Annotated in this window: 46 protein-coding genes, 1 pseudogene and 1 riboswitch; of the genes and pseudogenes, 14 read left to right on the forward strand and 33 right to left on the reverse strand. The window is 52.0% G+C overall.

Annotation, left to right across the window (positions count from 1 at the left end; genetic code table 11):
* The first annotated feature begins 519 nt into the window (after nucleotides 1–519).
* Nucleotides 520–1,536: a LacI family DNA-binding transcriptional regulator gene (locus LQ229_RS19755; protein ID WP_230192648.1), complete on the forward strand. Its 1,017-nt coding sequence runs from the start codon at nucleotides 520–522 to the stop codon at nucleotides 1,534–1,536.
* Nucleotides 1,537–1,603: 67 nt separating this feature from the next.
* On the opposite strand, the gene LQ229_RS19760 is transcribed toward LQ229_RS19755, so the two are convergent.
* The 4 genes from LQ229_RS19760 to LQ229_RS19775 all read right to left on the reverse strand — a co-directional run bounded on the left by LQ229_RS19760 (nucleotide 1,604) and on the right by LQ229_RS19775 (nucleotide 6,090).
* Nucleotides 1,604–2,344, reverse strand: coding sequence for a carbohydrate ABC transporter permease (locus LQ229_RS19760; protein ID WP_230192649.1), 741 nt, complete (start codon nucleotides 2,342–2,344; stop codon nucleotides 1,604–1,606).
* Between the two features lie 98 nt (nucleotides 2,345–2,442).
* Nucleotides 2,443–3,318, reverse strand: a complete 876-nt coding sequence (locus LQ229_RS19765) for a sugar ABC transporter permease (RefSeq protein ID WP_216539598.1) — start codon at nucleotides 3,316–3,318, stop codon at nucleotides 2,443–2,445.
* An 81-nt stretch (nucleotides 3,319–3,399) separates the two neighbouring features.
* The gene (locus LQ229_RS19770) at nucleotides 3,400–4,776 is read right to left on the reverse strand and encodes a sugar ABC transporter substrate-binding protein (protein ID WP_216539599.1); all 1,377 of its coding nucleotides are present in this window, start codon (nucleotides 4,774–4,776) and stop codon (nucleotides 3,400–3,402) included.
* An 87-nt stretch (nucleotides 4,777–4,863) separates the two neighbouring features.
* Nucleotides 4,864–6,090, reverse strand: a complete 1,227-nt coding sequence (locus LQ229_RS19775; RefSeq protein WP_216539600.1) for an ROK family protein — start codon at nucleotides 6,088–6,090, stop codon at nucleotides 4,864–4,866.
* Nucleotides 6,091–6,380: 290 nt separating this feature from the next.
* On the opposite strand from LQ229_RS19775, the gene LQ229_RS19780 reads away from it, so the two are divergent.
* The 3 genes from LQ229_RS19780 to tkt are packed head-to-tail and all read left to right on the forward strand — an operon-like array spanning nucleotide 6,381 to nucleotide 11,200.
* Nucleotides 6,381–7,430, forward strand: coding sequence for an NAD(P)-dependent alcohol dehydrogenase (locus LQ229_RS19780; RefSeq protein ID WP_230192650.1), 1,050 nt, complete (start codon nucleotides 6,381–6,383; stop codon nucleotides 7,428–7,430).
* Between the two features lie 46 nt (nucleotides 7,431–7,476).
* The gene (locus LQ229_RS19785) at nucleotides 7,477–9,162 is read left to right on the forward strand and encodes a ribulokinase (RefSeq protein WP_230192651.1); all 1,686 of its coding nucleotides are present in this window, start codon (nucleotides 7,477–7,479) and stop codon (nucleotides 9,160–9,162) included.
* A 28-nt stretch (nucleotides 9,163–9,190) separates the two neighbouring features.
* Complete coding sequence (tkt, locus tag LQ229_RS19790) at nucleotides 9,191–11,200, forward strand: transketolase (RefSeq protein WP_230192652.1); 2,010 nt, start codon at nucleotides 9,191–9,193, stop codon at nucleotides 11,198–11,200.
* Between the two features lie 123 nt (nucleotides 11,201–11,323).
* Here the strand turns inward: tkt and LQ229_RS19795 are convergent, their stop codons facing one another.
* The 5 genes from LQ229_RS19795 to LQ229_RS19810 all read right to left on the reverse strand — a co-directional run bounded on the left by LQ229_RS19795 (nucleotide 11,324) and on the right by LQ229_RS19810 (nucleotide 14,397).
* Nucleotides 11,324–12,838 (reverse strand): glycosyl hydrolase family 18 protein, encoded by a 1,515-nt coding sequence (locus tag LQ229_RS19795; protein WP_216539603.1) that lies wholly within the window; start codon nucleotides 12,836–12,838, stop codon nucleotides 11,324–11,326.
* Nucleotides 12,839–12,958: 120 nt separating this feature from the next.
* A complete protein-coding gene (locus LQ229_RS27350) occupies nucleotides 12,959–13,141 on the reverse strand; it encodes a hypothetical protein (RefSeq protein WP_356711414.1) in 183 nt (60 codons plus the stop codon).
* Nucleotides 13,116–13,556 (reverse strand): hypothetical protein, encoded by a 441-nt coding sequence (locus tag LQ229_RS19800; RefSeq protein WP_356711417.1) that lies wholly within the window; start codon nucleotides 13,554–13,556, stop codon nucleotides 13,116–13,118. Before LQ229_RS19800 ends, LQ229_RS27350 begins: the two co-directional genes overlap by 26 nt.
* A gap of 84 nt (nucleotides 13,557–13,640) precedes the next feature.
* Nucleotides 13,641–14,096 carry a hypothetical protein gene (locus LQ229_RS19805; protein ID WP_230192653.1) on the reverse strand — a complete coding sequence of 152 codons (456 nt, stop codon included), beginning with the start codon at nucleotides 14,094–14,096 and terminating at the stop codon, nucleotides 13,641–13,643.
* A gap of 34 nt (nucleotides 14,097–14,130) precedes the next feature.
* Nucleotides 14,131–14,397: an LD-carboxypeptidase gene (locus LQ229_RS19810; RefSeq protein WP_230192654.1), complete on the reverse strand. Its 267-nt coding sequence runs from the start codon at nucleotides 14,395–14,397 to the stop codon at nucleotides 14,131–14,133.
* Between the two features lie 109 nt (nucleotides 14,398–14,506).
* Between LQ229_RS19810 and LQ229_RS19815 the strand changes: the two genes are divergently transcribed.
* Entirely contained in the window at nucleotides 14,507–15,376 is an 870-nt protein-coding gene (locus LQ229_RS19815; RefSeq protein WP_216539605.1) for an immunoglobulin-like domain-containing protein, read from the forward strand.
* Between the two features lie 32 nt (nucleotides 15,377–15,408).
* Entirely contained in the window at nucleotides 15,409–15,942 is a 534-nt protein-coding gene (locus tag LQ229_RS19820; protein ID WP_216539606.1) for a hypothetical protein, read from the forward strand.
* A gap of 18 nt (nucleotides 15,943–15,960) precedes the next feature.
* Here the strand turns inward: LQ229_RS19820 and LQ229_RS19825 are convergent, their stop codons facing one another.
* Complete coding sequence (locus LQ229_RS19825; RefSeq protein WP_216539607.1) at nucleotides 15,961–16,410, reverse strand: SRPBCC family protein; 450 nt, start codon at nucleotides 16,408–16,410, stop codon at nucleotides 15,961–15,963.
* A gap of 127 nt (nucleotides 16,411–16,537) precedes the next feature.
* On the opposite strand from LQ229_RS19825, the gene LQ229_RS19830 reads away from it, so the two are divergent.
* The 6 genes and pseudogenes from LQ229_RS19830 (at nucleotide 16,538) to LQ229_RS19855 (ending at nucleotide 21,970) form a co-directional block, all read left to right on the forward strand.
* Nucleotides 16,538–17,290 (forward strand): helix-turn-helix domain-containing protein, encoded by a 753-nt coding sequence (locus LQ229_RS19830; protein WP_230192655.1) that lies wholly within the window; start codon nucleotides 16,538–16,540, stop codon nucleotides 17,288–17,290.
* A 16-nt stretch (nucleotides 17,291–17,306) separates the two neighbouring features.
* A complete protein-coding gene (locus LQ229_RS19835; protein ID WP_216539609.1) occupies nucleotides 17,307–17,789 on the forward strand; it encodes a GNAT family N-acetyltransferase in 483 nt (160 codons plus the stop codon).
* A gap of 117 nt (nucleotides 17,790–17,906) precedes the next feature.
* Nucleotides 17,907–18,635, forward strand: a complete 729-nt coding sequence (locus LQ229_RS19840; RefSeq protein ID WP_216539610.1) for a TIGR02206 family membrane protein — start codon at nucleotides 17,907–17,909, stop codon at nucleotides 18,633–18,635.
* A 184-nt stretch (nucleotides 18,636–18,819) separates the two neighbouring features.
* Nucleotides 18,820–20,157 carry an extracellular solute-binding protein gene (locus LQ229_RS19845; RefSeq protein ID WP_216539611.1) on the forward strand — a complete coding sequence of 446 codons (1,338 nt, stop codon included), beginning with the start codon at nucleotides 18,820–18,822 and terminating at the stop codon, nucleotides 20,155–20,157.
* A 31-nt stretch (nucleotides 20,158–20,188) separates the two neighbouring features.
* A pseudogene (locus LQ229_RS19850) lies at nucleotides 20,189–21,130 on the forward strand (sugar ABC transporter permease).
* Between the two features lie 15 nt (nucleotides 21,131–21,145).
* The gene (locus LQ229_RS19855) at nucleotides 21,146–21,970 is read left to right on the forward strand and encodes a carbohydrate ABC transporter permease (RefSeq protein WP_230192656.1); all 825 of its coding nucleotides are present in this window, start codon (nucleotides 21,146–21,148) and stop codon (nucleotides 21,968–21,970) included.
* A 1,048-nt stretch (nucleotides 21,971–23,018) separates the two neighbouring features.
* Here LQ229_RS19855 and LQ229_RS19860 read toward each other — a convergent pair.
* From LQ229_RS19860 to LQ229_RS19910, 11 genes are all read right to left on the reverse strand, one after another.
* Nucleotides 23,019–23,633, reverse strand: a complete 615-nt coding sequence (locus tag LQ229_RS19860; protein ID WP_216539614.1) for a hypothetical protein — start codon at nucleotides 23,631–23,633, stop codon at nucleotides 23,019–23,021.
* Nucleotides 23,634–23,858: 225 nt separating this feature from the next.
* Nucleotides 23,859–25,055, reverse strand: coding sequence for a GNAT family N-acetyltransferase (locus LQ229_RS19865; protein ID WP_216539615.1), 1,197 nt, complete (start codon nucleotides 25,053–25,055; stop codon nucleotides 23,859–23,861).
* Between the two features lie 33 nt (nucleotides 25,056–25,088).
* Nucleotides 25,089–25,730, reverse strand: a complete 642-nt coding sequence (locus LQ229_RS19870; protein ID WP_216539616.1) for a phosphatase PAP2 family protein — start codon at nucleotides 25,728–25,730, stop codon at nucleotides 25,089–25,091.
* A 213-nt stretch (nucleotides 25,731–25,943) separates the two neighbouring features.
* Nucleotides 25,944–28,379, reverse strand: coding sequence for a TIM-barrel domain-containing protein (locus tag LQ229_RS19875; protein ID WP_230192657.1), 2,436 nt, complete (start codon nucleotides 28,377–28,379; stop codon nucleotides 25,944–25,946).
* On the reverse strand, nucleotides 28,366–32,097 hold the full coding sequence (locus tag LQ229_RS19880) for a TIM-barrel domain-containing protein (RefSeq protein ID WP_230192658.1): 3,732 nt from the start codon (nucleotides 32,095–32,097) through the stop codon (nucleotides 28,366–28,368). Before LQ229_RS19880 ends, LQ229_RS19875 begins: the two co-directional genes overlap by 14 nt.
* Nucleotides 32,094–33,923 carry a glycoside hydrolase family 125 protein gene (locus LQ229_RS19885; protein ID WP_216539644.1) on the reverse strand — a complete coding sequence of 610 codons (1,830 nt, stop codon included), beginning with the start codon at nucleotides 33,921–33,923 and terminating at the stop codon, nucleotides 32,094–32,096. Before LQ229_RS19885 ends, LQ229_RS19880 begins: the two co-directional genes overlap by 4 nt.
* Before the next feature lie 132 nt (nucleotides 33,924–34,055).
* Nucleotides 34,056–35,357 (reverse strand): sugar ABC transporter substrate-binding protein, encoded by a 1,302-nt coding sequence (locus LQ229_RS19890; protein WP_216539619.1) that lies wholly within the window; start codon nucleotides 35,355–35,357, stop codon nucleotides 34,056–34,058.
* A 140-nt stretch (nucleotides 35,358–35,497) separates the two neighbouring features.
* Nucleotides 35,498–36,325: a carbohydrate ABC transporter permease gene (locus tag LQ229_RS19895; protein ID WP_216539620.1), complete on the reverse strand. Its 828-nt coding sequence runs from the start codon at nucleotides 36,323–36,325 to the stop codon at nucleotides 35,498–35,500.
* Nucleotides 36,315–37,205, reverse strand: a complete 891-nt coding sequence (locus LQ229_RS19900; RefSeq protein ID WP_230192659.1) for a sugar ABC transporter permease — start codon at nucleotides 37,203–37,205, stop codon at nucleotides 36,315–36,317. Before LQ229_RS19900 ends, LQ229_RS19895 begins: the two co-directional genes overlap by 11 nt.
* Before the next feature lie 19 nt (nucleotides 37,206–37,224).
* A complete protein-coding gene (locus tag LQ229_RS19905; protein WP_230192660.1) occupies nucleotides 37,225–38,379 on the reverse strand; it encodes a LacI family DNA-binding transcriptional regulator in 1,155 nt (384 codons plus the stop codon).
* 235 nt (nucleotides 38,380–38,614) lie between these two features.
* Nucleotides 38,615–38,845 (reverse strand): hypothetical protein, encoded by a 231-nt coding sequence (locus tag LQ229_RS19910; protein ID WP_230192661.1) that lies wholly within the window; start codon nucleotides 38,843–38,845, stop codon nucleotides 38,615–38,617.
* 11 nt (nucleotides 38,846–38,856) lie between these two features.
* Here LQ229_RS19910 and LQ229_RS27165 point away from each other — a divergent pair, with 11 nt between their 5' ends.
* Nucleotides 38,857–38,985, forward strand: coding sequence for a hypothetical protein (locus LQ229_RS27165; RefSeq protein WP_290370060.1), 129 nt, complete (start codon nucleotides 38,857–38,859; stop codon nucleotides 38,983–38,985).
* A gap of 265 nt (nucleotides 38,986–39,250) precedes the next feature.
* On the opposite strand, the gene LQ229_RS19915 is transcribed toward LQ229_RS27165, so the two are convergent.
* The 12 genes from LQ229_RS19915 to LQ229_RS19970 all read right to left on the reverse strand — a co-directional run bounded on the left by LQ229_RS19915 (nucleotide 39,251) and on the right by LQ229_RS19970 (nucleotide 51,762).
* Nucleotides 39,251–40,816, reverse strand: coding sequence for a cobyric acid synthase (locus LQ229_RS19915; protein WP_230192670.1), 1,566 nt, complete (start codon nucleotides 40,814–40,816; stop codon nucleotides 39,251–39,253).
* A gap of 33 nt (nucleotides 40,817–40,849) precedes the next feature.
* Nucleotides 40,850–41,671 carry an adenosylcobinamide-GDP ribazoletransferase gene (gene cobS / locus LQ229_RS19920; RefSeq protein WP_230192662.1) on the reverse strand — a complete coding sequence of 274 codons (822 nt, stop codon included), beginning with the start codon at nucleotides 41,669–41,671 and terminating at the stop codon, nucleotides 40,850–40,852.
* Nucleotides 41,668–42,273: a bifunctional adenosylcobinamide kinase/adenosylcobinamide-phosphate guanylyltransferase gene (gene cobU, locus LQ229_RS19925; protein WP_230192663.1), complete on the reverse strand. Its 606-nt coding sequence runs from the start codon at nucleotides 42,271–42,273 to the stop codon at nucleotides 41,668–41,670. The genes cobS and cobU overlap by 4 nt, the downstream gene beginning before the upstream one ends.
* A gap of 13 nt (nucleotides 42,274–42,286) precedes the next feature.
* Complete coding sequence (gene cobT, locus LQ229_RS19930) at nucleotides 42,287–43,354, reverse strand: nicotinate-nucleotide--dimethylbenzimidazole phosphoribosyltransferase (protein WP_230192664.1); 1,068 nt, start codon at nucleotides 43,352–43,354, stop codon at nucleotides 42,287–42,289.
* Nucleotides 43,332–44,162, reverse strand: a complete 831-nt coding sequence (locus tag LQ229_RS19935; RefSeq protein ID WP_230192665.1) for an ABC transporter ATP-binding protein — start codon at nucleotides 44,160–44,162, stop codon at nucleotides 43,332–43,334. Before LQ229_RS19935 ends, cobT begins: the two co-directional genes overlap by 23 nt.
* Before the next feature lie 6 nt (nucleotides 44,163–44,168).
* Complete coding sequence (locus LQ229_RS19940) at nucleotides 44,169–45,206, reverse strand: iron ABC transporter permease (protein WP_230192666.1); 1,038 nt, start codon at nucleotides 45,204–45,206, stop codon at nucleotides 44,169–44,171.
* Entirely contained in the window at nucleotides 45,207–46,235 is a 1,029-nt protein-coding gene (locus tag LQ229_RS19945) for an ABC transporter substrate-binding protein (RefSeq protein ID WP_230192667.1), read from the reverse strand.
* 175 nt (nucleotides 46,236–46,410) lie between these two features.
* Nucleotides 46,411–46,612: riboswitch (cobalamin riboswitch) on the reverse strand.
* Between the two features lie 97 nt (nucleotides 46,613–46,709).
* Nucleotides 46,710–47,675, reverse strand: coding sequence for an adenosylcobinamide-phosphate synthase CbiB (gene cbiB / locus LQ229_RS19950; RefSeq protein WP_230192668.1), 966 nt, complete (start codon nucleotides 47,673–47,675; stop codon nucleotides 46,710–46,712).
* Nucleotides 47,676–48,425 carry an adenosylcobinamide amidohydrolase gene (locus tag LQ229_RS19955; protein ID WP_230192669.1) on the reverse strand — a complete coding sequence of 250 codons (750 nt, stop codon included), beginning with the start codon at nucleotides 48,423–48,425 and terminating at the stop codon, nucleotides 47,676–47,678.
* The gene (gene cobD / locus LQ229_RS19960; protein WP_216539628.1) at nucleotides 48,422–49,522 is read right to left on the reverse strand and encodes a threonine-phosphate decarboxylase CobD; all 1,101 of its coding nucleotides are present in this window, start codon (nucleotides 49,520–49,522) and stop codon (nucleotides 48,422–48,424) included. Before cobD ends, LQ229_RS19955 begins: the two co-directional genes overlap by 4 nt.
* Nucleotides 49,523–50,125: 603 nt before the next feature.
* Nucleotides 50,126–51,433 (reverse strand): FtsW/RodA/SpoVE family cell cycle protein, encoded by a 1,308-nt coding sequence (locus LQ229_RS19965; RefSeq protein ID WP_216539629.1) that lies wholly within the window; start codon nucleotides 51,431–51,433, stop codon nucleotides 50,126–50,128.
* Entirely contained in the window at nucleotides 51,430–51,762 is a 333-nt protein-coding gene (locus tag LQ229_RS19970; RefSeq protein ID WP_216539630.1) for a helix-turn-helix transcriptional regulator, read from the reverse strand. Before LQ229_RS19970 ends, LQ229_RS19965 begins: the two co-directional genes overlap by 4 nt.
* Nucleotides 51,763–51,937: 175 nt before the next feature.
* Between LQ229_RS19970 and LQ229_RS19975 the strand changes: the two genes are divergently transcribed.
* The gene (locus tag LQ229_RS19975) at nucleotides 51,938–52,945 is read left to right on the forward strand and encodes a lipoate--protein ligase (protein WP_216539631.1); all 1,008 of its coding nucleotides are present in this window, start codon (nucleotides 51,938–51,940) and stop codon (nucleotides 52,943–52,945) included.
* Nucleotides 52,946–53,087 lie beyond the last annotated feature (142 nt).

The following is a 53,087-nucleotide window of genomic DNA, read 5'->3' on the forward strand; positions in this document are numbered from 1 at the left end:
GGTGTGGTAGACTTCACCTAAAAGGTGCTCCTCTCTTTGGGTGTAGTGTTCTCGACAAACACCATTCTACCAAAGATTTGGGCACTTTTTTATGTTTTCAATGAACGGTACTTTCGAAATTTAGGTTGATATGTTGGAGTGAACGGGAATGTCCACCAGTCTTACTTTTCGGAAAAAAGTGACTTAAAACGGAATATTCATTCATTTTAAGAGAAAAATTTTACTGTTATTTGCGCAAATACCGGTCCGTCGAGTAATTCCTAAAATCCACTCCCCCTTCGTGGTACCGCTCCCACGAAACATAATATATTACAGATAACGCTTTCTGTCAACCAAAAACATAACTGATTATTTTTCCAACTATGTTTTGATGACAATTCCGTTTTTCATCAAAAACAGGTTGATGGATTTACATTTTATCTCTATAATGTACCTGTATTGCTCCCACTTTTTATAAAAAACGGATAGATAAACTTGTTCTTACATACATGAACACAACATTGTAGAGGAGGGAGATTTATGAGCTACACCATTTATGATATAGCCCGGGTTGCCAACGTATCCAAGTCAACGGTATCCCGAGTGCTTAATAATCAAACCAATATATCCGACGAAGCACGCGAGCGCGTGATGAAAGCGATCGAACAACTGAATTACCAACCTAGTAAACGAGCCAGAGCTCTTTCCTCCGGTTTTGACGCGATCATGGTTATATCACGGTCTGCGAAAACTACATCCAATAATCCATTTTTCGCCGATATCCTTCAGACCATTGCTGAAAAGGCGGAAGAAGAACATTTTGATGTGATTTTGCAAACCGCCAAAAATAATAAAGACGAGCTCGATAAGTGCATCGCAAAAATTAGAGATAAAATGATCAAAGGAATTATTATGTTAAGCTCGCCGGCGAAAGAGGATTTTTTTAAACAGTTGGATATTTTTAATATACCGATTGTTGTGATTGGTAAAGTTGAGGGGGACTATCAAAATATCTACTCCGTGGATACAGATAACTTCCAGGATAGTTACGATCTGACCAAACTCTTAATTGAACAAGGTCATAAGGAAATTGCCTGTTTGCATTCTCCTTTAGACTATCATGTATCCGTCGACAGACTCGAAGGGTATAAAAACTGCATGCAGGATTACGGTCTGCCATTGCGGGAAGAATGGATGATCGACAGCGGCTATACGGTTGAAACCGGCACTCAGGCAGCTAAACGGCTGCTCACATTAGACGCGCTCCCATCGGCTGTTTTGGCAACCGATGATTTAAAAGTCATGAGTCTCTATAAAGCTGCCACGGAGTTGGACATTAACATTCCAACGGATATTTCCATAGCAGGCTACAACAATACCAGCCATACTCCCTTCCTTTCTCCGGCATTGACCAGTATTGAAATTCCGGTAAGGAAACTAGGAGAGGCCGGCACCGAAATCCTCTTCTCGATCATAAAGGAACATAAAAAGCCGGCTTCTCGAACGATTATTAAAACAGAACAAATTATCCAGGAGTCCATACTAGTAAAGCAATAATATAAAAAAGGCAGAACGCTCAAATAACGGAGGATTCTGCCTTTTTGTTATATTACAACTCTGCGATTTACCCTTTCACCGAACCTGCCGTCAGCCCTTTAACTAACGACTTATAGGTAAAGAAGCCGATGAGGATCGGGACAAGCACTACCATTGTCCCAGCGGCCGACATCTTGCCCCAGAAATAGCCTTGCTGTGTCATAAACTTGCTCATATAAACCGGCAAAGGCGCGGATTGCGTTGCGGTTGCGGTAACGGCGAAGAAAAACTCGTTCCATGTCACAATAAACACCAGCAATGCCGAAGAGATGATGCCGTTTTTAATTAAAGGCAGCATAATTTTGAAAAAGGTACCCGACTTCGAACAGCCGTCTATTTTCGCAGCCTCTATAATTTCACCGGGAATTTCTTTAAAGTAGGTGGTACACATCCATATCATCAAAGGAATGCCCGCTCCTGTATTCAACAAAATTAAAGCCAGCTTCGTGTCCAACATATTCAATTTCGCGAGCACAATATAGACAGGCGTAATGACAGCGACGGCCGGCAAAAATATGGTCGTAATAAACCAAAAATAAATGCTGTTCGCTTTTTTCATCGACGAATAGACTAGCGCGTAAGCGCCCAGCACGCCAAAAATTCCGGACGCTACCACCGTACCAAGCGTAATTTGCACGGAGTTGGATAAATGTTTGAAGAATTCGGGAGTGACAACATCCCGATAATTGTCCAATGTCGGTGTAAAGAATAATGATGGAACGGAAACCTGGCTTTCAAATTTGAAACTGGACAAAAACATATACAACATCGGGAAAAGCCATAACAAAACTACAACATACGCTATTGTTGTCATCAGATTCTTTTTTGCGCGTCTGCTCAATTTTTTCACCACCTAGACTAAGAAGTTCATACATTCTTTGTATTGTTCTTGATCATAAATCCGTAAAATCTTTGGACAACAATCAGCGTAAGCGCAACGGTAACGACAGCGATTGCAGCGGCGGTTCCCACATTCCAATCGTAGAATAACGCCTTATAGGAATAGTACGGCAAATTGCTTGACGAACTGCCCGGGCCTCCGGATGTCGTGACATAAATTAATCCGAACACTTTCAAAATATTGATTAATCCGAGTGTCATGGCAACATTGATATGATCGCGAATTAACGGCAATTGAATATGGAGCAACAATTTCCAACCGGTAGCCCCATCGATTCTTGCGCTCTCAATAATTTCGGACGGCATGTTTTGCAATCCGGCCATAATGATGAGGAAGAAGAAAGGTGTCCATTGCCATACGATCAAGATCATAATCGTAAGCAAGGCATATTTCCCGAAGAAATCGATCGGTTCCAGCCCCAGCGCGCTGGAGATATAATAATTGAGACCAAGCGACGGATTCAGCATCAATGTTTTCCATATAATGCCGACGACGGCTTCCATCACAAAATAAGGGATAACAAATAGCGTTCTCAGCAGATTGACGCCCTTAAAGTTGCGATTCAGCATCAAGCCGAATAAAATGCCGAGCACGGTACATATCGCTAATGCAACGATAACAATGAGCAGCGAATTCAATACAACTTGATAAAACTGGCCGTCCGTCAATATTTTTTTATAATTGTCGATTCCGGCAAACTTAATGCCTAAATCGGGTCTTTTCACATTCCAACTAATAAATGAAAATATAATGGTAAGAATAAACGGAATCTGCGTGACAACTCCAACAACAATCAGTGCTGGAAGAATTAATAATTTACTCTTATCGCCCTTTGTATTCATTGTTCTTCTCCTCTTCCATTAAATAAATTACTGGTACGTACTTACTCCGTACCAGTAATTTTGGAGAATGTAGTTCGATCGTTACTTCTTGTATCCTCCCGCAACAGCTACATCCGTCAATATTTTTTGTCCTTCTTTCAATACTGCGTCAATGTTCTTTTGATCGACCAAATGGGATGCAAGCAATTGAGCGATTTGCTCGCCCCAAGATGAATATTCAGCCATATTCGGAATGGAATTTCCTGTATACGGTGTTTTATTTATAGCAGGGTTATGAAAATCTACTTGCAAAATCGCTTTTTTCGTAATGTCTGCAAAATCGCTGGCTTGCTTATAATTTTCATTGTCGTAAGTGGAGATGCGAGTGCCTGACGGCGTGCTTTCCCAACCTTTTTTCTCGCCCACAAGATTGATGTAATCTTTACTTGTAGCCCATGTTAAGAACTTGAATGCCGCCTCTTTATTTTTGGAAGAAGCGTTAATGGCGAGCCCCCAGCCTCCGATGGTGTTGGTAGCGTCTTGTTTCACTTGAAGCGGCGCCATGGCGTATCCGATTTTTCCGGAAACTAGCGAGTCTTTCGAATTGGCGAGCGTGCCGGCAGAGACGCTGGCGTCGTACCACATGGCCGCTTTTCCGGTCGACATCAAGTTCAACGCTTCCGTATATCCGGTCGAAGTCGGTCCCGCTTGTCCGGCATCGGCCAAAATTTTCTTATAGAATTCAATGGCATTTTTCATTTCCGGCGTATCAAACGTTGCATTCCAGTCCATATCGTAATATTGCGCTCCGAACGCATTCGCGATCGAACTGAAAATAAACATATTTTGTCCGCTGCCAGGCAAGCCCCTCAGCGCAATGCCGGCAATGCCTTTTTCTTTATCTTGCGCTTTTACCGCCAAATCGTATACTTGATCCCATGTCGGATTTTCCGGCATCGTTAAATTTTTCGCTTCGAAAATTTCTTTATTATAGAACAATAATGTCGTTTCCGCATAGAACGGCAGCGCTCCGAGACCTTTCGTTTCAGAGGATAAGGAATCCCGTACTACAGGGAACACATCCTCCAGATCGTACCAAGCTTTTTCGTCATCGCTCATGCCGTTCAGCAGCCCGTCCAACGGCTCCGTCCAACCGTTATCCAAATAAACGGCAGAATCTTGAGCGCCGATGGTGAACAGATCGTACTGCCCGCCGCCTAAACCGACATCTTGCGTAATTTTCGAACGGATTTCGTTCTCGGAGAGAACGGTATAATTGACTTTAATTCCTGTTTTTTCCGTAAATTCGGAAGTCATCTCTTCCATAATCACCATATCGTTGTTATTGACCGTAGCGATATTCAATACGGCGCCATCCTTGGCGGAATCCCCGTTGCCGCTCGAACATCCTGCTAATAAGCTTCCTGCCAAAGTGATTGCCGATAACATACTTAACGCATACTTTAACTGTTTTTTCATAGGTTGACCCTCCATTGATGAACAAATAGATAATGAAAATATTTATGTGATATTCCCCCGCTTGCTTTTGTCCTTCACCTCCTTCCATTACCCATAATGGGTTTCAATGAAATCGATAATATCAAGCGAGTCCATATACTTTCTCACAACCATCAATCCCGCCCCTTCCAACATGCCTCCCTTTTCATATTTGGAAAAGCGGATGTCGATCGAGTCTACAATTTCTTCGGGCAGGTCATTGCTTAAATTGTTTTTTAATTGCGCCAAAAATTTGGGGGAATTGACAATCATATCGCCAAAAACGATCGTGTCCGGGTTCAAGATATACAGCAGATTGGCGATTCCGTAAGAAAGAAACCATGCCATCTGATTCACCGCCCAAACCGCCAGTTCGTCGTCCTTTTCGTAATAATGATAAATCTCGCTGATGGAAGAATGTTCATGAAGCTGCGAATTCGGAAACTCATGCAATCTTTCTTCCACTAATCGAACTAAATTGATGGGAGCCGCATATCGCTCCAAAATGCCAACCTTATTGAACTCATTCCGTTTGGCATTGAAGTTGATGCCCATATGGCCGATTTCGCCCGCGATTCCATTTTTGCCGCGGATTAAATTTCCGTCGATCATGATGCCTCCGCCAATCCCATCCCCTAAATTCAAATACATCATTATGCCCTTCGTATTTCCCGTTTCTTCTACATAGTCTCTCCATTCTCTTAAAGCGGATACATTCGCGTCATGATCGATGTACACGTTCAAGTGAGGATATTTCGCTTGTATTTGCTCCAGGAAATCCACTTTGGAAAGCTCGGGCATATCATATACCTTTGCAATCGTTTTCCCATTATAGGTCATTAACGGACCTACAATCGCGATCCCGATGCCTAATACCTTCTTGCTTGCGTCGCTCGCAATCATTCGGTCTATTCCGTCGTATATAAACGACAATATGGAAGAGATGGGTGTATCCTTATCGATTTTAACCATGCTTTTTTGCAGCACTTCCGCTTGAATATCGCATAATGCAAATTCGATCGCATCGCGGTTAATCCTTACGGCAACGGATACAACATCATCCAGGGCCAGCGAAATGCCGGTAATTTTGCGGCCGTTTTCAGATAAGATCGGGCCTTGTTCTTTAATGACGCCCATTTCTTCAAATTCATTGATAATATTGGTGATGGTGGCTTTATTTAACCCGCTCTTTACAGCCAGCATCGATCGTGAAATGATCCGATGCCTTAAAAGTAAATTTAGCACCAATCCACGATTGGCCTTCTTCACTTCATCTATGTTTTGAGCTCTTTTCATTTTTCCTCCAATCTGTTTATTGTGTAAACTTTTATAAGATAAAAAATTTACGTAATCAACTTAAATATCATTGACAATTTGAATATATTACACACTGGAAGCGGTGTCAACTAGAAAAAAAGCATTTTTTTCGATTGGAAAATAATTTCTGCCCGAAAAAATGGGCTGAATAAGAAAAAGTTGGATTCATTACTTAAATTTTTTTCTTCATAAGAGTTTACATGATAAACTTTATAATTTATGATATGGATATATTTTAACATGAATACATGAGACGAGGAGTAAGAGACATGAGCAAAACAATGAAGGTAGCCATTATGAATACGGTGGGAAAATTAGATTTCGAACAAAAGCCGCTTCCCCAAGTGAAAGATGACGATGTATTAATTAAACTCGATTACGTGGGAATTTGCGGTTCGGATATGCATCTGTTTGAAAACGGTTTTATCGGAGAAAAGCATGTAACGGAGCCGATTGTTCTAGGGCATGAACCGGGCGGAGTGGTAGAAGCGGTCGGAAAAAATGTTACGGATCTGAAGCCGGGAGACCGCGTTGCCGTAGAACCGGGCATTCCATGCTATACATGCGATTATTGCAAATCAGGAAGATACAACCTTTGTCCGAAGGTGTATTTCTACGCCTCTTTGCCTGTTCTCGAAGGATGCTTTGCCGAGTACATTTCGCATCCCGCCAATCTATGCTTTAAGCTGCCGGACAATGTAAGCACGATGGAAGGGGCGTTAATGGAACCTTTGGCCGTCGGCATGCATGCAGCCTTGCAATCCGGCGCTCAAGTCGGAGCGTCTGCCGTAATCTTAGGCGCAGGGGCGATCGGTCTGCTCACAATGCTTTCTTTAAAAAGCATGGGCGTGCACAATATTACGGTTGTCGACCTGGTGGAGAATCGCTTGGAGAAAGCCAAACAATTAGGCTGCACCCATACCGTTAACGCCAGCGAAGGCAATGCCATCGACGCCGTCATGTCGTTAACGAACGGCGAGGGTGCGGATTACGTATTTGAAACGGCCGGCGCCGAAGCAACGATTTTGCAAACCGCCAAAATGGTCAAACGAGGCGGAACGATCGTTCTTGTAGGCTATACAAGCAGCGGCAAAGCGGAGATGCATGTGAACAATATAATCGACAATGAAATTACAATCAAAACGGTATTCCGTTACCGCAACATTTATCCCAAGGCGATCGAGGCCGTATCCAAAGGAATCATTCCGCTGAAAGATATCGTTTCCGATATTTTTGAATTTGACCGCATTCAAGAAGGAATGGAGAAATCGATTCAGCAGAAAGACAAAGTAACGAAATGCGTCATTCGCATCCGCTAACCGCATCTCGAGATTGCCGCTATCTGGATAAAGAGGAGGTCTTGACTTGGAAAACAAAGCAAGCATGATTGTTGCCGGCGTGGATTTTGGCAGCGACTCGGTACGAGTCGTTATGGCGGAAGGAGCAACGGGCCGAACCGTTTCCCAAGCGTCCTGCGCCTATCCGCGCTGGTCGCAAAGATTATATTGCAACGATGAGATCAGCCAATTCAGGCAGCATCCGTTAGATTACATCGAGGCCTTCACCGCTGCCTTTACAGCGGCGCTGCGCGATGCCGGCGAACATGCCGGCGGGCGTTTGCGCGCCATCGGCATCGATACCACCGGATCGACGCCATGTCCTGTCGATGGAGCGGGTGTTCCCTTGGCATTGAAACCCGAATTCGCACATAATCCGAATGCCATGTTCCATTTATGGAAGGATCATACCGCGATTGCGGAAGCGGAAGAGATTAACGCCGTCTTTTCCTCGGCAACTTCGGTCGACTATACGCAATATCAGGGCACCTATTCTTCGGAATGGTTTTGGGCCAAAATTTTGCGCACGATACGACAAGATGAAGAGGTAAAAAAAGCTGCCTATACGTGGATTGAACATTGCGATTGGTTTGCGGGCCTGCTGACCGGACAAACGGATCCGCCGGCGCTGTACCGCTCTTCCTGCGCGGCAGGCCATAAAGCCCTTTGGCATAGCGCTTTTGACGGTTTGCCGGCGGATGAATGCCTTCAGCAATTGGACCCCTATTTAGTATTAATAAAGAAAAGATACGGCGCCGGGCCTAAGCATGCCGACACGGCGATCGGTACGATTTCCAAAGCGTGGGCCGTACAATTAGGCGTGAATGAACAAGTCGTCATATCCGGCAGCTCTTTCGATGCTCATGCCGGAGCGGTCGGAGCAGGCATCAAGCCGCACACTTTAGTCAAGGTCGTAGGAACTTCCACCGTCGATATGATGATCGAGCGGTCGGAGCGCTTGCAGAATAAAGAGATGAAGCATGTATGCGGAATGGCCGAACATTCCATCGTCCCCGGATACGTAGGGATTGAAGCCGGACAAGCCGCCTTCGGCGATATTTTCGCATGGTTCAAATCGCTGTTAATGTGGCCGGTCGAGCAAATGCTTCGGCAAACGGAAGTCTTATCGGAAGACCAAAAAAAGCTGCTGCAACAACAATGGTCGGAGCAGCTGCTGTACCGGCTTGAAGCGGCGGCAAAAGAAATCCCGTTGCTTGCGGCGAATCAAATCGTCGCTTTGGATTGGTTTAACGGCAGACGATATCCCGTCTTAAATGAAAATGTGAAAGGAACGATTGCAGGGCTGAATTTAGGAAGCACTGCGCCTGCGATTTACCAAGCGCTTATCATGTCGGCTATTTTCGGCGCCAAACGCATTTTTGACAGTTTCATCGAACACGGGCTTCGAATCGACCGCATCATCGTCATTGGCGGAATCGCCAACAAATCCCGATACATTATGCAAATGATGAGCGACGTATTGGGCCGGCCGATTATGATCAGCAAAGAAGACCAGGTCTGTGCGAAAGGAGCGGCCATATACGCCGCCGTCGCTGCCGGTTTGTTCGCAAGCATCGAAGAAGCGCAGCAGATCTATTGCGAACCGTACGAAGCCGATTTTAATCCGAACCCCGATAAGCAGCAAGACTATGCCGTGAAATACGAGCAGTATCTCAAACTGGCGCAAAATATCGAGGATTTTCATCGTTTATAACCTATTTTCTTGCAAAGGACGTGCATCTATGATGACGAACATCGAACAGTTATCCGTTCAATCGCTGCGCAGCTTATCCATTGATATGATCGAACAGGCCAATTCGGGACATCCCGGCATGCCGCTCGGCTGCGCCCCGATGGCCTATACGCTGTGGACCAAATTTATGAACCATAATCCGAACAATCCGGCTTGGTTCGACCGGGATCGCTTTGTTCTGTCCGCCGGTCACGGCTCTAGCTTGCTTTATAGTTTATTGCATCTTTCCGGCTATGCTTTGTCGATGGACGATCTCAAACAATTCCGCCAATGGCAAAGCAAAACGCCGGGGCATCCGGAGTATAAGCATACGCCGGGAGTGGATGCTACGACCGGTCCCCTCGGTCAAGGCATTGCGACCGCAGTAGGGCTGGCCTTAGCGGAACAGCATCTTGCCGCCGTGTACAATCGGCCCGATCTGCGCATTGTCGATCACTTTACGTACGCCATTTGCGGCGACGGGGATTTAATGGAAGGCATCTCCTATGAAGCCGCCTCGCTTGCCGGACATTTGAAATTGGGCAAATTAATCGTGTTGTACGATTCCAATGATATCTCTTTGGACGGCGAGTTGCATATGTCGTTTTCCGAAAATGTACAACAAAGATTTGAAGCCCAAGGCTGGCAATATTTTAAGGTAGAGGACGGCAATAATGTAGAACAAATCTCGCATGCGCTGGAACTCGCCAAAGCCGATCTTACAAAGCCTGCGCTCATTGAAATCAAAACGACTATCGGCTACGGTTCGCCGAATAAAGCCGGCAAATCCGCTTCGCACGGCTCGCCGTTAGGTTCCGAGGAAGCGAAATTAACGAAACAGGCATTGCAATGGGCTTACGAAACCCCTTTCTATGTACCTGAGGAAGTATACGCTCATTTCCAAGCGGAAGTCGTGCAAAGGGGCATGAATCGAGAAAAGGCGTGGCAGGAGCTGTGGAACAAGTATGCCCTTGCTTATCCGGAACCGGCCAAGCAACTGCAGGCGGCGATCGAAGATCAGCTTACGTTGAACTGGAAAGAAGTCTTGCCTGAATATGCATTCGGAAGCTCCGCCGCAAGCCGGGCCGTTTCCGAAGAAATCGTTAACGCGCTTGGGAAAGAATTGCCGAGCGTCATCGGCGGCTCCGCCGACCTTGCAAGTTCCAACAAAACGATGATCAAACAGGCCGAACCGTTCTTGCCGCAATCCTATCACGGCAAAAATATTTGGTTCGGAGTCAGGGAGTTTGCGATGGGAGCCATCCTCAACGGGTTGGCCTTGCATGGCGGATTAAAACCGTATGCCGGTACGTTTTTCGTATTTTCCGATTATTTGCGCCCGGCGATTCGTTTGGCGGCGCTCATGGGCTTGCCTGTGACCTATGTCTTTACTCACGATAGTATTGCGGTCGGAGAGGATGGGCCGACGCATGAGCCGATCGAACAACTGGCTTCCTTGAGAGCCATGCCTAATTTGTCCATCATCCGTCCGGCGGATGCCAATGAAACGATAGCTGCCTGGAGATTAGCCCTGGAATCTAAGAGCACTCCTACTGCGCTTGTGCTCAGCCGGCAAAATCTGCCTACGATGAAGGATACGCGCCTGCTTGCTTACGAGGGAGTTTCCAGAGGCGCATACACGATATCGAAGAGCAAATCCGGCAGTCCGCAGGCTTTATTGCTCGCGACCGGCTCTGAAGTTCATCTTGCCGTACAAGTTCAACAAGCGCTGGCGGAAGAACAAATCGATGTCGCTGTCGTCAGCATGCCTTCCTGGGATCGCTTTGAGAAGCAAAGCGCGGAATATAAACAATCCGTGCTCCCCCCATCCGTCAAGAAACGGATCGCCATTGAAATGGCTTCCTCTCTCGGCTGGGAACGATATGTAGGCATGGAAGGCGATATCATCGCGATTGACAAATTCGGCGCTTCCGCTCCGGGGGAAACGATCATCGAACAATATGGCTTTAGCGTCAATCAAATTGCCGTACGCGTTAAAAAGCTGCTTCATAGCCAATAGGTGAAAAGTTGCAGACATGATGTCTGCAGCTTTTTTTTGTGAAAAAACCGCAACGGTATGTAATACTAAGCCTGTATTTCAATCTAAAAAAGCTGCCAACAAAGGCAGCTTCTTTTCTAACGATTAAGGTTTTAACGATTGCGCCAACCTTGCCAGCAGCGACCCGTCGCGGTCTCCGTTCAATTCCCAGAACATCGCGCCGCCGAGTCCGTTGGATTTGATAAACTCCGCTTTATAACCGATCGATTGCTCATCCTCATAGGAGACGAACTGCCCGGTTTCCGCTTTATATAGATAAGGCACTTTCGTGCTGTCGTTCCAATAGCGGACGAACCCGTTCCCGTTCGCTTCCCAGCGCTCGGTCTTGCCGCCTTCGCAAGGCTGGTACAGCCCGTTGTTGTCCGGAGCGCAGCCGCCCCAGCTTCTGCCGTAGAACGGAATGCCCAGCACGAGCTTCTTAGGCGGAACTCCCGCGTTCAGATGGCCGTTGACCGCGGCTTCGGCATAGAATCGATGGGCATTCGGATCCGGATCGGCCGGATCGAAATAGAGAGGCGCGTTATTCCCGCTGATCGCTTCCCAGTCGCCGTGAAAATCATACGTCATAATATTGATAAAATCGACCGTCGCGCCGACTTGATCCAATTCCGTATTGGCTACATATTTCGGGTTTGCACCGGATGCGATCGTCAGCAAGTAATGCTTGCCGTCCTCCTTGCCCGCGGCGTCCAGCTTCTCGCGGATTTGCTTCAATAACAGCGTGAAGTTCCCCTTATCCTCCGCGCGCCGCACATTCGATTCCAGGCCGGCCTCCACCGGATACTCCCAATCCAGATCGACTCCGTCGAAGCCGTGTTCGCGAATGAACTTCACCGCGCTATCCGCAAATTTGGCCCGCGATTTCTCGGTCAACGCAGCGTCGGAGAAACGTCCCGACCACGTCCATCCTCCCACGCTGACGAGCGTTTGCAGATGCGGATACGTTTGCTTCAATTGCCGCAACGCTTGAAAATCGTCGAGAAACTTGGCGCAATCTTCCCCTTCGCATCGGCCCGGGAACGGTTCTTCCTGTTCCTTGGGACTGCTTAATGCAACCTCTCCGTCTACGATGTTGGCGAACGCATAATTTATATGCGTAAGCTTCGCCCCATCGATATCCGACACTTTCAAATTCCCCCATGATGTGAAGTACGCTACGATTTTATAGGACGGACTGACGACAACCATATTCCGCACCTCATTCCATTCCGCCAAATAACCGGCCGCTGCGGCGACAAATGGCAGCGGAACGTAGACGACCCCGTTCTTCCTTAGCGGAACCGCTTCCAAAACAGTTGATTTATTATTTATGTATGCCTTGTCGCTGTTTAGTTCCATTTCGATGAGCAGCGTATTTTTTTGCAGCGTAAACCGGTTGTTCCGGACGTTCCCCAGCCGCAAATCCAAAGCTTTCGCCAACGGCGCTGCGGCAACGTACAATACATCCCCGGAATAGAAAGGCTCCAAATGTTGAACCGGACGATTATTTACTAGAACTTGCATGTTTGTTGCAACCGTATCTGCCGCAAATACGGATGTCGTACCCAAACAAAGCGAAAAAATGAGGACTGCGATAAGCGTGTGCCATTTCTTCTTCATGCGATCAACCTCCTCGAATGAAACTGATTTCACAGAATCATTATAGAGGAGGCGAAACTTGTACTAGTAGGTATACTTTTCTATAAAATAGGGATACAAATGTCTAATCGTTCGTCAAACTTATTTATGCAATTTGTGAACTTCGGCCTCGACGACGAATAATCTGTCGTTCAGCACCCCGATCTGGCGTTCCTGCATATCCGTTCGCATCGTCAGCTTCTTGTCCATGACTTGGATCATCGCCACGACATCTTCCGTCTGGACATGTTCCATACGATCAAGCTGGTCTTTTACCGATGCCACCTGATTTTCGACCGATGCCAATCTGGTCTCCATCGACGACATCCGATCTTCCATCGATATCATTCGAATCTCCATCGACGATGTCCGATCTTCCATCGATATCATTCGAGTCTCCATCGACGACATTCGATCTTCCATCGATATCATTCGAGTCTCCATCGACGACATCCGATCTTCCATCGATATTATTCGAGTCTCCATCGACGACATCCGATCTTCCATCGATATCATTCGAGTCTCCATCGACGACATCCGATCTTCCATCGATATCACTCGAGTCTCCATCGACGACATCCGATCTTCCATCGTTGTCATTCGGGCTTCCATTCCATCGAGCCTGACTGTTATAGGAGCGAGTTGTTCCTGTAGCACTTCTTTTAACATTTCTTTTAACTGTTCCATTGTCACACCTCAAAGTATAGAGAATGGAGCTATTCTATGTCGTGTTTCTAAGTATATTATAACCGAGGAACAATTGGTATGCAAACGTATGTTCTCGCTAAAGTCTCTCAGCGAACGGATTTTCCAAGAGAATCAGATCGTTCTTAGCTGGGATTAATTCGATCTTCCCTCCGAGCGGGAGGATCAATTTCGGGTCCGTATGCCCGAAATCGACATCGACGACGATCGGTATATGTTCGGCACCGAACTCGCCTTTGATGATATCGATAATGATCTTGTTGAGTTCTATCTTCTCCTCGTCGGAATAATCCTTCGCTCTGCCGAAGATCACCCCTTTGATTTTGGAAAAAATGCCTTGCATGCCGTAATTCCGCAGCATATATCCCACTTGCATCGGCGAAGGCTTGTCTTCCGAAGTTTCGAAGAACAAAACCTTGTCGTTCCAAAACGCTTCATCGGGCCAATAGGCCGTCGATTTCATAAATTCAAGCACTTCAATGCAACCGCCCACAATAACCCCTGTGCTGCGGCATGTCCCTGCAAAAACGTCCATCCCTTCCGATTGTCATAAAAAGGCTGGCATTCGCCTAATGTTTGCAATTTCCCCCAATCTTGATACCGTTTGTCCATTTCCGAAAAGGGGAATACCGATATGGGTAAGAATGAGAAAAGAATATTGATTTTAAGTGGTCCGCATGTTCCGAAGGAAGGCTTTTCAATTGGGCCAGCCCTGCCATAACGGACGGTCCGTAAAATGTTATCACTCCCAATTGATTGAAATACGACAAGAACGTCGTCGCGTCGGAAAAACCCATAATGAATTTAGGATTGTTCCTGACAACCTCCGTATTCAAGAAAGGCAGAATGCGGATCGATTCGTAAATATTGCCCGGGGTTCATCAATAACATATTTGCAACTATTTTCCTGCAGCGTTCGTTTGGAATGCAAGGAGTGATTCGCTTATGAAAAAGCTGGTTTTCATCGTTATCAGTTTGCTGTTATCCGCATGCGCAGGGGCGATTCCGGATTCGGAGAAGGCGCCGTCTGCGGTCATTGATCCTGCCGTCGCCGCTCTCTCGGATACGATAGGCAACCCGGATACGGTGCTCTACTCGGCGATGCTCCCGCCCGACCGGGCGCGCGCCGCGGCCGACGATTACAATCCAAACACCGGCAAATGGTTTGAAGCGGAGAACGGCCTCAATCTGATCGCTTCCTACAGTTCCGGAGTCGTTCGGGCGGGAACGGAGGCCGGCGCCGCAATCGGACAAATTCCGGAAGGTCGCTCGGTCCGGTTTCAAATTACGCGCAGAGACGACGCGGGAAAGAGGTTGGAACTGATCAAGGAATATACGGCGGACGTCACGAATACCGTCAATGGACGCGTCGATTTTTCGCATAAAATGCCTGAGCAGCCAAACGTCAATTACTTGCTCAGCGTCGAAGTCATATCCGCCGAAGGCGCTGTGGAGGATACGCTGCTCTCTCCTCTCTTCGTCCCGCCGAACGAGCTGAACGCGCGGCTTACCGTCGAACCGCCGGCCAAAGGCGCAGAGACCGCCGAATTAACGCTATATAATGCAGGGCCGAATGACTTGTTTCTCGGTTACGGATATACTATGTATCGGAGCGAACCTGCGGGATGGACGTTAGTCCCCATTGAAGGCGCGGTACCGTCCATAGGCATCGTGATCCCGCCGGGCGAATCCTTTCATGAGAAAATTTCGCTTCCCTCGGACCTTGCGCCGGGTTCATATCGGATTGTGAAGCCTTTCGAAGGGCATATGACGGAGATAAGCGTGGATTTAGCGGCCGATTTCGAGATACGATAGATATATCATTCCTATGGAAAGAGGATAACGCCATGTTCGACCCTACCGTTTTCGACAATTTAAAAGTTGCTTTTGAAAATCAATTGTACGATTTGGATAACTTAAGCGGAACGATCCGCATAACCGGCCGGATCGACCGTTTGGAAATGTCGACCATGTCAAGGGAGTTCGCCCTGCAATTTGCGTTGACGGATCAGGATACGGTTAAGGCGGAAATTCGTCTGGCGGCGTCTTTGAAAGATTTAGCGGCGGAAATTCTCGAGGCGCCGGGCGAAACTCCCGGCTGTACGCTGCTGCTGCGCTTTCTTCTTCCGGTGAAAGACATCGCGAAGGAATGCGCAATGATTGAAGACTTGTTGCTGCGGATATGGAAACCCGACCTTCCGCCGGTGCAGACGATAAGCTTCGTATACGGCGGGAAGCACGAGAACTATATGAATACGGTCGAATTGCAATTCAATCGGCAAATTAATGAGGATCAAATGAGGGACATCCCCGAATTAATCGAATATATGCTCCTAACCCTCACGGAATTAAGCGAAACGTTCGGCAAGGACGCCCCATAATCGGGGCGTCCTTGCTCATTACCAGCCAAAATCCATCGTTTTTCCCGTTTCGGCCCAAGTCTTGACGGCGCTTAAAATCATCCACCAACTGCTCTTCGCGTTTTCGAACGATGGGTGATCGGGCGTCCACCGGTCGTTCACCAGGGTCAGTTTCGTGCATTGGCCTACCGTCTCCAGCGTATATGTGATTCTCGATTCGAGCGAAGCATGGTTTTCCCTGTAAGATGGACCGGGATGTTCGGTCATGCTTAACGTTCGGCAAGGCTCGAAAGCCAGAATGGTTCCATACACATGCACGGTTTCTTCGCCGTCGTTGCCCGGTCCGACGTACTCGAAAGAATCGCCGACTTGGAAATTCGATCGAAGCGCGCTTCCGAAAAAAACGCTGCTCGTTCCTTCCGCCGTTGTTAGCGCGTCCCATACCTTCTCGGGCTCCGCATTAATATAAAACTCGTATTTCAATTCCATACGATCCCTCCTTCGTGCTATGATTGATTATATCGATCTATTAGATCGTCGTATTGTAAAAACGCGACAATCGGGAGGGACAAAGATGCATTTAAAGCCGAGCTTAGGCATTTTAAAAATGCGCGACATGGAAAAGAAATATAAGCTTACGCGCCACGCGCCCTCCGGCGACCTTGCATTTTTCGTCAAACATTACTGGATCGTCAGCTGGGATTTAACCGGGGAAGAACCGTACTTGCAGCACGTAATCCCGAACCCGTGCGTCAATATGGTGATCGAACATGGCAAATCAGGCATTTTCGGTCCGGCGAAACATAAATTTTCCTATCTTCTCAAAGAGAAAGGATGCGTCTTCGGCGTGAAGTTTAAACCGGGAGGATTTTACCCTTTCTGCAAAAGACCGATATCCTCGCTCACGGAGCGGGCAGCGACGATCGCTGGCATGTTCGGTGCGGATGCCGGCTGCGTGGAAAGCTCCATCCTATCGCAAACCAACGAACGGAGAATGGTTGAACTGGCGGAGAAGATCTTGCGTCCAAAGCTTCCGGACAAGGACGAGAATATTATATTTGTCAACCGGATCATAGACCGGATCAACGAAGACCGGGACATTATCAAAGTCGATGACGTATGCCGATATTTCCATATCAATATTCGAAAGCTGCAGCGCCTGTTCGACCAATACGTGGGTGTCAGCCCGAAATGGGTTATTAAGCTCTGCCGGTTGCAAAATGCGGCGGAATCGGTCGATCGCGGCCAAGCCTGCGATTGGTTGAAGCTATCCTCCGATCTCGGATATTTCGATCAATCCCATTTTATTAAAGATTTCAGAACCGTAATCGGGCAAACCCCGGAGGAATACGCCCGCGGCAAAAACTAAGCAAGGAGGAACGGCCTTGAAAATACGTAAAGCGGTGCAACGCGAAGCCGGTTTGCTTAGCGAGCTGGCATTTCGCTCGAAAGCTTATTGGGGATACAGCGAAGACTTTATGGAGGCATGCAGGGAAGACTTAACCATCACGCCGGACTTGATCGAATCCTCCTCGGTTTACGTCCTGGAAGACCGAGGGCAAATACAAGGCTTCTACGCCCTCGATCTCGAGCACGACGGCTTCCTCTTAAGAGATTTGTTCGTCGATCCTTCGACAATTGGAAAAGGATGCGGCAAAGCGTTATGGAATCATATGATTCGAACGGCTCACGATTTAAACGCCGCCGAAGTACGCATCCATAGCGATCCGAATGCGGAATCGTTCTATAAGAAGATGGGGGCCAAGCGAATCGGCGAGACGGCGTCCACCGTGTTCCCGGACAGAATACTCCCTCTCATGGCCGTAAGCATTACAGGCGAGACTCCCCAAGGTACTATGCAAAAATAGTACTTCTTCGATCCTCTGCCAACCGGTACACTATATTATATCGTCCCGCACCGGCAGCTTGCCGGTGCGGACGGATTGCGATTTTCATTCGCAAACGGTTGTTAAGGGGGACCATCCATGCCATCATTTTTCGACGCCAATGTAACCGAAACGTTCACGATGTATTCGATACCGCATATTGCCGGCATCATCGCGCTGATCGCGGTCTTGATCGGCCTGTATGCAAGCAGATCCGCCATTCGAAACGACGACCGGCTGAAACGGATCGTACGGTACGGTATTCTCTGCTCGCTGGCCGTTCCCGAGATATTCCTATACGTTTGGTATGCCGTGAACGGCTTGTGGGATCCGCGGCAGACGTTGCCGCTGGAGCTTTGCAGCATATCGGCAATGCTTGCGGTCGTCATGCTCTGGAGGCGCAGCAAACGGCTGTATCCGTTCGTTTTCTTTGCAGGCATCGGCGGGGCGATGCAAGCCATCCTGACGCCGGATCTGGACTTTCCGTACCCGTATTTTCGCTTCTTCCATTTTTTCATCGTCCATTCCTCGATTATTATCGCCGCCTTATACATGACCTGGATCGAGCATATGAAGCCGACCTGGAAATCGATCAAATATGTCATGCTGGGCCTGAATGCAATCGCCTTGTTCGTCTGGTTCCTCAATACGATCTTGCATTCCAATTACATGTTTTTAATGCGCAAGCCGGAGTCGGCGTCTTTATTGGATTGGTTGGGACCTCATCCCTATTACTTGATTGCCGAGGAAGTGGTCGCTTTATGTCTGTTCGTCGTCATGTATTTGTTGTTTGTTGCCTTGCCGGACCGGGTCGCCAACAAACGTTAAGACCGTTTCAGCCTGTTGATTCATAGGCGAAGCGGTCTTTTTTTGGACAATGAGAAATATTATTTACTTTACCTATATTATTTTTGTAATTTTCATTCATAAGCATAGTAATAAGTCTACAGCACGTTTTTTATATTCATGCACAGATGAGCAAAATCCAATCGGATGAAAGGAGCAAAGAAGAATGAGATGGTTTCGATTTACTTTCATCGCTCTTGCCCTGATTGTTTCGTTCGCCTTGATGTCCGGGTGCGGCTCTTCCGGCACACCGAGCGAGCCGGCCCAAGCCGAACAACAGAAGGAGGTTACGCAAGGCTCGGACAAGGGAACCGTTAATGAACCGCAGCCGGAACAAACGAAGGTGAAGCTGACGATGGGCAGTTGGCGGACGGAAGACAGGGCGGCCTATGAAAAAATTATCGCGGAATTTAACAAACAATACCCGAACATCCAAATCGAATTCAATCCGACCAAAAACACGGAGTATAATACCGTCTTAAGTACGGCGCTGCAAACCGGCGGAGGTCCGGATATCATTCAACTGCGGCCGTATGCGGCGGGCCGGCAACTCGCCGATGCAGGGTATTTGGAACCGCTCGACGGACTGCCCGGACTTGAGCAATTTTCCAAGGAGGCTTTGTTGTCCGCGAGCGGCGCGGACGGCAAAGTGTACGGCGTTCCGACAATTAACAGTACGACCCTCGTCTTCTACAATAAAAAAATATTCGAACAATTCAATCTGCAAGAACCTAAGACATGGGATGAATTTCTGAACGTCGCGGAAACGTTGAAGCAAAACAAGGTTACTCCCTTCGCATTCGGCTCCAAAGAAGGATGGATTTTATCTTTGACGCATGGAGCGCTTGGACCGGCATTCTACAGCGGGAACGATTTCGCGCAAAAGATCGTATCCGGCGCAACCGATTTTAAGAGCAAGGAATTTCTCGCTTCATTGCAAATGATGAAAGACCTGGAGCCGTATTTCCCGGATAATTATACGGGAATCGGCATGGACGACATGCGCAATTTATTCGTGACCGAGCAAGCCGGCATGATGGTCATGGGCGTGTGGGAAGTCGCCGTCATGAAAGAGATGAATCCCGATTTGGAGATGGATGTATTCGCTATTCCGGATTCCAGCGGCAAGCAGACCGTAACGACTTGGGTGGACGGCTCCTATGCGGTCAACGCCAAATCGCCTCATAAAGAAGAAGCGAAGAAATTTATGGAGTTTATGACCACGAAAACGTTCGGCGCCATGGTCGCCGACGAGCTGCTCAAGCTAAGCGCCTTGCCTGGCGTGGAAGCGAAAGATCCGCTCGTCACGAAAGTTTCGCAGCTCACCTATAGCGACATGGCAACACCGTATTTGGCCGTCGTCTATTTTGCAGGCGGGAATCCGTCGACGAAATCGGCGTTGGAATCGTCGCTTCAAGGCATGTATTTAGGAAAACTGACGCCTCAGCAAGTGGCGGAAGAAGTGCAGAAGAGCGCCGACACCTGGTTTAAACCAGGCAACTAATCTTCGAAATAAGCGGGAGGGAATGAAAAGGATGGCGAAATCTAGGACAGATATGCCAAACGGAGTCAAATTTAACGTTAGAAAAGGATGGATCCATCTATTCCCCCTCCCTGCCTTTGCCGTATACACGCTCTTTATCGTATACCCCATTGCGGCGGCATTCGGCTACAGTTTATTCGATTGGCAAGGACTGCAACGGGGAACCTTTGTCGGGATCGGCAATTTTGTGCGCCTGTTTACGCAAGAACCTTTCAATCGGCTGTTTTAGAATGCGCTCAGCCATAACGTCTACTACTTCGCCTTGGAAATGATCGTGCAGAACGGCATCGCCTTCGTATTGGCTTATATCGTTTATTCCAAAATTAAAGGAGCGGAATGGTTCAAAGCCGCTTTTTTTCTGCCCCGGCTGCTTTCCGTCATCGTCGTCGGATTTCTATGGAAACTCATCTTGCATCCGAATAACGGAGCGCTGAATGTCGCACTCGAAGCGATCGGATTGGACTCGTGGGCAAAGCCGTGGCTAGGCGAACCCGCAACGGCGCTGACAGCGATTATTCTCGTCAACTGCTGGTTTCTGATCGGTTTTGCCGTTCTCATCTTTCTCGCCGGCTTGCAATCGATTTCCCAGGAAATCATCGAAGCCGCCAAATTGGACGGCGCCCAGAAATTCCGTCTTCTCCGGTACATGATCGTCCCGATGATGAAACCGTCGTTTATCATCATGACGGTATTTACGTTCGTCCACTCGTTCGAGGCTTTTGAACTCGTATACGCAATGGAAGGATCGCAAGGGGAACCGTATTTTTCCACGGATACATTGGCGGTTTATTTCTACCGCACCGCTTTCGGAAGCGCGGGCGATTCGGCGGCGATCGGCCTCGGCTCGGCGCTCGCCGTTGTGCTGTTTATCATTATTGCAAGCTTGTCGGCTCTATTTATGTATTCGACCCGCAAACAAGAGACGGAATTTTGACGAGGAGGTGCGCCAATGAGAACCCATCGCGGCATTCGTTTCGCACAATACGCCATCGCCTCATTATTCGCTGCGATCAGTTTATATCCTATTCTCCTGATGCTGACGTCTTCATTGAAATCGAACATCGAAATATTGAAAAACCCGATTTCTTGGCCGACCTCCTTCAGTCTGGCGTCCTACGGGAAATTGCTGGACCAAATTCCGTATTTCGATTATTTCTCCAATAGCGTTATCGTTAGCGCGGCTACGGTCATTCTCGTATTGTCGCTCGGCTCGCTGGCCTCCTTTTATTTGGCCAGATACCGTTTCCGTTGGAACGGAGCGCTTTTCTTTTATTTCCTGCTCGGCATGATGATCCCGATCAAGCTGGGGATCGTGCCGATGTTCTTGTTAATGAAGCAATTGCAGCTGTTCAATTCCCCTTGGTCGCTTATACTCGTATTTACGGCTGCGGGCTTGCCGTTGTCTATCTTAATCTGCACCGGATTCTTCCGCACGCTGCCGAAGGAATTGGAGGAATCCGCCAGAATCGACGGCTGCTCCGAACTCGGCATTCTGCTGCGCATCGTCGCGCCGCTCATGCGGCCCGCGCTCGGCACCGTCATGATCATTAACTTTATTACCGCATGGAACGATTTCTTCTTCCCTCTGATTTTCATCCAAGACGAGGCGCGCAAGACGATTCCCGTCGGGATGCTGACGCTGTTCAGCGAATATTCCGCCGACTGGAGCGTTCTGTTCGCCGGACTCACATTGTCCGCTCTCCCGATGATCGTCTTGTTTCTGATTGCTTCGCGTCAATTTATGGACGGCTTGACGGCCGGTGCGGTCAAATGAGATTATAAAAAAGTTTCCGCTCCGGCACAAACGGCTTCGAGCCGCGTCGGAGCGGAAGGCGACTGCTCTGCTCATCTTCTTTTGTCGCGGTATCCGTGCGAATAACAAGGGTGGTGGCCAGCGCTTACTCCGCCAACTTTATCTTTGACTGAATAAGCGTACATATGTTTCGGAACCGGGACGCAAACATGATTATTCACGATTTCAATTGGATGGATGACGGGAACGATTTGCGGATGGTAAATGTTTTTAACAATCTTCGTCGGCGCAGTCGTCACCGGGCTTACAGGAGGACAATACGGATTGCAATACATGGAAATCACTCCCCTCTTCTAAACTAATGACATCATATGATCGAGTCGAATATCATGCCTGTACATTCGCCTGTATGAAATGACAAAAACTCACGGTTTGCTTAAAGCAAGCTGTGAGTTTTATCGTTAGTGGCCGCATGTATTTCCCCATCGAAAGGGAAAATTAGGGGAAAAGCCAGAATGAAAGGCCCTCATTGCCACTAGCGTTGCACCGAATGTTTTACTGCGTTTCAAGCCGATGATTGCGATAGGGATGAACAAGGTTAACGGATTTTGAAGGCCTTATTTGATCCAATAACGCAATTTGGGCGGAGTTAGCGGATTTTGAGGGCTCTATTTTTGTCGAAACTTCACAAAACCAAGGATTCTCAGCCGATCGCGACATGGTAACGGTTCGAAAATCCGTTAATTCCAAATATTCGACTGGAATTCAAAAAATAAGACCTCGGAAATCCGTTATATTTCCATGGTACCGCATCCCAGCTAGAAGATTTAATGCAACGCTAGGCCCTCATTGCCTCATTGCCTGGCTTTTTTTCCGCCTTCTGTCGGAATCCCGTTGGTTCAGGACAGAGGGAATCAGCGTTTACATGCCGTGAAGGTGTCCAAATTGTTTGCATACGACTCTCTGAATGAAGGGGATATCGACAAAAGGAAAAAAATAACCTTACGGAATCAATAAAGCCGTATCCCCGATATGACTTCGGAAAAGATACGGCTTCCTATTTCTCATATTAAGAGACGAAACGGCCCACATTCTCCAATTCTCTTGGCGCTCTTGCAAACGTGTAAGGTCTCCCGGAGTGTTGCATGACATACGAGCGAAGATCGCCACGGTATATTTGCTGCAGCGAAGCGGACGTCTCCAAATCGGCCGGCGTAACAAAAGCAGGATGCTTGTTCACCAGCGGAACTCCGTTCTCATGAAACACGGATGCGACGAATTGCGAGCAAAAATAGGCATGTTTGCGTTCAATCTTGCATTTCATTAAAATGCCGAACAATCCTAGGAGATTATAACGATATAGCTCCTGGTTTTCTTCGAAATTGCGGATATATCTGCGAATCCGCTCATAGACTTGCGCGTCCACGGTAATTTTGTAGAGCGCGCACCGGGTTACGCTTCGATCGCATCGAATCAAAGATCCGTACACATTTTCTTTCACAAATCCGCCGATGATCGGATTGTTAGGGTTTTTGCGCCCAAAACTGTATAATTCGGTCAACTCGCTGTCAAATGCAATCGATGCATGATTGAGCGGAGCTTTTGTAAACATTTTAATCGCTCTCGAGAACAACGTTCCCGTATCGGTAAGAAGGATGTAAATGTTCTTCACTTCTTGCAACATAGTACCTCACCTATTTAATAAATTTCGTCCCGAATAAATCATAGTTTTATTCTACGGCGGCTAACCCTGCTTTAAAACGGACTAGCGATGGGAATTGAATCTAGACCAAAGTCGAGGTAAACCCTACTTCCCTGAAACGTATTCTAAATGAAGTATATCACAGAAATACGATAATTTTGCAAATTTTATGTAAACACCATAATTTATATAAGAAAAAGAAGCGAATTAAAAGAAATCCGTAATATACGTCGTTCTGACAGGTATCGCTTCGTTCAATGCGGCCGCAACCCTCTCCGCGCCTTGCAGCCTTCCTACGGCAAATAGAGTATCGGGGCGCTTATAGCCTAGAAGCATGGCGGTCAACGACTGAATATCACATGACAACGCATCCTGAGCGTCCTGTCCTTCGCCAAGCTTGGACACTTCATGCCTGCCGTTCGCACGGAATTGAACGATGAAGCTCCCGTCGTTCCAAGGCGCGAGAGGATCGCGAATACGGAGCGAAATGCGCTCCTCCGCACGGACCGGCTGAGACTCGGAGCGAAACGGATAGCCCCGCACAAATGCTTCCACATCTACAATTCGCCCCATCGTGTAAGGTATCTTATCCTGCTTGAAACGGGGATTCGGCAATAGAAACGGCAATTGATCGTCCGCAGGCGCCGTTAGAATCAGCTTTTCCATCATGGAATCGTGATCGGCGATAAAATTCCACAGCCCCCTTCTCGCTTCCTCGTCTAAATAGACGAATTCATGCACCGTACAGACGGAATCTTTAATCTGGTATATGATGTACCCCCTAGCTTCATGTCGTTCGTTATAATAGACGGCGGCCATGCCTGCTTTTCTTTTGCTTTGGAATACAAACCGGTTCCATTGCCATTCCGTGCGCTTCAGCATGCCGTTATAGCCGGCGGAGAACGGTTCGTACACGGAATGGAGCAGCCGCCAATCTTGATCCGCCAATGTTACATATCCCGGGGAAGGCGCCATTTTGACGACTTGCCTTGCCTCCAATTCATATTGAATATATTCGGTATAGGTTTCCCAACCGAATTTGCGGTAAAAAGCGTATGCGAAAGGATTCAAAAAAGACAGCGGCATCCCTTTTTCCATCATGGCCAGCAGCGCGTTTTGCAGAAGCTGCGCAACCAGCCCTTTGCGGCGGTACTGGGGCCAAGTCGCTACCGAAGCGATCCCGCCCATCGGGAACGCCGTTCCGTCAATCCAAGTTTCGAACTCGTGAATATTCATTTGGGCAGCCAATTTGTTATCCACGAAATATCCCCAATACCCGCCAGGCTTAAACCGGGACAATTCCTGCTCTCGCTCCGCGTCGCTGAATTCAAACTGAAAGGCGAACTCGCTTAATTTCAAACATTCGGCGAACTCTTCCTTTTGAATCAATCGAATTTGTTCCATACGTCTCCTCCTAAAAGTTTATAGATTGTACTTCTAGAATTCACTTCGAACAAACATGCGCCGGAAGCACCAAATGACAATCAACATCCAGCAACCGCTGGCCAAATATCCGCCGATAATATCGCTGGGATAATGCACGCCCAAATAGATGCGGCTGATACCGATGAAGGCGATCAACGCAACCGCGCACACGATGAGAAGTCCGCGGCCCCCCGCCGAACGGATATGCCGCCAGAGCAAGTAGGCAAGCGCGCAATAGAGGGCAAAGGCGGCCATGGAATGCCCGCTCGGGAAACTGAATCCCGTCTCTTCGATTAACCGGTGCAAATCCGGACGCTCCCGCTGAAAACCGTTCTTCATTACGAAATTAAGCGTCGCCGCGCCTCCGACCGCTACGAATAAAAACAGCAGTTCCTTCCGATGCTTCAACACGGCGAAAAGAAATACGGCCGCAACGATCGTAACGGCAATGGTGCCCTTCGTTCCTCCCAGCGCCGAGAGCAATTTGCTCACCGCGGTAAAGGAGTCGGATTCGAATCCTTGGACGAATGCGATGATGCCGCTGTCAAACGGCTCGATTCGTCCGCTGAATATAATAAATGCGAAAACGGTAAAACAGGCGGCTGCGAACAATGCTGCAAATAAGGAGTAATAAGTGCTCTTTTTTCGATTCATAACGGAAACTGTACCTCTTATTTCTGCAAGATGATATAAATAAATTTAATCATATCCGATTTATACGTCATCTTCAATAGCGAGTAACGGGATGGCCGCGACATTCCTATATCGCTTTTTAAATAGAAAAAGGGGACCGCATTCGCCTCATCGCTGAAAATTCATTCGCAAATATGGCGGTTGTCCCCTTCAAAATGGTGTATATTTCCTTGCTTAAAAAACGACCGTAACTTCCCCTGCGCTCGCTTGCCGCAGTTTGACGAACAATTCGCCCTTGTCTCGATCGTACAGCCATCCGGCATCGGCATGTTTCCATTCGCCGTGGTCCCGGATTTCGTTCAAACCGTCGACGTCCGCCGGAGAGGAAGGCAAATGTTTGAAGATCAGCTTCAACGAATCGCGCCCATTGTCGTACCCTTGGTTATCGTAGGCGTACTGCAATTGCAACGATTGTTCCCGTTCCTCCAAACGGACGTTCAACAAATTATATTCGCCGCGGCCGTATCCGTCCGTCAAGCCGTCGTCTTCGTACAACCGGAACTCGGACGAGCCTGCGCCGCCGCAGTATACATGCAGCGCAAGCTCGGACCAGCCCGCATCCGCGGTATGCTGGCGAAGCGCCGTCTCCGGAATGATCGCACCGGCTTTCACATAGATCGGCAGCGTGTCAAGCGGCGCATGCGCCAATATATGGCGTCCGCCTTCATGCCGTTCTCCCGTCCAATAATCGTACCAGATCCCTTCCGGCAAATAGACGGCGCGGTATTCCGCGCTTGGCCGGTAAATCGGCGCAACGATCATGTCGGGACCGAACATAAATTGGTCGCAAAGGTTGCGCGTATGCTCGTCGTGCGGATATTCGAGCACGAGCGGCCGCATAATCGGCAGCCCGGTTTGCGACGCTTCATAAAACAACGTATACAAATACGGAAGCAAACGATACCGCAATCCGATATAGCGGCGGCATATTTCCTCTATCTCGGGACCGAATTGCCACGGCTCCTGATAGACGGGCTCCATCGCGCAATGATTGCGGCTGAGCGGAGCGAATACGCCCATCTGCATCCATCGCGCCAGCAGTTCGCCCGACGTGTGGTGCACGAATCCGCCGATATCCGCGCCGCAGAAAGCGACGCCGGATAATCCCAAATTCATGCCCATCGCCATGAACATCGCCATATGTTCCCAGTAGCTGCGATTGTCGCCGGTCCAAACGGCGGCATAGCGCTGGATCCCCGCATATCCGGCCCGGGTCAGCACGAACGGCCGCTCCCCTTCAAGCAGCTTTTCCAACCCTTCGTAGGTCGCCTTCGACATCGACAAGCCGTACATATTATGCCATTCCCGATGCGTCTGCGGATTGCCGTTGTTCCGGTGCAATACGTCGAGATCCATCGTTTTGGATTCGCATGCAAACACGCTCGGCTCGTTCATATCGTTCCATATGCCGCTGATGCCCATGTCGGTATAGAAACGGTGCAAGCCGCCCCACCACTCGGCGGTCCGCTCGTCGGAAAAGTCGGGAAAGGCGCTGTCTCCAGGCCAGACCTCGCCGACGAACAACGTTCCTTCGATTTTTTTGCAGAACAGTTCGCGGGAAATCCCTTCGCGGTACACATCGTATTGCTCGTCCTTCTTCACGCCGGGATCGACGATCGGCACGATCCGGAACCCCATTTCTTTCAGCTCGGCGATCATCTGCTCCGGCTCCGGAAATCGCTGCCGGTCGAACGTGAATACGCGGTACTCGTCCATATAATGAATGTCCAGGTAGATGACATCGCACGGAATATTCCGCTCGCGGAACGTCCGCGCAAGCCGCATCACTTCCTCTTGGCTCATATAGCTGTAACGCGATTGCTGATACCCCAATGCCCATAAAGGCGGCAGCTTCATCCGGCCCGTCAATGCCGTGTAGCGGGAGACGACGTCTTTGAGGCCGGGGCCCGCGATGACGTACAGGTCGAGCGCTCCCGTCTCCGGGTCGATCAGGTAGGCGCCGCTGTCGGCGCGCATATCGAACGCGGTTTTGCCCGGATTGTCGACCAGCAGCCCGTATGCCGCATCCGCGTCGTAATGGATGAGGAATGGGATCGATTGGTACAGCGACTCCATATCCGGCACATGCGGGTCGTAAATGTCCGAATTCCACATCGTATACCGTTCTCTGCGTTTATTGAGAAATCCGGTCGTTTCGCCCAAGCCGTAAATGCGGGCCGAGGCATTCAGCGGACCGCGGCAGCGCAGCTTGCGCTGGCCTTGCAGCAGTTCCAGCTCCGCGACAACGGCCTTGCCGGACGCATCCAGCACTTCGACGGACATCGTCGCCTTGCGGACGACTGCCGTTAACGATTTCCCGCAAATTCGCAGCTCTTCTTCCGTCTCTTTCACATCGACCTGAAACGGCGGCTCGCCAGGTACGATGGCGGAAACGGGAGGGGTGGAAGCGGGATCCGCGCCCGGCGTTCCGACGATTCTTACCGTATGTTCCGCAACGAACATGACGGCTAGGCTCGCTTTCGCTCCGTTAACGGTCACCGCGCGCGCATCCGCCTTCCAGCTTCGAAACGGGCCGAAGCCCGTTAACGACGCCGCGCCTTGCATCGATTCGTCCTCCCGGTCGGGGCGGATCGATTCACTCGTTTGCATTCGCTTCACCTCCGCTCCCTATCGAAACCGCTATGCGCCGCTTGCCGGCCGGCACGGTTACGTACAGATCGTTTCCTTTGACGCAGTACGATCCTTCCTTCAAATCGCCGATCGAATCGGCCTGCGTCATTTCCGCATCCCCGATTCGCATGCTTCGAACGCCCGCGACTTCGCGGATAAGAAGCGCAACCGTTCCTTGAACGTTCGATTCCACTTCAAGTTCGAGCGCATCGTTGCGTCTGTTTCCTCGCATCAGAACGCGATGTCCCAAATCGTCTTGGAATCGGTAGTCCAATTCATTTACTGCAAATATCATAAACGCGAGCCGGTCGTAGCTGTCCACCCGATTGCCGACATGCGCGCCGATTTGCAAGCTCGAATCCAAATTAAGCGCGACGACGGAATCTTGGCGCATATAAACCGGGATGCTTTCAAGATCGGCCTGAACTTGCAGCGAAACGCCCCCGCGGATCCGTTCGTCGCCCATTAACGCCAACCATTCGCCCTCCGGGAAATAAACCCGTTTGCTGTAATGGCCTTCTTCCGTAACCGGAGCGACAAGCAGGCTGTCTCCGAACATATATTGCTCCATCAAGCCCGAACAAGCGCGGTCGTCGGGATAGGCGACTGCCATGGCGCGCATCATCGGCACGCCCGTTTCACTGGAGACGATCGCCTGATCGTAAATGTACGGCAGCAAATTCATGCGAATGTCGGCATATCGTTTGTAAATGCCGATCACCTCCGGCTTGCCGGTACGTTCCGCAATATTCCACGGCGTACGGTCTTGGTTGAACTCGCCTTTCGTCTCCGCATGATATTGCATGACCGGGCAAAATGCGGCCATCTGCGTCGACCGGACGAACAATTCCGCCGTCGGAATATCGCCATGAAAGCCTCCGAGATCCCAACCCCAGAACGGGATGCCCGACATGCCGCTCGTCAGGCCGGCAATGATCGAAGCGCGGAACGCTTCGTACGTGGAGCGTTCGTCGCCGGCCCAATGCAGCGGATATTTCTGCGCTCCGCTGTATCCGGCCCGGCTGAAAGTAATGCCGTCGCCGTTCGTTTGCCGCTGCACGAAATCGTAATAGCTGCCGATATAGTCAAGCGGATAGCGATTGCGCAATTCCTCCCCTGTCGATCCGTCGGCGAATTGCAGATCGCGGCCGAAGATGCACTCGCCGCCATCGGTTTTAAACCCGTCGATTCCGACTTCGTCCATCAAATATTGACGTTTGCCGAACCACCATTCGCGCGCCGCTTCGTTCGAAAAGTCGATGACCAGGCAATCTTTAAACCAGTTGTACGGGATGCGGTAAGGTTCGCCGTTGCCGCGCTTCACATGATAACCGCCGGCAAGCATCGCCCGCTCGTCGTTATCGCGCTGTTCGTGCGCAATTCCGTACATATATTTCTGAATCGGAATTTGCCACAACAACACCTTCAACCCGTTGTCGTGCAAATCGGCCACCATCTGTTTCGGATTCGGCCAGCGGCCCCACTCCGGAAACGTGAAATCGCCGTACCGCAGCGGCTCGTTGCCGTCCTTCGCCTCGTACTGGGCATCGTTGAAAATATAGAACGTCGCTTCATCGCTCCATTGCTCCAACACAATGACCGTTGCCGGAATTTCGTACTTGTTGGTCAGTTCCACCTGCTTCGCCACTTCGGCTTGGCTGTCCCAATTGTTGCTCGACATCCACGGCCCGAACGCCCATTTCGGCGGAAGCGCCGGTTTGCTCGTCACATTCGCCAGTTGGCCGATCATCTCCATCGGTTTGCCCGCAAACAGGTACATCGTCAAATCGGGCGCAGCGGATTTCACATCGACTTCGATTTCCAACAGATCGGATACATTGGAACCGAAATGGAATTGCGAATACATCGTCGTATCCAGATAAACGCCGTATCCCGCCGAGCTCATATAGAACGGAACCGGCATATACGTTTTCATGCCTTGACTCCGATATTCGTTATACACATAATTGTCCACCGAATAGCCGCGGTATTCCATGCGGGAATAACGCTCGCCCATGCCGAACGCCCGCTCCCCGTCCTGCAAGTCGAAATGGAGCCGCGCCTTGTATACGCGGCCGTCTCCATCCGTCAACAACTGTACCGGAAGCCGGTTCGGGCCGCGCGCCGTGCGGAATACGACTCCCGATCGTTCGTCGCGCATTTCCAAGCCGAACGATTCCTCGTCGTATCGCACGGTCAGCACGTGCCCGTCCAAGCGGATCGACGCTTCGCCGGAAGCGGGATTGCCCGGAAAGCCGTCACGCTCCCGCCCGCTCCATTGCAGCCGCATCTCCGCGGTTCCTCCGTTGCGGCGGGCGATGACGAGCGACGGCGCGGCCTCCATGCCCGGCAAGCCGGCGCAATGCAGCGCGATACGTTCCGCGTCGGCTGCGACTTTCGTAATCTTGCCCAGCGAGCGCCATTCGCGCACGTTGAACCGGTACGGTTCGGAAGCGGAGCGCTGCTCCCCGTCCTGAACGGCAAACCGGTATACGACTTCATCGCCGTATGCGAACCGTCCGATCGCCGCTTGCCAATACTTCTCTCCGTCCGGCGCCGTTTCGATCGTCATCGGAACGGTACGGAATTCGCCCCCGTTGACGGCAAATTCCGCTTGCGCCCGCTGCGTCGCCTCCCGGAACGGCGCTGTCGCCATGCGGACGAAAACGAGTTCCCCCGACTCCGGATAGCGCGGGGATCTTTCCGTACGATCGTATACATAAGGATCGTCCGTTCCCGTCGGTTCGTGCCGGATATGAATACCGCTCCCCGACGCATCGTTATCGGCTCCGGTCAACTTCTGACGGAGATTGGCTGCCGCTATCGAATATAGCGCCGAGGCGAAATGGCTTTCCTCCAGTTGCCCGCCGGCTTGCTGCAGCTCGTATTCGTAATAGATCGGTTCGTTTGCCGATTGCGGATCGATCGCAGGCAGCATGCCATATTCCGTTCGTAAACGGCCGACGTTCTCGACCAGCTTTTTGGCTTCCGCCAAATCTCCTTTTTCCGAGTAATACCAAGCGAGCAGAGAGCTTATATCCGAACGCTCGCAGCCGCCGTAATACGTATCCCCGGCAGACAGGCGGACGCCTTTGCCAAGAAGCTCCCGCTCCACAACGAACAGCGCTTCGATCAGAATGCGGTCCTCAATGCCGAGCAAGCCGAAAGGTACGGCCGCCACGACGATATCTCCGTATATTTCGCGGCTGCCCAGTTTACTGACCACTTTGCCGTCTTTGATCAGCTTCGCAAACAGCAGCTCGCGCATCTCCTTGAGCAGGCGCTGCAAATCGCCTTCCGCAGGCAAGCCCTGCCCCGCTCCTACAGGCCAATGCGGCTGTACCGCCAGAACGGCGCCGTACATGACAGCCAGATTGCTCAAGTAGATCGCCGGCTCGCCCGCTCCGCCTTCCAGCCAATGCCGGCGCGGTTCGTTCCAGCGTGCGGCAATTTGCGCAACGGCCTGCGCCGCCGTATCCGCCATTTGTTCCATCAACGCCGGTTCGCCCGTCGTATTCGTATATTCCCCGACAATCCATAACCAATAGGCCAGATCGAGCGTATCGGTCCGTTCCCCAGACCGGATTTCGGCTTCTGCTTCCCGTAGGAACGGCAGCGTCTTCTCCGCATCTCCCGCCTTCAAATACGAGTAACATTCAAACGCAGCGCTTTGCAGCGACTGTTGTACATTCATCATTGCTTCGTCTCTCCCTCGTAAAATGCGCAATACATCGCATAGGCCAAAAAGCCGGCGCATGTAGCGAACGCTTCTCCCGTCACACATTCTCCCGTATGTTCGTCGACGCTCTCGCAAGCGATGCCGTTATCCATCTTCAAATGCGGAAGCAACCGAAGGAAATGATCCTTCCGGCCCGACAGCAAACTGTTGGCAATGCTCAGCACCCACGGATGCGGCGCGTGCTCGCAGCCGATATCGGCAATATTGCAGCCTGCGAACGAATATTTATATTCCGGCCGGCGGATTTGCTCGACCGTATTCGAATAGATTTCGTCGTCCCAAGCGCAGAAGCCGTAGAACGGCAGCAGCGTCAAGCTGCCCGGCGGCTCGTCGTAAATATTCCAGCCTCCCTGCAAATCGACGGACCACGCGAACATCTTCTTTCCGTCCGCTTCGCAGACGCAATGCTCATAGATCGCCCGCTTCGTTTGCTCCGCCGTGTCCCGAAGCTCCCCGCTAAACGCGGCGCCTCGGCTAGGTTCGAGCAGTTCCGCGATATACCGCAATATCGTAACGACCAATACATTATTATAGGTAAGATACGGGTATACGATCATATCGTCCGTCGGCTGCAAGAACGTTTCATACAAAGCGATTTCCGGATGCTTCTTCGTCGCGAGCACATCCAATATTTTGCGGATCCCTTTGGCGAACAAAGGCTCTTCGACGATTTCCCGCTCGCCCGTACGCTTCACATATTGATACAACGCAATGATCGGCGCGCATAATTCATCAAGTTCGAATCCCGGCTCCAGCACCGTCCCGTCGATATACCGGCTATGAATGCCGACGTTCTTCATTTGAATGTCGAACACGTACTCCAGCATGTTTCGCGCATACTTCGGATCGGCGATCAAGATGGACGGAAAGCTCCACAGCAAGCTGTCGCGGTCCCAATAAGCGGCGCTCACGTAATAGCGCGGGCTGCGCGAAGTGACGAGCACGAATTGTTCCGTATCCATCGTCAAACCGGAAGCATAGAAAAAGTTAAAGAATAAGTTCGTATTGAACAATTCGTCGAGTTTCGCGTCGCCGCTCGTCTTCCGCCGCGCTTCCAGCCAGCGCAAGGTGTCGCCCAGCAGCGCGTCGTAGCCCTTGCGCATCATTTCCTTGGCCGAAGTCGTCGATCCTACTTCTTCGAAACCGAGCCCCCAGTAGAAATGCAATTCCTTGCTTTCCCCGGGCTGAAGCTCCAACCGCTGGCCGAAACGGTATGACACCCGGTCGTCCCCGGCTTGAACTTCCGCGATATCCATCGTCTCGGCGAAAATCGGCGCAAAGGAAAAGACGGACACGGTATGGCGGAAATCGAATACATAGGAATGGTTCCAGCCGCTTTCATATGCGTGTTTCGTTCCTTGCATCGGCTTGCTCTCGTTGATCGTATGCAGCGTCCCCGCCCATACGCCTTGCATCCCCAGCGCAAGCGAGACGGCCGCTTTGCCGTTGTTGGCGGCTTGCAAACGGTACACGAAGCCTCTTTCTCCCACCGGGGCGAGCAATGTCCCTTCGAACGCCAGATCCGCGCTTCCTTCCGCTTGCGCTTCAAAGGCCGGAACCCAATCGTTCAATCTCCGCCAACGCAAATTCCGAAGCTGCAGCTTGCGCCCTCCCGCTTCGATATACGGTTCGAACAGCGGCAGGTCCTTCGCCAAATCGCCCGTGATTTCGACAATGCCTTTGTATCCCATATGCAAAAAATTGATGGACTCGATCGCGCCGCTTCCTTCCTCAATTAACGGCAATGCGATCTGTTCGTTACCCGTAGGTACGTATCGTTTCATCATTCCACCTCATCATTTCGTTCATCTTGGTTGTGTTCCCCAAAAAAGTGACGTAACATAAAGAGAGGGAGGGACCATGTACCCCTTATACGATGATCCCATCCCCTTAACTGGATAAACCCGGAACTGACGTTATTCGCTCAAAATTTGCTCCACTTTCTTTTGGGCGTTATTTAATGCCGTTTGCACATCGGTAGCGTCTAATTTCGCTTTATCCAGTTCCTCACCTATCGCCGTCGTCAATTCATTCCATTTTTCCGGCTTCGGTCCTACCGGCGGCAACACCAACGTATCCAGCGCGTCGATGACGACCTTCTTCGATTCCGGCGGCGTTTTCTTGAAGTAATTGTCAAGCATTTGCTCGTCGGAAACTGCCGGTACGCTCCAATCTTTCTCAATGCGCTTGTCTACGACAAACGGGTTGGCGGACATAAATTTCAAGAACTTCCAAGCCGCCTCGGCATGCTGCGTATCTTTCGATACGGCCAAGCCGTCCGCGAAAAATTGATGCGCTTTCTGCGTATTGCCCGGCTCCAATGCGATATCCCACGCAAACGGCGCGTCGCTGAAGCGGGCCATATTCCAAATGCCGGTGCGCAGCATCGCGATTTTGCCCGTTTTGAACGCATTCAAGTCGGCGTCGGGTTGCGAGAACGTATCGTCGTTCAGCGGCGGGGAAACTTTATATGTTTTTGCCTTGTCGATCATCCAAGTCAAAGCTTCGATATTGGCAGCGCTGTTGACGGTCGGATTGCCGTTCTCGTCGAACACGCCTCCGCCGTTTTGCACGATCGTTTTATAGAATTCCCAGAACTGCAGCGGCGCGTAAGTGCCCCAAACTCCGTTTTTCGCATCGGTCAGCTTTTGCGCGGCCTCCAGCTCTTCTTTCCACGTCCATGACGCTTCGGGATACGGTACATTGTTTTGATCGAATAAATCTTTATTGTAGAACAGGACGACGTCGGAGAAGCTTTCGACCATGCCCAGTTGCTTGCCATCGTATTGGAAAGCGTTATAGGCGAGCTCTTTATAAATGGCAGGATCGAAATCTTGATCCGCTTCGATAACGTCGGTCAAGTCTCTAAGTACATTTTGCGCGGCATAGGACATAAAGTTTTCATACCCTACCTCGAATACGTCCGGCGCGGTTTTGGAAGCGATCGTCGTATTCAGCTTGGTGTAATAGTTTTGAAAATCGACGATTTCCAAATCGACTTTAATGTCCGGATTTTGCTTTTCGAACTCGGCGATCATTTCTTTCAGCGTCTCTTCTTGCGCGCCGCTGGCCGTATACTGCATAAATTTAATCGTTTCCCGCTTCGCTCCGTCTCCGCTGTCGGATCCTTGTCCCGCTTCGCCGCTTCCGGCACCGCATGCCGCCGCCGTCAGCATCAAACCGATCAGCAGCGTCCACAATAAACCTTTTTTCAACACTGGAAACCCTCTCCTTTGGATGAAAATACGAGTGTGATTAGACCCTTGCTTGTTGTTTCGCTTGTTTGTCAGCTTTCCGTTTCCTGCTTCCGCTCGTTACCCGTTTGCGGCATCACCCCTTCCAAAGCCGAAATCCGGCTTTATTTGATCCCGGTCATCGTAATGCCTTTAATGAAATGCTTCTGCGCGAACAAGAACACGATAAAGATCGGGATGAACGCGATAACGTTGCCCGCCATCAGCACGTTCCATTCGGTCGCCCACCGGCCTTGCAGCTTGCTTAGGCCGAGCGGCAGCGTCATGAGGCCCGTATCGCTCGTAATGATGAGCGGCCACAAGAAGTTGTTCCATGAGCTCATGAACGAGAAGATGAGCAGCGTTGCCAGCACCGGCTTGCTAAGCGGCAGGATGACGGAACGGAACACGCGGAAATACGACGCTCCGTCGATGAAAGCCGCCTCCATCAGCGAATTGGGAATGCCCATCATATGCTGGCGCAGCAGAAACGTGCCGTATGCGCTGAATATGCCCGGCAGTATTAAACCGGCAAGCGTGTTCACGAGACCCAGCTTTTGAAAGATGATGAATAGCGGCGTCATCGTCACTTGCATCGGGATCATCATCGTCACGAGAAACAGCAAGAACAAAGCGCCCCGGCCGCGGAACGGAATTTTGGCGAAGACGAAGGCCGCCATCGCGCAGACGAGCAATTGCAGACCGGTCGAGATGACCGCTACGATCACGCTGTTCCATAACGATTTGAATATCGGAAAATACTTCTGAATCTCGATGAAATTATCGAAATTGAAATGCGACGGAATCCATTGCGGCGGCATTTTGACGACTTCCAAACTATCTTTGAAAGCGCCGGACAACATCCATAGAAAAGGAAATACGAAAACGACTGCCGCAATCATCAAAATCAAATGCGTGACAAGGTTTTTCAGCGTAGACGTTTTACTTTTCATAGATGACCCACCTTTTTTGCAATTGATTCTGAATGACGGTAATAACGAAAATGATGGCGAACAGCACCCACGACTGCGCCGAAGCGAAGCCCATTTTGTTGTTCATGAACGCGTTCTTGTATACTTGCTCTACGATCGTGCTCGTGCTTCCGGCCGGCCCCCCGCCTGTCATGATCATGACCTGGTCGAACAACTGGAAGGAGTTGATCAACGAGATCGTCAGGACGAAAAATAACGCCGGCGTCAACAGCGGAAGCGTAATCTTGAACAGCCTGCTCCAGGACGTCGCGCCGTCGATTTGGGCCGCTTCGTAGTAATCGTCCGGAATTTCCTGCAGGCCTGCCAGCAAGATGATGGCGACAAAGCCGACATCCTTCCATACCGTGACCGCGATAATCGCCGGCATCGCCCAGAAAAAGTCTTGCAGCCACACCGGGCCTTGAATGCCGAACCAGGACAGGAAGTAATTGACAAGCCCGCTCTGTCCGTTCAAAAACCAGCGCCATACGATGGATACGGCGATCCACGACGTAATGACCGGAATGAAAATGGCCGCTCTGTAAAATTTGATGCCCCGTACTTTGCGGTTGAGCAGCAGAGCGAACAGCACGCCGAATAGAAGCACCAGCGGCAAATATCCGACCAGAAATTTAAATACGTTAAGTATCGACGTGTACGATTTCTCGTCTTGAAACACTTTCACATAATTGTCGGCTCCGATAAATTTCGGATCGGAGAGCATATTCCAATCCGTAAAACTGATCACGCCGGATGCGATCATCGGAACGAGCTGAAAGAGCAGCAGCCCGAGCAAACTCGGCAGCAGAAAGACCAAGATGGCTGTGCGCTTCATCCATTTGTTTTGACCTACCATCGCCATGTTCCTTTCTTCGTAGAATTCAATTGATTTTTTTGACCGTTTCGCGTTCCACGATTTCAATCGGCAGCAGCGTTACCGTATGATCCAGCTCCTTCTTTCCTTCGAGCACCTGCATCAAATAACGGGCGGCCGCCACGCCGCGCGCTTTCACATCCTGCTTCACCGTGGTCAGCTTCGGAATGAATATGTTGGCTAATGAAATATCGTCAAAACCGATGACCGAAACGTCGTCCGGCACGGTAAGGCCGCGGTCTCTCAGCCCGTTAACGGCGCCGAAAGCCATCATGTCCCCGGTGGCGAACACCGCCGTAATTCCTTGCCGCTGCTCGGCGATTTGCCGGCCGGCTTCCACCCCGTACTCGTAGCTCACCGATCCTTCGAACACGAAATCGTGATTATAGAACAGGTTCGCTTCCTGAAGCGCGCGTTTATACCCTAAATATCTTTTCTCCACGACGCCGTCTTTGCGGATGGTTCCCGTTACAAGGGCGATATTGGTATGGCCGTTGTCGATCAAATGCTTTGTCGCCAAATAGCCGCCCAATTCGTCGTCTATGCGGATTTTTTTGAAATTATCGTCGTTGATATAGCTGTCGATCAGCACGATCGGCATTTTCACCTTTTTCAAATCTTCGTAGAAGCTTTCCTGGAAAATTCCCATAATGACCGCGCCGTCCAAATTGCGCTGCATCGTCAAGTCGAGATAACCTTTATTTTTCTCCACTCCGGATAGAATAATGTGATAATCGTGCTGGCGCAGCTCCGATTCGATCCCGCAAATCAAATCGCTGTAAAAAGGGTTTTCCAGCAGCAGTTGCTTCTGGTCTTCGGTTTGCGGAATGACGACGCCGATCAGGTTCGACCGGTTGCTGGCCAAACTGCGCGCCGAATAATCGGGAATGTAATTGAGTTCGGATATGGCTTGCTTGATTTTGGCGAGCGTATCTTCGGACACCTTCCCTTCCCTGCCGTTTAGAACGTAAGAGACGGCTGCCGTCGACACCCCCGCTTTCTCCGCAACGTCTTTGATCGTAATCCGTTTCATGAGGCACCTTCTTAAACTGAAATAGTTGGATCGATTGATCGCATCCACGCCTTCCGCTGCGTTAACGCCGCAATCGCCGACATCGCTCGTTCGGGGATTGAACTTCTTCGCAGTTAAGCGTTTAACCATATAATAAGTTAGATCGACCTATTTTTCAACCTTTTCCCCAAAAATTAATCGCATACATTTGTGAATTTAAGTTAACTGTTTAACCAAATATCCGGTTTTGAAAGGGCTTCCAACACTGCAAACGGCAGGGTTCGAAATGAATTGTGTGGAAATCTCGAAGAAAGTTGGCGGGGGATTTTACCAATCGTTGCATTAACTTTTGTTGCAATATTGAAACAGTTGGGTGGATACCGTGCTATTCCTTCATATTGCTTCTACCGCCCCGGCGCCCAAGTTCGCGGACACAGGAGACGCTAATTGTGACAAACGACCCGATTTCGGCCAGTTTGCGGACAGACGATCCTTTATTCGCGGCAAAAGCGTAAAAATAAGCCCTGCGACGAACGGATAACGGAACCAATGTCCGCCGAAACAGCGAATAAGCGGTTTTGACGCAAAATAACGGTCGTACGGTCCGGATAGCCATTTCTCGATGCAATGCCAGTGCGATTTTATCGCGATTTCGAGGTGAAAATCGTGCAAATTGGTGTCAATTTCATAAGACCGCTGGCGGCTGACGACCCGTCGGGCGCGGTAACGAAACTGGAACACGTTAATAGCCTGTAAATCACCTTGTTGCTCGTGTAACGAAACGGGAACACGCTAATGAGGGGAAATCGGCGGTAAAACCGCCGATTTCCAATGAATAACGATACGTACTTTCGTATAAATTTGGAACGTCTTCATTTTGAGCCCAATAAGGATCGTTAGTTTCGGTAGCGCCAAACCGGGAGCGTAAGTCCGCGCGGATCGCCTTTGAATTCGCGGGAGATATCCCCTTTTATATGCGCTTTCGCAGTTTATTCGATTCATTCATGGCAGGATGCGTTCACTATGCTTTGCGTATACCGATAATTTCATTTATTTTTTCCATATCGAGATGCTGGCGCACGGCTTCCGCGATCCGGTCGAAAGCAAGCTGCTGCCGGTCGCGGTAGACGAACGGTTGCCCGGCAAGCACAAGCCCTTTCTCTTCGCGTGCATGATTCAACCATGTATGGCGAAAACGGTCGTTATGAAAAATACCATGCAAATACGTGCCCCAAATCCGGCCGTCTTCCGAAACGGCGCCCTCCTGCGCCGGCGGATTCCCGGAACGGTCGATCAGCGCCATAAGCCGATGCATTCGCTCGTGTGCCGGAGCCGTCTGCCCCATATGAATTTCATAGCCGGCCACTTCGATTCCGTTCATGCGTGCCCAAGCCGGATGACTGCAGGCGATTTCTCCGCTTGCCCGTTCCGTTCTTTTCTCCGGATAAAAAACCGTTTCGAGGGGCAAATAACCCAAACCTGCAACGTCTGCCGTTTCATCCGGATTTCCCGACTCGACGCCATGGGGATCGCGCAGCTTCCGTCCCAGCATTTGATAACCGCCGCAAATGCCGGCAAGCCGGCATCCCGCGGCGACGCGGGCGGCAATCGCATCGTCAAGGCCGGCCGAGCGCAAATATTCGAGGTCGCCGAGCGTATTTTTCGTGCCGGGCAAAATGACGATGTCCGGCTCTCCCAATTCGGCCGCGGTTTGTACGTACCGCAGGCGCACATCCGGTTCCGCCGCAAACGGATCGAAGTCGGTAAAATTGGAAATGCGCGGATACCGGATCACCGCAATGTCCAGCGCAGCGTCCTTACGGTTCGCATCCGCCGGATCTTGCCGCCGCACGAGCGCCATCGAGTCTTCCGCCTCGATATCGAGCTGCGGCAGAAAAGGCAGCACACCGAGAACGGGGATGCCCGTCCTTTGTTCCAGCCAGTCCAGCCCCGGCTGCAGCAGCGTCTTGTCCCCGCGGAATTTATTGATAATAAATCCTTTCACGCGAGCGCGCTCCTCCGGTTCCAACAGCTCGAGCGTGCCGACGATCGAGGCGAACACGCCCCCGCGATCGATATCCGCCACGAGCAGGACCGGCGCATCGGCCCAGGCGGCGAGCCGCATGTTCACGATATCCCTGTCCTTCAGATTGATCTCGGCCGGACTGCCCGCGCCCTCAATCACGATGACATCATGCCGCGCGCGGAGCCGTTCCAGCGCATCGACGACAATTTGCTTCGCAAACGGCAAAAAGTCGCGCCGGTAATCTTGCGCGCTCAACTGCGCATATGGTTTCCCGTGCACGACGATTTGCGCGTTCATCTCTTTCATCGGCTTGATCAGAATCGGATTCATATCCGTCGTCGCAGGTATTTCGCAAGCTTCCGCCTGCACGCCTTGCGCGCGCCCAATTTCTTTGCCGTCCAATGTGACGTAAGAATTGAGCGCCATGTTTTGCGATTTGTACGGGGCGACTTCCCAGCCGTCCTGTTTCAGCACGCGGCATAATGCCGTCGTCACTACGCTTTTGCCGACATCGGAAGCCGTGCCCTGCAGCATAATCGTCCTTGCTCTTCCCGTTTGCATCATCGCGATCCATATACCTCCCGTTCATCCGGCTCAAAGCGCAAATTGATGGCCGATAACGGCCAACGCGACCAACAGCGCCGTTTCCAGCCATTCGTTTAGCGCGCCGTACGTATCCCCCGTCAGACCGCCCAGCTTGCGGGCGATATAAGACGCGGCCAACCAGCCGAGCAGCAGCGCGCCGGCGCCCATGAGAAGCGGCATGGCGGGTTCGATCGGGCGGATCGGCTCGCCGGAGCCGCCGGAACCCGCCCATAAACCTAATGCCGCAATAACGATCGATACGGCCGCAGCCGTCGCGGTCGCCGCAGCCGCATGCCGGGCGCCCGCTTGCTTGAAATAGCTGCCGAGGCCCGAATCTTGGCGCGCATACGGCCAACGGACGATCGCAACGACCATAAACCACCGGCTCCAAACGAACGGCAGCGCCACATACCATAGCCAATGACCCTGTTCCAGCAGCGTATATATCGCCACGCCTTTGATCATGAGCGTCAATACGCACACGATTACGCCCATCGCGCCGACGCGGCTGTCTTTCATAATGTCCAGCATTTGCTCGCGCGGCCGCTGGCTTAACAAGCCGTCCGCCGTATCCATGAGCCCGTCCAAATGCAACGCGCCGGTCAACATGACCGCGAATGCGAGCGACAGCGCCGCGGCGAGCGCGGGCGGAACGGCGAAACCTGCCGCGAACCCGGCTGCGTACAACAGCCCGCCCAGCGCCGCGCCGACGAGCGGATAGAACGCGACGCTGCGTACAAACACTTCTTTCGTATAATTCACACGCACCGGGAACGGAATCCGGCTCAAAAATTGAAACGCCGCCGCTAACGCCTCCCATTGCCGTTTCATAATCGATACGCCCTGCCCTTAAGCTCGATCGGAATGCCGGCCGTCACCAGGAAAACTTGATCGCACAGAGCGGCAAGCTTCTGGTTCATCGAACCCGCCAAATCGCGGTATACGCGGCCTAGCGGGTACTCCGGCACGATTCCGTCGCCCACTTCGTTCGTTACGAAGACGAGCGGTCCCGCGTACGCCGCCGCCGCGGCAACGAGCGCGTCGATTTGATCGCCAACCGCGTCGGCCGCCGCGTTCCAATTCCCGTCCGAATCCGCGCGCAGCAGCCAATTCGAGAGCCATAGCGTCAAACAATCGACCAGCACAACGCGCGCTTCGGAACTTTCCGCCGCTGCCGCCGGCGGGATGCCCGCATCGATCCGCTTGGACCATTGCTCCAATAGGCCGGACACTCCATACGGTTCCTCAATCGTCTCCCATGCGTATTCTGCCCGCTCCCGCTGCAAACGGTGCAGCCGGACCCGTTCGCGCATTTCCTCATCGTAGATTTGCGAAGTCGCAACATACACGCCGGAAGGGGCCAGCGTCATGCATAACCGTTCGGCAAAACGGCTTTTGCCGCTGCGCGCCCCTCCCGTCACTAGAATTGGCATGCTCTACTCCCCCTTATTGCGATTCGCCGCCGGACGATACGCCGGCGCTTGCAAACGTCGCCATCTCGCGCATGATTTTCACGGCCGCGTCGATGAGCGTAAATGCAAGTACGGCTCCCGTCCCTTCCCCGAGCCGCATATCCAGTTGCAGCAGCGGCGTCAGCCCTAGCTCGTCCAACAACGCTTCGTGACCTTGCTCTTGGGACAGATGCGAGCCGATCATATAGCCGGCAGACAGCGGGGCCAGCCGCGCCGCGACCAATGCGGCCGCGGAGGAAATAAAACCGTCGATGACGACCGGGCAACGATGCTTTGCGGCGCCGAGAATGACGCCGACCAAGCCGGCGATTTCCAGGCCGCCTACCTTCGCCAGCACATCGAGCGCATCCGCGGCGTTCGGCCGGTTTACGGCAATGGCTTTGCTTACGACTTCGCGCTTATGCGCCATCTTCGCGTCGTCGATGCCGGTGCCGCGCCCGACGGTTCTATCCGGCGCCATGCCTGACAATACGGACAATATGGCGGCGCTGGCCGTCGTATTGCCGATGCCCATCTCGCCCGTCGCGAACATCCGGTATCCGTCGTTCACATATTGTTCGACGATATCCGCGCCGACCAGTATCGCTTGCAGCGCCTCCTCCCGGCTCATCGCCGGCCCTTTCGCCATATTCGCCGTCCCTTTGCGGACTTTGCGCGACACTAGCTGCGGATGCTCCAAATCGCCGTTCACGCCGATATCGACGCACACGACTTCCGCCCCCGCCTGCCGGGCGAGCACGTTTACCGCGGCTCCGCCCGCCATAAAGTTCATAACCATTTGCGGCGTAACCGCGGCGGGAAATGCGCTCACGCCTTCCTCGCATACGCCGTGATCCCCCGCCATCACGATGACGGCTTTTTTCCCAAACTCGGGTTTCGCTTCTCCGGTCATGCCGGCAAGCTGTGCGGCGATCGCCTCCAATTTGCCCAAGCTTCCCGGCGGTTTCGTCAACTGATCCAAATGGTTCCGCGCCTGCTCCTCCGCTTCGCCGTCCAACGGCTCGATGCCGGCGCACAGCTCAGTGAATCGATGTAACATCATCCCGACCTCCTCCAAATGTTCTCTCTTGTTGCCCGTCTTCGGGCTGCAGCAAAATTTGGGGCGCACGATTGAGCGGATGGGAGATCACGATCGGATCGACCCCGAATACTTGCCTAATTCGTTCTTTACGAATAATTTCATCCGGCGCGCCGTCGGCAAGAAGTTTCCCTTCATGCAGCAGAAGCAGCCTGTCGCAATATTGCGCCGCCAAATTGAGATCATGCAGCACGGCGATGACCGTCAACCCGCATTCCCGCTGCCATGAGCGAACATAGTCCATAAATTGGATTTGATAATGAATGTCCAAATACGTTGTCGGTTCGTCCAGCAGCAACACTTCGGGCTCTTGCGCCATCACTTTGCCGAGCGCCGCCCGCTGCCGCTGGCCCCCGCTTAACTCATCCAGCGTGCGGTGCACGATTCCGTCCAAATTCAATCGCTGCGTGATCGCGGACAATAACGGTTCCGCATCGCGCGAATCTTGGCCGAGCCAATTCTGAAACGGAAACCGGCCCATTTCCATCACTTCGCGCACCGTATACCCGATCGGCGGCAGCGCGTCCTGCTGCAGGACAGCAAGGATGCGGGACAGCTCCTTGCGGGAATAGGAGGCCACGTCTTTTCCCATCACTTCAATCGTGCCCGAGGTCGCCGCCTCCACCCCCGACAGCAAGTGCAGCAGCGTCGATTTGCCGCTGCCGTTCGGTCCGATAATGCCGAGCCACTCGCCGCGCGCCGCAGAAAAACAGATGTCGCGCAGCACCGTCGTCTCGCCGTACCGTTTCGCCACGTTTTCCACACGAATCACAACGCTTCAGCTCCTCCGCAATTTTTTGTTCCGATGCAGCAAATAAGCGAAGAACGGCGCCCCGACGAAGGCGGTTACGACGCCGAGCGGAATTTCCGTCGGCGCCAGCACCGATCTGGCCGCGGTATCCGCCCATACCATGAAGATGCCGCCGCCGACGGCGGACAACGGCACGATCAGCCGGTAGTCCGGACCGACAAGGAGCCTGACCATATGCGGGACGACCAGCCCGACAAAGCCGATGACTCCCGCTACCGATACCGCCGCCGCCGTCATGAGCGTAGCGGTCAGCAGCACGATCGTCTTCGTCCGCTCGACATGCAATCCAAGGTGGGCGGCCTGCCGCTCCCCTAGCGCCAAAATGTTCAGCGGCCTCATGTACCGGATCAGCACGATCCAGCCGATCAACAAATACGGAGTCAACACGGCGACATACGGCCAACCGCGCAGCGCCAAGCTGCCCATCGTCCAGAACAAAATATCGTTCACCGTCTGCTTGGACATCGCCACGAGAAAGGAAACGACCGCACCCAGAAACGCTTGCATTACAACGCCGGATAAAATTAACGTTTCGGTTGGAATTTTGCCTTCCCGCTGCGCCATACGCAGTACGATCCACAACGTGATCGAGCCGGTCGTAAAAGCGACGAGAGGAATCGTCCATTGCCCGGCAAACGAATACTGCATCCCGAAATAAATTAAGAAAGCCGCCCCGACCGAAGCGCCGGACGATACGCCGAGCGTAAAAGGATCGGCGAGCGGATTCCGCAGCACCCCTTGAAACGCCGCACCGGCCAGCGACAGCGATGCGCCGACCAGCATGCCGAGGACGATGCGCGGCAACCGGACCTTCACCATGATCTGTTCCGCGGAATCGGTCCACGTCTGCGGAATCGAATCCCCGACCCATGGAATCCGATGAAGCACAATCGCCGTAATATCCCGCACCGGCACTTGCACCGAACCGATCGCCATACAGACCACAATGGACAAAAGGAGGAGCAAACCTCCGGCTCCTCCCCACACTAGCAGTTTCGTTTTCATTTATTTCACCAAATCGGGATAGATGCCTTTCGCCATTTCAAGCAACCCTTCCGTTAGCCGCGGTCCCGGTCTGCTGAGCGTATTGTCGTCCAAACCGACGACGCGGTTTTCTTTGATCGCTGTTATTTTATCCCAGCCGCTGCGTCCGCGAATGATCTCTTCCAGCGGTTTCTTCGTATCGAAATCGACCAATTCCTTCGCGTACAGGATGACGTCCGGATCGGCCTGAATAATATTTTCCTCGCTAATTTTGCTCCAGCCTGTAATATCGGAAGCGACGTTCACGCCGCCGGAAATCGTGATGAGTTCGTCCATAAATTCGCCCTTACCGACGGTATAGCCCGGAGAAAACTCGACATACACCTTCTTCTTCTCCTCCGGCTTCAAGTCCTTCACCGCTTCGACGACCCGGTCGCGATCCGCCTTCATCCGGTCGGTCACTTGTTTCGCCTGTTCCTGCCGGTCCGTGATCTGCCCGTACAATTCGATATTGGCGATGACATCGTCCAACGTTTTCGGCTCGACTTTGAAAATGTTAATGCCGAGGCTGCGCAATTTTTCCACCGTATCGGCTTTCATCGAGATCCCGGTAAACACGATATCCGCTTGCGCGGCGATCAGCGACTCTTCGTTCGGTTTCGTAATGCCGCCCATTTTCGGTTTGGACAGCGCCGCCTCCGGGTAGTCGTCGTAATCGGAGACGCCGACGATTTGCTCGTCAAGCCCTAATGCGAATAACGACTCCGTTTCGGCAGGCGATACGGAAACGATTTTTTCCGGCGCCTTGTCGAAAGTAAATTCATGCCCGGTCGCATCCTTGACCGTCAGCGGATATTGCGTTTTTAAATCCGCCTGGCCGGACTCCGTCTTGCCGTCCGTCTGTTCTTGCCCTTGGGCCTGTCCTTGTTCGAGCCCGGCATTCGTTTCATCCGCCGCCGCTTGCGGACCGTTCGAACCGCATGCGCTAAGCGCGAATGCGAGCGTGAACGCCAGCATCCAGGCTGCGATTCGTTTGAAGCTGTTTGTCATTTCGTTCCTCTCCTCCACCTAGTAACGATTCCGAAGAATGCTTGACGCGAATACCCATTACGGACATACCGACGGCATCAACAAGAAAACCCCGATCCTGGGATCGAGGTACGTCGAATTCGAAAGCAACATTAGCGTGATGCTCCAAATTAGCGCAATCCTTTCCTCGAAGGATTTGTAAGTCGCACCCATAGGCAGGTCTCCTGACTTGCGGGTTACGATTTTCTCGCCTTCCCATCCGAATAAGGACAGTGGCCGTTGTGAGAAAATCCCCGGTTTACAGTGGCGGGACCGTGCCGGATTTGCACCGGCTTCCCTTTTAACCTTGCAATCTCGCTCCGTACGAAACGGCAAGGACCCATCGGTATTGTATTCAATTCTATCTTTCAAGCGATTCGTCTCAGTGTTGATTATATGGGAAAACCCCCGGCTTTACAACCTGTTTGCAAAAATATCACACCTTGAGCCGCGCTTCTACCGAAGCAGGTCAAGGCCAAGCAACGCCGCCGCGCATACTAAGGCGAACAACGTCGCAACGTCCAGCATGAGCCGCGCCGCCTTGCGAATATGATCCGCCCGAAGCGGATGAACCGGATCGCCCATGTAGGCCCGAAACGAAGCGACGCCTTTGTACATGTTCAAGCCTCCGAGCCTTACCCCGAGCGCTCCCGCGACCGCCGACTCGGGCCATCCGCTGTTCGGGCTCGGATGAAGCTTCGCGTCGCGGCGGACGGTGCGCCAAGCGCGCGCGGCGTCGAGACGGCGCAAGAAGGCGGCCAGCGTAAGCAGTACCGCCGTGAGACGGGCCGGTATCCAGTTCGCGATATCGTCAAGCCGGGCCGAGGCCCAGCCCAGATGCAAATATTTATCGTTTTTATATCCGACCATCGAGTCGAGCGTATTGACGGCCCGATAGGCCATCGCCAGCGGCGCGCCCCCGATGGCGGCATAGAACAGCGGGGAGACGATCGCATCGACGATGTTCTCGGCGACCGTTTCCACGGTGCCCCGCACGATCTCCGGCTCGTCCAGCGTCCCCGTGTCGCGGCCCACGATCATGCCGAGCGAACGGCGCGCTTCGGGCAAGCGGCCGGAGGCCAAGTGCCGGTATACCTCCATCCCGGCGTCCTTGAGCCCTTTGGCGGCGATCGTCGTGGAGATGAGCCATGCCTCCGCTCCCCAGGCCAGCCAAGGATGAATGCGCGCCAACAAGGCGAGAACGAGCCAGACGATGGCGAACGAACCGCCCGCGAGCAGCAGCGGCAGCAGCATGCCTGCAAGCTTCAACTGCCGGCCGGTCCCGGCGAAACGGCGAATCGCCCTCTCGACCGCAACGATCGCTTTGCCCATCCATACGACAGGATGGGGAAGCCGCCTTGGATCGCCCACGATACGGTCGACGATGTAGGCTACTAGCATCAATATTGCCTGAGTCGCCATTTACGTCGATTCTCCTTGCGTTCGTACCGCTTCATAGACGGTTTCGTAGACGAGGCGCCCGAGCAAATTGCCGAGCGTCGTCGCGCTGCCCGCATAGCGGTGAACGCCGGCGAAGCGCTCGCTTTGGCTGGCGGCGATCGCTACCGTATCCGTCGTCGTGCCTGTCGCGATCTCCCCGGTATGCGCGTCGACGATGCCAAGATCCTGGAAGGCCGCGCTCTTCGCCTCCGTCGCCGTAATGAGCGCGCCGGCCATCGCCGCTTGCGTCAACCTGCCGTCAATGGCGACGATCGTATTGATCGTACCCGCTGCGTAAGCGCTGAATACCGGGCGTTCCTTGCCTGCGCGCGCCCCGTTGGATGTGCCGGCGGTCGTGCAGCAGACGATCGCCGCCTGATCGCCCTCCGCCTCGGCAATCGAGGCAAGGGCGATGTTGGCCGCCGTCAGCAGGCCGATCGTCCGCTCCGGCGCATATCCCCATGCGCCGATCAAGCCGTCGATATGAGCGACCGGATCGGCGCAGTCGAACGTCTTCGGCACGAAGGCGTTTATGATGCGGTCAGCTCGGCCGAATCCGCCGCCGTACGGCGCGCCGCTCAGCGTCTCCAGCCCGCATGGGGCGTTCATGACGATATGCCCCAAGCCGAGAGGCTCGCTCCCGTTTCGGCAATGCCGGAACTCGAGCCCGGGCCAGACGCGGGATAGGTACGCATCGTTCTCCTTGGACAAGTTGCGAAACGGTTGGCTCATTGTCTCATCCCTCCCGGCCATACTTCTTTCATCGCTTCGATCAAGCGTTCGTTCGCCTTCCGGTCTTTCACCGCAATGCGGATATCGGCAGCGGTCAATCCTTCGTACATCGAGCAATTGCGAATCAGCACGCCGATTCGTCCGAGCTCGGCTTGCATCCGCTCCGCCGTCCACGGCGCCGGCAGCCGCACAAGAATGAAATTGGCTTCGCTCGGCCAAGTTCGGCAGCCGAAATCCCGCTCCAGCGTTTCGATCAGAAACGCGCGCTCCTCCGCCGTGCGTTCCCTCGTCATCCGCTCATACGTTTCTCCTGCCGCCAGGCAACATTCGCCAGCCGCAAGCGCCAGCCGGTTCACGCTCCATGTGACCTGCTTGCGCTTCATACGCCCGATCGTTTCCGGATGCGCGGCGGCGAATCCGAGCCGCAGTCCGGGAATCGCGTAAAATTTGGTCAGCGACCGGATTACGATCAAATGAGGGTATTTCGGCAGTCTAGGAAGCATCGTCGCTTGCCGTTCCGGCGGAATGAAATCGATAAACGCTTCGTCCAGCACGATATAAGTGTCCGTTTCCTCCGCCCGTTCCAATACCGTCTCCAACGTTGACATATCGTATTGCAGCCCTGTCGGGTTGTTCGGCTGCCCGATAAAAACCAGATCCGTCCGTTCGAGCAAATTGCATAATTCGGCCGTACCGGCGCGAAATCCGTTCTCCTCGCCGCCTTGCGCCGCGACGACGTTCGCGCCGAATTGGCGTGCCAACTGCATATATTCCGAAAAGCACGGGGTGACGATGCCGACATTGCGCGGCGCAAGCCCGAGCACCGCCAGCGCCATGCACTCCGCCGCGCCGTTCCCGATGCAGATGGAGGAAGGCTCCAATTCTGTCCGCTGCGCGAGCAGTTTGCGCAACTCACGATGATCGGGATCCGGATAATGGATTACCGAATGCAATTCCTGCCGCAACCGTTCCATTAGACCCTCCGGCGGGCCGAGCGGATTAATGTTTGCGCTGAAATCGAGTATGCTGTCCGGCGCAACGCCGAATTCCGCCGCCGCCGTATCCAAGTCGCCCCCATGCCCGAATCGTTCGATCATTTATCATGTCTCCCCCATTTTTTATAATGGTACCATTATGTTCTCGATCGCCCGTTTCCGTCAACTCCCCGCCGCCGGGCCGCGCGCAGTCCGGCTATATCTCATTGCGGGCAAGCGAAAACCGCCGGGTCGATTCCCGGCGGCGAAAAGTCGCTGGTGCGCCGCAAGTGACATGCAATATCGGGACGCATGTTATTTGCACCCGACAGCAGTCGAGCGTCTGACAATTAGATGGAAAAAACGGCGCTAATATGATCCTTTTTCCTCGATATTCTCAAATAGATGGAAAACATACCGTTAATTGATCCGTAGTCGATCAATATCGCGCGAACGGTTGGAATTGCCTCCGCAATTTACCGTTAATGCGCTTCCCCTGCTCAAACGGCACGAAATAGATGTAGCTTTTACCGCTAATCGCACCGGAACGCCTTCATCGGGCACAAACTTGACGGGGCCACCCAGCACACATAACGGGCAGCCCAACGACCGCTTAACCGAAGGCCCGGCGTATAGTGCAACGGAGAGCCTAACGTACAGCGCACGGAGAACCCGACCCGCACACATAACGTACAGCGCGCCGCTACATCCGAAACGTCCGTTCCCCTATACCGCTTCCTTCGCCGGAATCATATCTTTGCGCCGGTAAATGCCGAGCAAGAGTCCCATCATCCCCATCCATATCAATTGCTGCCCGCCGCCGGCGCTTATAAACGGGAGGCCGATGCCCACTATCGGGAGCACGCCGAAAGACATCAGCACATGCCAGGCAAATTGCACCGCAAACACGAAACAGATAACGCCGCCGACAACGGAGCCGAACGCGTCCCGGATGCGCAGCGTCATGCCGAGCAGGCGCCGGACGAGAAAGACCATCAGCACGATGGCCGCCGCTCCCGCCAGCCAACCGAAGCTGTAAATGAAATAGGTAAACACCATTTCATACTGGATGCTTGGAATGAGCGGATTCGGCGCGCCAAGCCCCAGCCCCCACCATCCTGCCTCGCCGATCGCCTTGAGCGATTGGAGCGTCGTATAGCCTGCCCCTTCCGGATCGGCGGCCGCGCTTACGAAAGCAGGCAACCGGAACATGAAGCTCGCTCTTGCGGGAAAGAAATGATAAAGCAGGAAGACGGGAATCGCAGCGAAAGCGAGCATAGCCAAGTTATGTTTCCAATTGCGCGCGTGCAGCCACCACAATACGAAAAAACCTAGGGCGAACAGGAGCGCATACAACAAGCTTGGAACGCCCATCAGCCACAGGAACGGGATTCCGAACAGGACCGCCGCGAGCCCCCACGCTTTCCAGCCTTTATCCGCGCGCTGCGTTACGATCCCGGCGATGGCCAATAGCAGCAAATACGGGACAAAACTATAGATGTTGACGCCGATTCCGCCGACGGCAAGCCAGCCTCTTTCGCCGTTCATAGTCGTGTCGAACCGCATCGCCAATAACATAAGCAGCAGCGAGCCCGCGTACAACGGCACTGCGATCTTTTGCAGCTTGCGATAATCCATAAAAAAGAATGCCGCGAACGCAATCAAACCTAGGCCTAGAAAAATCAAATGACGGTTGACATAATCAAGCTTGCCGTCCCCTGCCTGAACCGAAGCCATCGCCAGTACACCGACGATAAGCCAAACCGCAAAAAAACCGATAAACCCCCAGTCGACGCGCGGCTTATGCGCCGAATGGAACTGGCGTCCAACGGCATGCGCGTCGCCCATATGACGAATCGCTTCCGCCGCGGCTTCCTCCTCCGGCATCCCCGCGGCAATCGCCTCTTCCATCCGTTCGGCGATATGATTCTCCAATTCTTCCCGGATCGAATCATGCACATCCTTCGCTTTCACATGTTTCAACACTTCATCGATATATGCGCTAATTTTGCCTTGATGCGGCGCTACGCTCATGCTCCTCCCTCCCCTAACACACCGTCCAGCGAATTGCGGAACAGCGTCCACTCCGCCTTTTTCTCTTCCAATAGTCGTTTGCCGGCCGGCGTAATGCGATAATATTTACGTTTGCGCCCATCCTGCCGATCCCAATAAGCCTCCACCAATTTGCCGCTTTCCAGCGTATGTAGAATGGGATACAACGTCCCTTCGCGCAATGCGAACGTCCCGCCCGATCGGCGTTCGATCTCCTTCGTCATTTCGTAACCGTACATTTCTTTCCGCTCCAGCAGCGATAAAATGAGCATGACGGTACTTCCCTTCAGCAATTCCTTATTAATTTTCAAACGAATCCTCCTCCTTGCGCAGGCACCTTTTACCTTGATTTACTATACATCGTATATCTATGTATTATAATGCGGCACTTGTCCCCCGTCAACGGCGAAATTCTTTGTCTAACCCGGCAATTTGATTTACAATGTGTAAGGAGAGAATAAATAAAATGTCCAGGAGGAGTGAGCCATGCTATTTATCGATAATCAGGGCATTACCGATCCGAGGGTGAATTTGGCCATAGAAGAATATGCGCTCAAGCATTTGCCGGCGGATGACAGTTACCTTCTGTTTTATATTAACGAGCCTTCGATCATCATCGGCAAGCATCAGAATACGATCGAAGAGATCAATGCGGAGTATGTCCGGGAACAAGGAATTCACGTCGTACGCCGTTTGTCGGGAGGCGGCGCGGTCTATCACGACCTTGGCAACCTGAATTTCAGCTTTATTACGAAAGACGACGGCCAATCTTTTCATAACTTCCGCAAGTTTACCGAGCCGGTCATCGAGGCGCTGCGCTCGCTGGGCGTCGAAGCGGAATTGACCGGACGCAACGATATCCAGGTTGGAGAACGGAAAATTTCGGGCAATGCCCAATTCTCTACCCGAGGCAGAATGTTCAGCCACGGAACGCTGCTGTTCGATTCGGAAATCGAAAGCGTCGTGTCCGCCTTGAACGTCAACCCGGAGAAAATTCAATCCAAAGGCACCAAATCGATCCGCAGCCGGGTAGCGAATATTAAGGAGTTTTTGAGCAAGCCGATGACGATCGAGCAATTTAGAGCCGAATTGCTCCGTTCCATCTTCGGCATGGACCCCGATCAAGTGCCGCAATATAAGCTGACGGAAGAAGATTGGCGCCAAATCGAGCGAATTTCCGCCGAGCGGTACCGGAATTGGGACTGGAACTACGGCGAATCGCCGAAATGCAATATTCGCAATTCCAAACGTTTTCCGATCGGGATCGTCGACATCCGTCTGGATGTGGAAGACGGGCGAATCCAACTTGCCAAAATATTCGGCGATTTCTTCGGCGTAGGCGATGTGGCGGATATCGAGGAGCGGCTGCAAGGAGCTCGCTATGAGGAGCAATCGGTGCGCGAAGCGCTGCAAGGGGTCGATATCAAGCATTATTTCGGCAACCTGGAATTCGACTCGTTTATCCGGCTTGTTATGCTGCAATCGGAATCTTGATCACAATACTTACGCCTAAGTCCAGCGGTAAGATGTCAAGTCCCTGATTCTTGAGAATTGGAAATTTTCTTGGCCGTAAAGCAAGGGAGTCAGGGAAAATGACAGCACCAAACTAAACCCAGCCCGAAAATCAAGTCATTTA

This window comes from Paenibacillus sp. CECT 9249 (genome assembly GCF_918697855.1).
GTDB lineage: Bacteria > Bacillota > Bacilli > Paenibacillales > Paenibacillaceae > MSJ-34.

What these genes read in the sequence shown, in the direction of transcription:
- LQ229_RS19770 (WP_216539599.1), bottom strand. Translation starts at nt 4,776, where the DNA reads ATGAAAAAACAGTTAAAGTATGCGTTAAGTATGTTATCGGCAATCACT.
- LQ229_RS19840 (WP_216539610.1), top strand. Translation starts at nt 17,907, where the DNA reads ATGCCATCATTTTTCGACGCCAATGTAACCGAAACGTTCACGATGTAT.
- LQ229_RS19815 (WP_216539605.1), top strand. Translation starts at nt 14,507, where the DNA reads ATGAAAAAGCTGGTTTTCATCGTTATCAGTTTGCTGTTATCCGCATGC.
- LQ229_RS19780 (WP_230192650.1), top strand. Translation starts at nt 6,381, where the DNA reads ATGAGCAAAACAATGAAGGTAGCCATTATGAATACGGTGGGAAAATTA.
- LQ229_RS19870 (WP_216539616.1), bottom strand. Translation starts at nt 25,730, where the DNA reads ATGAATCGAAAAAAGAGCACTTATTACTCCTTATTTGCAGCATTGTTC.
- cobD (WP_216539628.1), bottom strand. Translation starts at nt 49,522, where the DNA reads ATGATCGAACGATTCGGGCATGGGGGCGACTTGGATACGGCGGCGGCG.
- cbiB (WP_230192668.1), bottom strand. Translation starts at nt 47,675, where the DNA reads ATGGCGACTCAGGCAATATTGATGCTAGTAGCCTACATCGTCGACCGT.
- tkt (WP_230192652.1), top strand. Translation starts at nt 9,191, where the DNA reads ATGATGACGAACATCGAACAGTTATCCGTTCAATCGCTGCGCAGCTTA.
- LQ229_RS19955 (WP_230192669.1), bottom strand. Translation starts at nt 48,425, where the DNA reads ATGAGCCAACCGTTTCGCAACTTGTCCAAGGAGAACGATGCGTACCTA.
- LQ229_RS19910 (WP_230192661.1), bottom strand. Translation starts at nt 38,845, where the DNA reads ATGGCTATCCGGACCGTACGACCGTTATTTTGCGTCAAAACCGCTTAT.
- LQ229_RS19820 (WP_216539606.1), top strand. Translation starts at nt 15,409, where the DNA reads ATGTTCGACCCTACCGTTTTCGACAATTTAAAAGTTGCTTTTGAAAAT.
- LQ229_RS19795 (WP_216539603.1), bottom strand. Translation starts at nt 12,838, where the DNA reads ATGAAGAAGAAATGGCACACGCTTATCGCAGTCCTCATTTTTTCGCTT.
- LQ229_RS19865 (WP_216539615.1), bottom strand. Translation starts at nt 25,055, where the DNA reads ATGGAACAAATTCGATTGATTCAAAAGGAAGAGTTCGCCGAATGTTTG.
- LQ229_RS19885 (WP_216539644.1), bottom strand. Translation starts at nt 33,923, where the DNA reads ATGAAACGATACGTACCTACGGGTAACGAACAGATCGCATTGCCGTTA.
- LQ229_RS19875 (WP_230192657.1), bottom strand. Translation starts at nt 28,379, where the DNA reads ATGCAAACGAGTGAATCGATCCGCCCCGACCGGGAGGACGAATCGATG.
- LQ229_RS27165 (WP_290370060.1), top strand. Translation starts at nt 38,857, where the DNA reads ATGCCAGTGCGATTTTATCGCGATTTCGAGGTGAAAATCGTGCAAATT.
- cobU (WP_230192663.1), bottom strand. Translation starts at nt 42,273, where the DNA reads ATGCCAATTCTAGTGACGGGAGGGGCGCGCAGCGGCAAAAGCCGTTTT.
- LQ229_RS19975 (WP_216539631.1), top strand. Translation starts at nt 51,938, where the DNA reads ATGCTATTTATCGATAATCAGGGCATTACCGATCCGAGGGTGAATTTG.
- LQ229_RS19945 (WP_230192667.1), bottom strand. Translation starts at nt 46,235, where the DNA reads ATGACAAACAGCTTCAAACGAATCGCAGCCTGGATGCTGGCGTTCACG.
- LQ229_RS19880 (WP_230192658.1), bottom strand. Translation starts at nt 32,097, where the DNA reads ATGATGAATGTACAACAGTCGCTGCAAAGCGCTGCGTTTGAATGTTAC.
- LQ229_RS19915 (WP_230192670.1), bottom strand. Translation starts at nt 40,816, where the DNA reads ATGCAAACGGGAAGAGCAAGGACGATTATGCTGCAGGGCACGGCTTCC.
- LQ229_RS19775 (WP_216539600.1), bottom strand. Translation starts at nt 6,090, where the DNA reads ATGAAAAGAGCTCAAAACATAGATGAAGTGAAGAAGGCCAATCGTGGA.
- LQ229_RS19845 (WP_216539611.1), top strand. Translation starts at nt 18,820, where the DNA reads ATGAGATGGTTTCGATTTACTTTCATCGCTCTTGCCCTGATTGTTTCG.
- LQ229_RS19965 (WP_216539629.1), bottom strand. Translation starts at nt 51,433, where the DNA reads ATGAGCGTAGCGCCGCATCAAGGCAAAATTAGCGCATATATCGATGAA.
- LQ229_RS19860 (WP_216539614.1), bottom strand. Translation starts at nt 23,633, where the DNA reads ATGTTGCAAGAAGTGAAGAACATTTACATCCTTCTTACCGATACGGGA.
- LQ229_RS19755 (WP_230192648.1), top strand. Translation starts at nt 520, where the DNA reads ATGAGCTACACCATTTATGATATAGCCCGGGTTGCCAACGTATCCAAG.
- LQ229_RS19765 (WP_216539598.1), bottom strand. Translation starts at nt 3,318, where the DNA reads ATGAATACAAAGGGCGATAAGAGTAAATTATTAATTCTTCCAGCACTG.
- LQ229_RS19940 (WP_230192666.1), bottom strand. Translation starts at nt 45,206, where the DNA reads ATGAAAACGAAACTGCTAGTGTGGGGAGGAGCCGGAGGTTTGCTCCTC.
- LQ229_RS19760 (WP_230192649.1), bottom strand. Translation starts at nt 2,344, where the DNA reads ATGTTGTATATGTTTTTGTCCAGTTTCAAATTTGAAAGCCAGGTTTCC.
- LQ229_RS19830 (WP_230192655.1), top strand. Translation starts at nt 16,538, where the DNA reads ATGGAAAAGAAATATAAGCTTACGCGCCACGCGCCCTCCGGCGACCTT.
- LQ229_RS19905 (WP_230192660.1), bottom strand. Translation starts at nt 38,379, where the DNA reads ATGGTTAAACGCTTAACTGCGAAGAAGTTCAATCCCCGAACGAGCGAT.
- LQ229_RS19900 (WP_230192659.1), bottom strand. Translation starts at nt 37,205, where the DNA reads ATGGCGATGGTAGGTCAAAACAAATGGATGAAGCGCACAGCCATCTTG.
- LQ229_RS19895 (WP_216539620.1), bottom strand. Translation starts at nt 36,325, where the DNA reads ATGAAAAGTAAAACGTCTACGCTGAAAAACCTTGTCACGCATTTGATT.
- LQ229_RS19825 (WP_216539607.1), bottom strand. Translation starts at nt 16,410, where the DNA reads ATGGAATTGAAATACGAGTTTTATATTAATGCGGAGCCCGAGAAGGTA.
- cobT (WP_230192664.1), bottom strand. Translation starts at nt 43,354, where the DNA reads ATGATGTTACATCGATTCACTGAGCTGTGCGCCGGCATCGAGCCGTTG.
- cobS (WP_230192662.1), bottom strand. Translation starts at nt 41,671, where the DNA reads ATGAAACGGCAATGGGAGGCGTTAGCGGCGGCGTTTCAATTTTTGAGC.
- LQ229_RS19855 (WP_230192656.1), top strand. Translation starts at nt 21,146, where the DNA reads ATGAGAACCCATCGCGGCATTCGTTTCGCACAATACGCCATCGCCTCA.
- LQ229_RS19805 (WP_230192653.1), bottom strand. Translation starts at nt 14,096, where the DNA reads ATGGACGTTTTTGCAGGGACATGCCGCAGCACAGGGGTTATTGTGGGC.